This is a genomic window from Amycolatopsis sp. cmx-11-51 (genome assembly GCF_047608665.1).
Lineage (GTDB): Bacteria > Actinomycetota > Actinomycetes > Mycobacteriales > Pseudonocardiaceae > Amycolatopsis.
Map to the genome: position 1 here is coordinate 57,672 of NZ_JADNQO010000015.1, position 57,671 is coordinate 115,342.

Sequence of the window (57,671 nt, forward strand, 5' to 3'; positions counted from 1 at the left end):
ACACCCGTGTGCTCCGGTATTTCGCCGCGGTCGCCGAGGAACTCAACTTCACCAGAGCCGCCGAGCGACTATACGTGACCCAGCCGTCGCTGAGCAGGCAGATCCGGCAACTCGAGTCCGACCTCGGCGTCACGTTGTTCACCAGGACAAGCCGGGAGGTGCTCCTCACCGCGGCCGGCGAAACGCTGATGCCGCTGGCCACGGCGCTCGTCTCCGATTGGCAAGCCGTGCAACGAACGGTGCGCGGAGTAGCCGCGTTAGAAGGACGTGTGCTGCGAATCGGATTCGAAGCATCCGGGGCGGGACCTCTCACAAACAGGGCTCGTGCGCGCTTCGCCCAGCGCCTTCCGGATGTCGTCATCGAACCCAAGCGGTTCGACTGGGGCGGCGAGGTCGCAGCGGTTCGAGACGGCCTCGTCGACGCGGCATTCATCTGGCTGCCCGCCGACACCAACGGCCTGCACACCGAGGTCGTCGCGCTGGAGCAGCGCATGGTGGGGCTCGCCGCCGACCATCGGTTGGCGAAGCGGAGGAGCGTGACCATCAAGCACCTGCAGACCGAACCCATCATGTGGACGAGCAAGGCACCGAAACCTTGGGTGGACTGGTGGGCGGTGAACCCTCGTCCAGATGGCTCGGAACCGGTGTGGGGACCGCAGAACGATAACGTCGAGGAGATGCTCGAGCAGGTCGCGGGTGGTTTGGCAATCTGCATCGGACCGTCATCGATGGCCACCTATTACGCCCGACCGGACCTCGTCTGGCTACCGATCACCGACATCGAGCCCCTGCGCATCGCGATCGCCTATCCCTTGTCGAGCACCAATCCTCTGGTCGCCGCCTTCGCCGCGGCGGTAAGAGAGATGTCCCGGTCACGCCTTTGAGATCGGGTCGCATTGCCTGTCCCGGCTGCCACATCACAGCAAGCGGCGCCCTTCCACACGACCTTCAATCCTGAGAAGAATCCCCTCGTAAGCATCCGGGTCCTTTGAGTAAGGGGTGGCTTCTCGTCCGTCGAGGACGCAGCACGAAGCTCCGGCGAGATACCAGGAGACCCTTGGCGATGACAGATCCACTACCCAGAGAGCATCGATTGGCGGGATGGCGTGGCCGAGAGCAGGTGTTGACAAATTAAACGAGCGCTCGTTTAATTATGGCATGGTGAACGATCGCAACCCGGCGACCCCCGCCGCCCGTCGCCCCGGCCGGCCGCCGAAGAGTGACAGTGCCACGACGCGAGATCGCTTACTGGACGTCGCACTGGAATTGTTCGCGCGACAGGGTTTCGCGGCCACTACGGTCCGCCAGATCGGTGCGGCGGCCGGCATCAGCGATACCGCCCTCTACGGCCACTTCCCCGGAAAGCAGGCCCTGTATGACGCGTTGTTCAACCAGGCCGGACCAGTAAGTGCCGGGACTCCAGTACTCGATCCCGACGAGGTAGCTGCGGCTGAGCCACAGGCGGCTATTCGCGGCCTGGTCGAGCAGGCGTGGGCGGAGTGGTCCAGCCCGCGAGCGCGGCAATTTCTCGACGTGATGCTGCGCGACGGGGCTGAGGCCACTGGCCCGGCCGACCTCAGTGCCGCGATCGAACTGACCCGCGATCAGTTGCAGGTGCCGTTCCGGCGGTGGCAGGAACGCGGCCTGGTACGTACCGATCTGCCACCCCGCCAGCTGGTGTGGGAATTGTTCGCACCACTACAGGTTCCGCGCATCCTGTACCTCCGCGGCGACGTGACCGACGCCGATCTCGCCACTGCACGCCAAGCGGTCGACGACCACCTGAACTTCTTCCTGGCCTCGATCATGTCTACCGAAAGGACTTCCTGATGATTCCCGTCGCACCCGAAATGACCGAACGCCCGGCGGACTTCGTCGCGCCGAACCTGAGCCCGGTCGGCCTGGAACTGCACCCAGTGGAACTGGGTGAGGGTGTACACGCTCTGATGGCCAACGAAGCACCCAAGGACAACAACGGTCTCATCATCGGCAAAAAAGCCGCGTTGATCATCGATTCTGGAGTTACTCCTCGCATCGGACGGCACATCCAGGACATCGCCGCCGGCCTCACCGACACACCGATCCGCTACCTGGTCAACACCACCTACCACGGAGATCACACCTTCGGGAACACCGCCTTCGACGCCGGCGTCCGAGTCATCTCGTCACGGATGAACAAAGCCGCGATGTCCGATCTCGCGGCGGAGAAGAACATCCGCTCCGAAAGCATGTACGGCGCCGAGAAGAGCCTCGACGACGTGGTCTCGTGGCGGCTACCGGACGTGACGTTCGACCGGTATTGCGAGATCGACCTCGGCGGCCGGATAGTGCAGTTGTGGCACTTCGGCTCCGCTAACGGCCCCGGGGACACTCTCGTGCACGTTCCGGACGCGAAAGTTACCTGGACCGGGAACTTCATCTCGCCGGGCATGCCGCCGATGATGCTGATCGGTGATCCCGTGGCCTACCTGCGCACCGTGCGTGCCATGCGAGCCACCCTCACCACCGACACCCTGGTGCCCGGGCACGCCTTCATCGGTGAGGCAGAGCCCAGTATCTCCATCCTCCTCGGCTACTTGGAGAACCTAACCACCGCCGTGCACCGCGGCCGGGAGGCGGGCCGCCCCGTCGAGGCTTTGTACGAAGAGCTTCCGATGTGGGGCATCACCACGCCTGCAGGTGCCCCCGAGCAGATCAGAGCCGTACTGCGCTCACTGCACCGGCTCAACATCCTCACCACCTACCGCTGGATGGACGGCCAGCGCCTGCGGGCCGCCTGATGCCGATGCGCGTCATCGAGTTGGTCCTCCCCAGAAAGTCATCGTGGCGTACGACTGGTGATCGAAGACGCGATACTCACGGTGCCAAGTCAAACGTGCAGGCGGCCGTCGCCGACCACCGACTGCACGTTTGACTCAGGAGAAGAGGGTATCGAACGACCCGACATGCTGCTGGGCATCGTGTTCGCCGTCTTGGGTATTTCGGTAGGAGTAATGGTTCTCGCAAAGGCTCTCAGCGAGCCTAGAGACCGCATTCCTTTGTTACACCACTACCCCAGCGAACAACCCTATCCTCGTGATAAGGGGAAATGAGGATACCGAGGGAAATCGCCGAGGAAGCTGAGGATCGGCGACTGTGCACAGTAGACCAGGCTGCGGCAGGCACTCTACAGGTCTTCCTTGATTCATCTTCATCGTCGACTATGCAGCTGTTCGGTCGACTTGCACAACCGGAACACTCCTCATTCTTGAGCATGAGCACCTGGCTACGTCGCCGTTGCCGAGCCGACTAGGGTTTCCATCACGGGCCGCGATCTCGTCGAAGCCGGCGCGCCCGATCGGGGCCTTGATCGCGATGTACGCCGGCGTCTGCAACGAAGCTCCTGGGTTCGATCCGAATCGATGGGTCCTCACCCGAGAAGTCGATCAAGGCTGAAAGTTACGCCTGTTGCCGGAAACCTTGTTCCTCGGCGAGCAGCCCATCCTCGATCCGCCTGATGTTCACGGAGATGGGGTGCTGGGTAAGCCACCCAGCACCCCATCCTTGTCGACCCTGTCAGCCAGCCGAGCCAACCCTTCCGGTCAGCTAACGGCCTTGCGCGCGTTGATAAGGCCCTTGCCGAAGAAGCCCGCACCGGTGCTGCCGCCCTCGCAGACCGCACGGTGTGTGCCCTTCCCGTCAGGGTCATGTACTCCGCCAGCAGGACAGGGCAACACTTGGGTGCCTGCGGCCAGAGCCACCACCAGCTCATTTGCTCTCATGCCGGGATTGCGACTTTTCAGCAGAGCCAGGACCCCTGCCACGTGGGGTGAGGCCATCGACGTTCCCTGGAAGTAGCCGTATTGGCCACCGGGAAGAGTCGACAAGACCCGTCCGTTCGCGTCCGGAGTCGCCGGGGTCTGGAATTGGGCGTCTCCTCCAGGAGCCGAGAAGTCCGCGACCCCGAGGCCGTGATTCGACCGGTGGTAGCGGCTCTTGAACGCGCCGACCGACGAGACCCCTACTACTTCAGTGTCTTCGGCCGGAAGGAGCTTGCAGGATGAGTCCGCAGTACGAGTCTGAGTCGGACCCCCGTTGTTCGGGCTCAGCTTGTCGACCACATCGTGGGCAAGATCCCAGTTCTCGTTACCCAGAGCGCTCACCGCGACCATGTTCCCGGCCCTCGTGCTGAACGAGATTGCCCGGCGAATGGCTTCGGCTACCGCCTTCTGGTCAGGGTTGCTGGAACACCAGAAGTACCACGGGTCGATCGACAACGAGGTGTTCGCGACCTGCACGCCGTGCTTCGCGGCCCAGATGTAGCCGCAGATCGCCGCCTCGGGATAAATGAATCCTTCCGCTCCCCCTACCTTGATGGCGGCGACGCGGACATTCGGGGCGACACCGGCGACACCGATACCGTTCCTTGCGGCCGCCACGATCCCGGCCACATGAGTGCCGTGGCCGATCTCATCCTGCCAAGAAGCCTCAGCTGTGTTTGGAATCCCCTCCATGCAGCTCACCGATGCACCCTTGTCCACATTGGCGGCCAGGTCCGGGTGGTCGGAGTCAATACCACTGTCCAAGATTCCAACGAGCACATTTCTGCTGCCCGTGTTGATCTCATTGGCCTTGTCTGCACCGATCAGCTTCATGTTCCATTGATTTGCGGCCAAAGGGTCGGCGGCGGCACTCCCGGTCACTTTCGGAGGAGACGCACTCTCTGGACGGATTATTGGCGCCCCCATCCGCGTTGCGACCCGCCCGCTCGCCCCCGATCCAACCAGGTTCCTGGTCGCGCCCACACCTGCGACACCAGTTCGCTTCCGCACTTTGGCGGCGAAGTCCTTGTTCTGGGATCGGGCGAAGATCACCCCGATCTCCGGCAACATTCGCACGACCGTGCCTTGGTTGGCCAGCACGGCCTCTTCGGCGAGATCGAGTGCAACATAGGGCTTGGGCGCCACTACCACGAAGTGCGCGCCTTCCCCCGCGACAGGGGCGGCCTGCGACGCATCAGCAGAAGGCACCGCGGTCAAGACGAGACCGCCGGCAATCGTTCCGACAGCGGCAATGAATCGAATTTTTCTCCTTGAACGTAGACTGGGCATACAAATACAGACCTCCATTATGTTTTGAGAAGCACTCAATGAGAAACAAGCCCAGCTAGCGCGTATTGAGTTCGACACCACTGCGGTATGCGCCATGGCCACTCACGACCGACCGTTCCGGCCACTACCCGACCGGCCATGCCTCACGTGGACTCTCCGACCAACGCTGAAACCTGCGTGTCGCCCCGCACCACATGGGCGTCGGGCAGCATGCTCTGCCGGGCCGACCTTGTCGATCGTCTGGTGCGAGCGATCAAATCCACCCCAGTCACCACTCAAGAGCATTGAGACGTCGAATCGACACAGGCTGGCTCTTACAGGGTCGCGCAGTCGACTCGCCTAACTTCAACTCGTCGGTGAGCATAAGGAATGAATTCATGATAGTCGTGCTACAACGGTACCTTCCGGGATTTCAGCCAAATACTCACCGAGATACAGAGAAGCGGCGCCGCCTTGACGCCGCGTCCCCGCTGGAAGGTACTAGCTTTTGTTATCGTGCGGTCACCAGTCCCTGCTACGCATGACACCTCCCCGAGGATGGGTTCACCGGCACACTTCACTAAATCTAAAGTTATTCCACCGGATGCGACACCCCGCCGAACGATCCTGCCCAGACGTGGACGTTACCGTCCAATCCAGTTGACTGCTCTTTTATCTTTCCGCAAATTCAGAGCTCGATCAAGAGTGCGATGATGCTAAAGATTTTTGGTCGATAACGCATCGTTTATCAACCGCGAACACATCAAGGCAACCGGAACCCTGCCTTCGTCGAAGGCATGGACCTCTTCCGCCCGGTAGCGGTACGTGTCGTGACCACGAACGCGCGGACGGTGATCGACACCACGAGCGTCAAGTCTGCCCAGGACCCGACTGCGCCGGGAAGGCCCCTGTTTGGACTCGATACAACCTCCGGACGAATTCCTGGGCCACGCACCGCGTGGTCGGCCAGAGTCCTCGCTGGGGTGGCGAGTACCTGATCTCCACCGACCCAGCCCACTGCACCACCGTTCGCCCTTGATGTCTGGTGCCGACAGCCACGCACCAACAAGTACGAGAGAAAGCCAGCTCGCTTCGCACGACGACACCTTTGAGATCACAGGACTCGCGGACTATCGAGGGGAACCCCTAGTCGGTACAGGTTGAGATACAGCGGACAGCGATGGCTGTACTCATCTCGTTCCCCGGGCCGGAGATCATGCCGGTGATGAGCTTGTCCAGATCTTCCCGCACTCCGCAACCGGAGAACGGCGGAATGTCGAAACCGTTCTTGAGAGTGTAGGTGGCGCCGCGTCCTGCAGTCCGACCAGGCCTTTAATCTTGATGATCAGCGGGCTTTCGTCTTGCAGTTCGGTCCGACATCGAGGAATTTGCCGTCAACCTTGGTCTCGCTAAGCCGGATTGTGAGCCGCAGAGTCAGGTCTACAATTACCGAAAAGTACTTCTTGCCGTCGGGGAACGGACGCGAAGCTACTTCGCCAGCATCCCCCGGGTCTTTCAACAGTGAACCACCCTGATCTCCTTCGGGGAGCAACTCCACAGTACTGGTCACCGGCATGAACCCAAACATCACGAAGTATGCGTTCGCGGTCTTTGGCAGCGTGATCGAGCCCGTCAGGGTTTTGTTCACCGCGTCAATCGTACTGTCGTAACGCCCTTCGCCAGTAGCCAGGTTCGAGCGGAGCTTCGCGATGCGCGAAACCGTGTTGCGAACGTAGTGTGACGCAGTCAGGCCGGCGGACGCGGCGTCCACGGGGTTCGGCGCCGCCAACACATCAGCACTGGGTCCGGTAGGTGCGGCGGAGGCAGAGCTCAACGACACAACGCCGTGGGCAAGCATCACAACGACAGCCAGCCAGCGGGAACCGCGTCGAGTCGCCAGAGACATGGCCACCGTCCTTGATTGGCTTGACAAGATGAGAAGACGCACCGATGCACGGCGCAACAGGAACTTACTCGGCAGAACTTCTGCGATGCAAGTATCCGAGGGACCATTTAGGCCTACTGCTCCGACTCGCTGTCACAATTACCATCGCTGTTCGGCGATTTACTGTGCGACCTCGCATGCACATGACAAGTGCCACACGCGTGACGCTATAGCCGCGAGCACGACTTCCGTCCACGCGCGTTGGTTGCACGAGCCCGATCAGTCTAGATGCGAATTTTGGCAGAACATTCGCGGAGTTCCTGCTGGCTTAAAACGATATACAACAGGTTATCGAATGCCACGCATGACCAATAGGGTGGGTCCCGACGATCAGGAGGCGGGGTACCGCTTCCCGCGGATCCGTAGAGCCTCGGGCATATGCCACGCCAGCTTCGACGAGGGTCCGAGGAACCAGACGAAACGGAAGGCAGTGGAAGCCGACTCTCGCCATATTCCGACCTGTCGGTGAGCCGGTCTGGTCGCCGGGCGCCATGCCAACGATCCCAGTTCCCTATCCCCCGTATAAGCGCTCATGTACAACCCCGACCGACGTGTCAGGGTTATCCGGTCGGGGAGCCAGCCCCTGGCGTTCGTCCCGTAGCCGGGCGATCAGGTTCAACTCGGCGAGAACGATGGAGTGCTGTTGTGCATGGCCACCTCGCCCAAACCACACTTCGACCTCACGAAGAAGCTTCTCCGCTGCGGCCAGGTCCCCCGTGCGGAGACAGATTTGCCCCAGTCCGGTCATCGCGATAGCTTCCGCGGGCTTGAAACTGTGGTCTGCGGCGAGTTTCCTCGCCGCCTCAAAATGCTTTCGGGCGACGTCATAGTCCTGCCGGGTCAGCGCTAGCTTGCCGAGGCCAGAATGCCGGTCTGCGGCTTCGGCCCACATACCAAGCTGGTCGGCCAACGCGAGGCCGTCGCGGTGTAACCGTTCGGCGGCGACATGGTCGCCGCCGTACTCAGCGAGTACGGCGCGAGGGTAGATGGTGAGGAGCTCACCACCACGGTCGCCCAGTCCACGAAATCCTGCGAGTGCCTCCTCGGCGGCGACGGCCGCTGAGGTCCTGTCTCCTCGGAGGATGGCGTGGTGAGCGCGCAGGCTCGCGCACACGGCCATACCCCAGGCATCTCCGAGCGACCGAAAACCCGCGGAGGACTTCTCCGTCAGGTCCTCGCTGACGTCAACGTCGCCCGCATGCAGCAGGACGTAGCCAAGGAACCACTGCGCCATCGACAGTCCGGTCAGGTCACCAGCGTCGTCGAATTGCGCTAGGGCAGTTCTGGTATGACTAGCCCGGTCGGGTTCACTGTCGAGCAGAATAGCGAGTCCTGTCTGCCAGCACTTCGCCCGCGCGTACAGCATCTGCGATGCGGCGCCTGGAGCGGCCAGTGCCCGCCTGGCCCAGCGAGCAGCCTGCTGAACCCTGCCACGTAGCAGCAAATACCACGTGAGAGCGTCCAGCAGCCGCAGCGCGATGTCCGACGCGCTGTCGTCGGCAGTGGTCGCCAACGCCGAATGGAAGTTGCCGACCTCGACATCGAGGCGTTCGAGGCTCGAGCGCTGCCGCGGGCCGAACAACCCAGGTGCGAGCTCTTCGGCCAAGTCCACATAGTACCGAGCATGCTTGCCGCGGAACGTGTCCGTCTCCTTGGCTTCCGCCAAGCGCGTACGTGCGTAGGCCGCGACCGTCATCAGCAATCCGTATCGGCAGCTTTCGCTGACGACGACCATTGAGCGGTCGACCAACCTCGCCAAGATCGCCGCCACATCACGACGATCAATGGTCTCATCAGAGCAAATCTCCTCCACCGCTTCCAGGCTTCCGCCGTCCAGGACGGCGAGTCGTCGCAGGACGATTCGCTCCGGCTCGGTCAGCAGCTCCCAGCTCCAGTCGAGCAAGGCGGGCAGTGTGCGCTGCCGGGCGGGAGCGCCGTGATTGCCACCGGACAGCAAATGGAACCGATCGTCCAGCCGCGCTACGAGCTCGGGTAGCCCTAACGCCCTCATCTTGGCTGCGGCCAGCTCCAAGGCAAGCGGAAGACCGTCCAGCGACCGGACGAGATCGGCTACCTCGCCGGCGTTCGAGGAGTCCACCGTGAAGGTGGAGCGAGCTTCGACGGCACGGGTCGAGAACAGTCGGACCGCGCTGGACTGCCGCACTTTGTCGGCTTCGGCGCCGACTTCTGGCAGATCCAGCGAAGGCACCGCCTGAAGGATCTCGCCGGGTATGTCCAGGGGTGCTCGGCTTGTCGCCAGCACCTTCAGACCGGGCGCCGCTGCAAGAAGGGTCCGCACCAGCCCCGCGACGGGTTCGGTCGCATGCTCGCAATTGTCGAGCAACAACAGCACCGACCGGTCCCGCAAGAACGCGGAAAGCCGTTCGACGTGCGCAGTTGGCGCAGCTGGAGGCAGTCCCCCGAGCATGGTGTTCTCACGGAGTCCGAACACCCTCATCACGGCTTCGGCGATTTCGTCGCCGGACCGAGTTCCGGCCAGCTCTACCAGCCACATTCCATCGGAAAACGCGTCAGCCAGGAGGTCCGCGACAGCGAAACCCAGGCGTGTCTTTCCCACGCCTCCGGGCCCGGTGAGGGTTACCAGTCGCGCGTTGCGGACCACCTCGGCGACGTCAGTGATCATCCGGTCTCGGCCGATCAACGCGGTGACCTGCGCTGGCAAATTCGTCCGCAGGCGGGAGGGTGGCGTGTCGAGGGTGGGGTCCCTGGTCAAGATCGCGTGCTGGAGGGCGATCAACTCCGGACTGGGATCGAGACCGTGTTCCTCGGCCAGAGCACGGCGAAAGGCGGCATAGCTCGCCAGTGCATCGCCTTGACGTCCGTCGCGGTACAGGGCACGGACATGCGCCGCTCGGAGTCGTTCACGATGCGGATACCGGTGAATCCAACCTGCCAACTCGGCAACCAGCCCGCTGTGCTCACCGAGATCGAGCCTAGTCTCGACGAGTTCCTCGACGGCGAGCAGCCTTAGCTGGCCCAAGCGCTCCGCTGTCGGCTGCGCGAACGCCTCATCGGCGAATTCCATCAGGGCATCACCTCGCCAAAGAGCCAGCCCTTCGCTGAGCAGATGCCTGCGCGGGAGCGGGTCGTGGACATTTCGCGCCTCGCTGAGCAGCTGCTGGAAGCGAATGGCGTCGATCGTGTCGGCAGGCGTGTCCAGCCGGTATCCAGCACCGGTCAGCTCGATCGTTGAGGATCCCAGAAGGCGACGGAGTCGGGAAACCCTGACTTGTAGGGCATTCGTCGGATGCGCGGGCAGCGAATCCGGCCAGAGGTCGGCGATCAAGCGCTCGACGGGAACCGCGACGCCCTCGTTCGCCAACAGTACGGCCAGTAGCGACCGTAGGTCAGCACCCTGGGGTGTGACGGGGACCCCGTCCTCCCGCCACACCGTCAACGGTCCCAGCACACCGAATCGCACTCGCCCACAGTACTGAGCGACGGTGGCGCGCGCTGGAAAGTTCATTGGAAGCCCTCAGACAGCGGGAGAGGTACCTTCTCGACGCGATCGCCCACAGTATGGGCTTCAAGCAGCGATTCCCAGCGGCACTTACATGTTCGCCGCGGGCACCGGCGGCTCGCCATCGCCGGACTTCTGCCGCAGATCGCGGCTGAACTCGATGTCGGATCACAGCTGTCGGTCAGCTGGTCGCCCTGTTCGCGCTGGCCAGCGCCGGTACTGGGCGCGATCACAGCGGGATCGACCAGGGACGCGCACTCATACAGGAGCTGGCGACCTCCGTCGGCAGCAGTGGACTCACCGCCGTCGGTCTCGCGATTGTCGGCGTCACCACCGTGACAGTCTGTCCTTAGCGGACACAGGCGCACTACAGCTACCTTGGTCCGGTGCTGGCGCGGGCCCACCCCACTTGGCTCGACGACCTCACATACGGTGATGCTGCCGTCCTGAGTGCGGGTGACATGGGGAACACTGCCGTCGCCGGAGGAATTACGAGCCGGTTTTGCCTGAACGAGTCGTGCACGCCGAGCTGGCCGTAGCCGCAGTCATGAAGAATACGAACCTCCTGTTTGTCGAGCAGCCCGCCTTATTTTCGTCAGGGCACCTACGTGGAGCCGTGGCTATGTCCTTGCCAATAGTGCTTCCACAGAGCCGGTGGGTCGCCCAAGCTCCCAGCTTGACGGCGGCCCTGCTGGGCTTGGAATAACTCGGTGATCCACCTCGGCGGGAGGGGTAGGGCAGGCTCCTCGCCGGTGTGGTGGGCATCTCAGTCATGCCAACCACCGGGAGAATACGAAAGAGGGCCGTTTTCGGCGGTTCATGCTCAGCCTTCGCACCTTTACGGGGGCAAATCCAGTGGTCAGCACGCACTACTGAGTCATGGTCACCATACTGTAAGTCACATCCTGAGCAGCTGACTCTATTTCCTGATGGTCGGCGGGCACACGACCGAAAAACCCCTTGTTATAACCGTCATATTGAACGCGAATCACCCTACTTCCGGCCCGGACGACGGCGATGGCGGTCGCGAGGTCAGAGCGCTGCCATAAGCCCTGCACCCCTGACGCCCCCGCTAGCGCAAGGGGCTGAGACCCAGCGAGTATTCTGGTCTCTACTATGTAATCTTGATCCGCAGCCGCCATATGGACATATTCTCGCACTCTTATGGACAGAGCGCGGTAACTCACCCCATTCGCCCCTTTGAGTGTATCGTAGTCACAAACAGTTAGGCGGACATCTTCGCCGCGCAGCGTATAGGACGTGGTCGGATTCGTGACACCGAGGCGATCGATTTGTTCGATTGAAAGTCGACACTCGGGAACGACCGGGATATTCGCGGGCGCACTCCCAACTGGTACGGAAACGTCGACAATACGGAGCACTGCGAAAACGACAAAGATAAGCAGCGCGATTACGGAAGCAATAACGGCGAAGACGAACCCGACACGACGTCTCGCCATTTGGCGATGGTACACGACACCTTTCCAAACGTCCGAGATCTAACAGAGATCGCTCCCAACACCGAGCGGCATACCCATGTTCCCTCGCCATGCGGAGGGCATGCAGCCGCGATTGCAGGAAATTCCCACAATGCTGCAGACTAACCAGATCAGGACATGCTGCGCGACAGCTTGCTTGCCGGTGCACCGATGGGATCAAGGAGGAACGGCGTCGCCGTTCCTTGAGGGGATCATACTCGTCAATTAGCGATTACCAATCCCTGTTCCGCATCGCACCTCCCCCACGGGACACCTCGGCCAGGCGCACCGCAAACGCAGTTCACCTTCGATGTTCCCCATATCGGCGACTCGATCAACCACAGCATCCTGAATGAACAATGTCTACCCAGGACCACTGCAGCCTCGCTTCAGGCAGTCACCCGCACACCCTGCCCAAGACGGAGTCGACGATCAAGAGTGAAGCGATGCAAAAAGTTGCCAACTGATGTCCGACTAGTTATCGAACTCTCTACTTGGTAGCGCTCAGCACTTTTTCCTCGCCACGCGTTGCGCGCGACACCGAGTCAAGGTTCAACGAAGTCATAGTTACGCGAAATCGATACGCCTACAGCAGATCTACAGTAGAATTGACGAATGATATCAGCTGGGCAACTTGCAACTTTCGCCGCACTGACCTTTCTTATGGTCATCATACCCGGACCGAGCGTACTGTTTACAATCAGCCGAGCTCTCACCGCTGGCCGGCGCGACGCGCTCCTCACCGTCGCCGGTAACGCAGCGGGGGTTTATACCCAGGTGGTGGCAGTAGCCTTCGGCCTCGGAGCGATCGTGAGTAGTTCGGCCGCGGCTTTTACCGCTATCAAGCTGGCCGGTGCGCTCTACCTGATTTACCTGGGCGTTCAGGCGCTGCGGAAACGCCGCAAGCTGACCGAGGTTTTCGCGTCGGAAGTACGTGCTACTCCGGGACATACCCTCTCCGTGCTGCGCGACGGTTTTGTGCTCGGATTCGCCAATCCGAAGTCAATTGTGTTCCTGGCCGCGATCCTGCCGCAGTTCGTCGACGCTCAGGCCGGGACCACATCCTCGCAGATGCTGTTGCTGGGTATCTGCCTGCCGATCACCGCACTCATCTGTGACAGCACCTGGGCGTTCATCGCCGGCCAAACCCGGACGTGGTTCGTCCGCTCGCCCAGGCGCCTGGAACTGCTCGGCGGCACGAGCGGTCTGACGATGATCGGCCTGGGCGCTTCTCTTGCCTTGAGCGACCGTCAAGGTTGAACTGCGTCCCTCCGGGGAGTATAGAGCCACTTCCGAAATTGGGATGCCGGAACGCCGCCGTCGTTTTCCTGCTTCAGACGAGACGAGACGGAGCATCGACACTCTCGAACAGACGGGTCCCCGCCGCCGACCAAATCCTTGTGATTTGGCCACCATCGATGTCCAGCTGATCTATTCCGCTCTTACCGACGCGATCGCCGTCATGTACGGCACGCCACCGAGCGCTCACTTGTCCGGTAGCGAGGTCAACGATTGGCGTGTCCTCCACTGTGAAGACAAGCCCAGGACGTGCTCTGCGCCAGGATCGAATGAAGGTGAGTACGTCATCGGGTCCGCGCAGTGCGTCCGCTCCGGGAAGGTCAGCAGCAAAGTGCACCCGAAAGCCAGGTGCGAGAATTTCCTGAGCGAGGCCATATTCACCGCTCCACAAAGCGGCCCACTGGTCGGCGAGTCGGCTACCGGTTGCCCTGACGACAGCTGGATCGAGGTGTTCGCTATTCATGACAGGTCCTTTCGGGGTGGCCCTTCGATGGCCACTGCCGTGGTCGTACGCGAAACGAAACAGTGATGCGGTGCTACCCACGTTGCCTCCGAGCCCACACCAGACAAAGCCGGGTGGCAGAACTGACGCTGCGCGAGGGCACGTTGCCTCCGTCGCTTGAGAAACACAATGGGTCGGGCAATGCATTTTGCCGGGAGACCGATGCAGCATGAGGTATCGTCGCTGGTCCGAGCCCGTGCTTGATCGTTCGTCATAGCAGTCCCTGCTTGAGACGCCCGGCCCTCGACCGTCTCGACGTGCCCGTGGTGCGGATCGGCATGCCTCCTGATCAGCCTGACGGGCGCTCCGCGGTGAACCCGTGACCTACCGTTTCGCCAGGTCCCCTCCGCGGCCGACGACCTTGTCGCGGCCAATGTCCAAGCACATCTTCGATGTCGTCGAAGCTGTGGCACCGGCGCACCAGATAGCCCAGCGTGGTTGGTTGAGACGTCGCGTTGTCGGTTTGGCCAGAGCGCTACTGGCGAGGTTCGCGAGACCGCCACCACGCCACAGCACGAGCTTTCGGCCAGCGAAAAGCCTGCGGTGCGCCCAACCGTGGAGCGTCCGAGAGAACGTCCCGGCGTGCACCAGCAGCCCCGCCAAGAGAGACCGTAGGCGGCGCCGGGCAATGTGGCGGATGAATCGTCCGCCTGTCATGCCGCTGGCGGCCCGAGCACACCCGATCGCACCCATCCTTCCTGGTGAGAGGGTCGCCTCGCGCTGGAAAGCGCGACGAAAGCATCTGGACAGCGGCCCGGGGCAGCCTTGATCTGATCGACCGCTGAACGAAAGAAGACCCACGGATATGGCAACCAGGAACGAACTGTTCGTAAGGCTCTTGCCGTTGGCGATAGCCATGTTCGCCGTCGGCACCGATGGTTTTGTCATAGCCGGCCTACTACCCCAGATCGCCGCGGACCTCGACGTCGGCGTCACGGCGGCAGGTCAACTAGTCACCGTGTTCGCTCTGGCGCTCGCCGTATCCGCGCCAGTTCTCGGTGCGGCTACCAGCGGAATGGATCGCCGCCGGGTGCTGGTGCTGGCGCTGGCGATCTTCATCCTGGGCAACGTGCTCACCGCAGTCGGCCCCGACTATACGACTGTGCTGAGCGCCCGGGTGCTGACCGCGATGGGCGCGGGTCTCATCGGTGCCGCCGCTTTCAGCGCCGCAGCGGCCATCGCGCCCGAACAGCGTCGCGGAAAAGCACTCGCCACCGTCATGGGCGGGCTCACCTTGGCCATCGCGTTCGGCCTGCCGGCGGGCACCCTCATCGGCGCGACCGAATGGCGCATCACCTTGTGGGCAGTAGCCGGACTCGGCCTTATCGCCGGAGTCGGCGTCATTGTCGCACTGCCGCCCCTTAATCTGCCCTCTGACCCGCTCCGCGCACGATTGGCACCTCTTGCGAAACCTCGGATCCTCGGCACACTTGCCGTTACCATCCTTACCTTGTCGGGTACGCATGTGCTCTACACCTATATCGGCCCGGCCATGATGGCGGCCACCGATGGTTCGGCCGGTGCGCTCACGACACTCCTGCTGTCGTGGGGAGTGGGCAACATGGCGGGGAACCTACTGGCCGGTCGCCTCGCGGACCGGTATCCACCCCAGCAGGTCGTCACCGCTGGACTAGGCGCGGCCGCAGTCTTGCTCGGCGTGAGCCCGTTGCTGACAAGCAATTTACCGCTGGCGATCGGCTGGGCGTTGGTGTGGGGAGTCTTCGTATCCCTGCCCGTCGTGCCGCAGCAGAGCAGGCTCGTCGCCCAGGCGCCGAGTTCGTCGGCCATCCTGCTCGGCTTGAACAACTCGGCGATCTATGTTGGTGTCGCTCTCGGCGGCGCGCTGGGCGGCCTGAGCCAATACCAGCTGACGCCCGATCTCCTAGGCCTGGCAGCGGCGGCAGTAACTGTTCTGGGTTTCCTCCTCAATCTGCTTACCCGCCGAAAAGCTTCCACCCCTCACTCGGCGGCCCAGCCTTACGAGGATCGAGGATCACCCTTCGGCCCGCTGCCCCGTTGACTCGGTCAAGCCGCGACAGGATATCGGTCGATATGTTCCAAACTTCCGCACTGAGCATGTCCGGTTTCTTGGGTGGGCAGATGGCGACGGGCCGTCGATGTCGCCGATGAAGTTGCCGGCGTACTTCCCGTACCGGCGGTGATGCCCTCATCAGCGTTCGAGGCGATCCCGATCGGACCAGTGGCCATAGCAAGCGCCCCCAGCGTCCGTCGCCCATCTCGGTGACATAGGCGGCGGGTACCTCCGGCACCACAGCCCGACCAAAAGCGAGACCATGACTGAGCACTCGCAACTCGGCATGTCCCCAGATTGGATGGACCGCAAGCAAGCAGGGCACGAGTAGCCGCGGCGGACCACTGCTTCCTGCAGAGACCAAGACACCTGATGCCCGGTGACTACGGCCGCAAAATCAGGGACAACCGCCCGTAGTCACCAACGTCGTTCAAGTGCGGCACCGCTCGAGGTGCGCCAATTGTGCTCACCGAGCTTTTTCTGGCCCCCTAAAGGTAAAGTGAAGCGCGTGTCACGTTACACAGATCCCGGACGCGGAAGCTTTCCCTTATGACGACAGTCTCGGTCACGGCTCATGTCCACAAAGGAGAGGTTAGCGAAGGAGTACGGAAAATTCGTTTCCATCGGGATCCGCCATATCCACCCGACCGGTCTCCGCGATGGCGAGGCGGGTCGCACCGAGCGAGACGAGTCGCTCGACTTCCGAGAGGGTGCCACCCAGCTCGAAACGCAGCCTGTTCTTCCCCGTCTTCGGATCAAACGGCGGGCCGCCCCAGGTGAACTTCGGGCCACCGTGTGGCGAGCGGATCGCGGTCTCCAAGTCACGATCCCACACCAGTGGCCAGTCGAGCGCCTTGCTCCAGAAGTACCCGACCTCCTGCGAGCCGTCGCAGGCGAGCGCGCCGACGAAACCACACTCGGCTAGGAAGTTGTTCCCTGGTTCGATAACGCAGAATTCATTGCCTTCAGGATCGGCGAGCACCGCATGCTGCGCCCCTGATCCCTGGCCAATGTCGATATGCCGCGCGCCGAGATCCAGCGCCTTCGCGACAGTGTTCCGCTGATCTTCGAGAGACTCGCTCGTCAGATCAAAGTGGGCCTGGTTCTTACGGGACTTCCGCTCTCCTGATGCGGTGAATCGGAGCCGGAAACCCGTGTCGTCGCTCGGGAACAGGGTCTCGCCGTCCACTTCCCAAGACAGAAGGCCAGCCCAGAAACGTACCAGAACGGGCGGGTCGTTCGCGTCGAAACAGATCGCATGCAAGGTCGAGGTCATAAGCGATGTTAGAAATATCGGAGAGTGCGCGCAACCGCTTTTAGTCTCTTGAGTGCTGAGTGTCCGACAACTTCCTCACGCCATCAGCGTCGACGACGAAGACGAACTGGGTTAGCTCGACCTTGTCGGCTACCGACCCCTGCGTGTACGAGACACGCCTTTCTGAAGCGACTGGACGACGATGACGAATGGAGTGGAACTGAGTGTCGCCGGGCGAAGGCCATCGAGGATGATGCACAGGTTTCGGCGCCATTGGTCGTTCTCGGTTCGAGCTTCTGGCCGGGCCACCTGGTGCGCAGGGCCTTGAGGAGGTCGAGGAACTCGGCGTGGCGTGGCGTTTGCGGCGCCGGATCCGGTAGTGGATCTTTCCGGTGGCCAGGTCGAGTGCTGCGAGCAGGTGCCTCACGCCCGTGCCGGCGGTTGTAGGTCGCCCGCAATCGCCGCGGTGACCCGACCTGACGCCAGGCCTTGCCTGTTGCGCGGCATCAGGTTCAGTGGCCCGAACTCGTCCACGCAGATCACCCGGCCGTCGTCGGGTGGGTGGTCGTAGAGGTCCAGGATCCGGTGCATCTTCGCCAGGAAGTCCGGGTCGGTAGAGGCTTTCCAGGTGGAGGTGGTCTGGCACGACACGCCGCCGGTGTGGAGGATGCGGCGCAGGTCTCCCGGCTGATCGCCAGCACGGTGCCGCGGTCGAGCAGGTGGTCGCGCAGCTTCGACAGCGACCAGGTCTTGAACGCGGTGATGCCCCAGGAGGCGGGGGACGTCCGGGCGCGCTCGTTGAACGCGTGGATCACATCACGGACATGATCGGCGCTGACCTGCATCAACGACGTGATGTCCGGGGCGACGCGACCGCACCGGATCCTTCGCGGTCCGCCCGATCCGGGCCGGCTTCCGGTCCTCCTCCATCGACCCCAGACTGCCTTCCGGTTCAAACCCGGTGAGGGCGACAGCTTCTTGCTGACAAGGAGCCGAACCCTGACCTCAGGGTTGCTGACGCTAAACAGTACATGTTACCGTCAGCAGGTGAATGAAGCGGAGTTCCCCATCCTCGGCACCGAGCCGATCGTGGTGGAGTTCGCGAACACGCTGTACGGGGCTGACCGGCACGACTTCCTGTCCACCGCAGCGTCGATCAATCACTGGTTCGCCCAGATGTCGCCTTCCCTCGCTTCAGCCGAAGTTTTCTGTCGCACCGCGGCCGAGTCTGATCGAGTTCGGCGGTTACGCGATCACGTGCACAAGCTGTTCGACGCGGCCACAACCGGGGCAGTACCGGCGTCCGAGGCTGTCGCCGTCGTCAACGATTTCGCCGCCGCGGCACCGCCCGCGCTTACTCTCGCCTGGTCATCGGATGGCACCCGCCGAGCGGACTGGGTCGGCACGGCCGTCGGCATCAGCGCGGTACTGGCCAAGATGGCTACCACGGCCGTGGAACTGCTCACCACCCCTGCGATGGGTGAGATCACTCGCTGCTCCGGGCCGGGCTGCACCCTGCTGTTCGTCCGAACGCACGCGCGCCGGCGCTTTTGTCATCCCTCTTGCGGACACCGCGACCGGCAAGCCCGCTACTACCGTCGTCACCACAGAGGAGTTGGCCCGTGATCTCCTGGCGAAGACTGAACTCCGAAGATCTCCCGATGCTGAGCCAGTGGCTCGCCGAACCCCATGTCGCGCGGTGGTGGAACCACGACACGGATCCCGCATCCGTCGAACGCGACTTCGGTCCCGCCATGCGAGGTGAGGAACCCTCGGAGGACTTCGTGGCACTGCTTGACGACGAGCCCGTCGGCCTGATCCAACGGTCTCGCCTGGCCGACTACCCCGAGTACCTGGCGGAGTTCACCGCCATCACCGAAGTGCCTGATGACGCAGTTACCATCGACTACCTGATCGGCGATCCACAGCGCGTCGGCCGCGGACTCGGGACCCGGCTGATCACGTCCATGATCGACCGGACGTGGCAGGACCTACCCGAGGTTCCCGCAATCATCATCGCTGTGGCCGCCGCCAACGAAGCATCCTGGCGAGCGCTCGAAAGAAGCGGTGCGAAACTACTCGCCAAGGGTGCTATGACCCCCGACAACCCGATCGACGACTCGCACCATCACGTGTACGCCTTCTACCGATCCGGCCGTCCAGATCAGTCCTCTCCGCGCATCGTCACCGACAACGAGTGATACCAGGTCAAGTGGCTGTCCGAACGTCGTCCGATCGGCTCTCGCCGGGACGACCTGGACGCGGCTGTACTGAAGCGCCGCACCGGTCTGGGCCTCGCCTCGCGTAGCCCACCGCCGGGCATGCCGCCCTACCCTCCTCGCGGGTTGCGTGCCCGACGGTTCGTGACGTCGCTACGCCGCCTGAATGGGTGGTTTTCCAACCTCGGAAATGTGGGTAACTCTGCAGGGATCCCGGGATGGGATCACCTGGCCGCGGCGCGACCCTCCCCTAGTTCACGCCGCCTGGCCGCGGTGGCCGGGTCCCGGTGTGCACGTACACCGGGGACCGGCCACTTCCACCTTGTCTGTCTCCCATGTCCGACATCCGTCTTCGCCAGCGTCACTCAAGCGGTGGTTGCGTCGACAGCCGGCCAGCATTGGCAGCGACGGTGTTCGATCTGGACGGTCGCGCGCTGTCCTACGGTGACCGCACGAAAGTCGTCAGGGCGATGAAGATATCTACACCGCGCCCGCGCTCGAAGCCGCAGAACTCGGCCTGGCAATGACCAGCTGACGGTGATCGTGGCGGAACCGGAAGAGGAAGCGGACTTGGTCGAAGACGACTGTGTCTCCTCCGAGCGAACGGAGGCCACCTCGCGCGCCAAGGCTGCGTCATGTCCATTCCCAGCTGATTCCCAGTACGCCTCGCTGCAGGTCCGTCGCGGTGAGGTGGGTCAGGTAACCGGGGGAAAGGGGCAGTTCGTCGCCGTGGCTCAGGGGCGCCTCGGCACCGCGTTGTGTCAATTCGAAACAACGGACCGGTAAGCGGGGTCCGGTGAAGCGGATACTCAGGACGTAGCTACCTACCGGATAACGGAAGGCGCGACGGTAGTCATACGCTTGAGCGTCACCGCCTTCGATGGTGAAACAGTATTCCAGCAGATGGGTCCGGCCTACACTCAGGGCGTGGTCGAACAGCATTTCCGCGGCGATGACCGGAGCGTTCGGGTGGCGGTTCACGCGGCCGAGGCGGCAGTTCTCGATGGCCTCCGGCACGATCGCGTCCGCTGGGGTGCCGGGTTCGCCGCAGTACACCGCGATATGGCGGTCGGGGTGGCCGTCGACTGCCCGGAGCACTTGTCGGGTGTGGATGCGGCGTAGGACACCGCCGGCGTCCACCACGGCCGCGTCGTCCAGGCACGACGCCCGCAGGTTGCCGTCGGATGGCCCGGCCAGCGTTTCCACGGTTTCCGCCAGGGAGTGCGCCGGCTCCAGCATGTGGCCGTACCGGCGGACCTGCTGCCGACGCTCCGCCCACCGGCCGCGTGGCCGGGGTGGACCGAGTAACGCTTCCAGGGAGTGGCGGGGCAGGCCGAGGATGGTCTCGATGGCCCGCACCGCGCGCAGCGAGTCGGCCCGTTCCGGGCGGCTGCGGCCCAGGCGCCAGTAACTCAGGCTCGCGAGGCTGATGTGGATGCCGCGCCGGGAGAGCCGGTCGCGCAGGCGTTCCAGAGTGAGGCCGCTGCGGCCGATCGCGGCGTCCAGCGCCTCGTGGAAGGGGCCGGTGCGCAACAGCACGTCGATCTCCTGACCGGTACCGGATCGGACGGCCACGGAGCACCCCCTTGACTGTGGAAAAAACAGTTTAGGAGACGAAATCCTGTCACCACGCCCGGAAATAGTAGGTAATTGTTAACAGTATTGCGGCCGGTTCCACAGTTGGTTCGGCACGTGCAGCGAGCACCTTGACCCGCCCGGCCAGCGGGTATGTCATCGGCGCGACAGTCCCCCGCAGCAGCTGTCAGCCCCTGCCCCTGCCCCTGCGCCTACTTCCTGGAGAGCACATGCCCTTCTCCCTGCGCCGAAGTTTCGCGATCTCCGCGTCACTGATCCTCGCCGTCGCGATGTCGATAGTTCCGTCGACGGCTACCGCCGGACCCACCGAACGCGACCTCGCGGCCACCGTGCGCGCGACCGTACTCGAGCAGCACGGGGACGCGCTGAAGGCACAGTGGGGCACGCCGTCGCTGCGTGAGCCCCTCTTCGAACCGACCCGCACCGCTGGACCGTGGGTGTTCGGCAGCACGACCATCCCGATGGCATACGGCCAGGAACACGGCGCGCCGCTGATGGCGTTGTTCCTGGCACACCGTGATCAGCTCGGCTGGCGGGTCGAGCTGGACGGCACCGCCGGGTTCACCGAGCTGGCCACCCTGGCGCCGACAGCGGTGCTCAGCGAGGGCGAGAAGCGAACGTTCGCCGACAACATCGCCGGCCAGAACCGGACGCTCGCCGACACCGGCCTCGGTCTGCCCTGGCCGCAGGGCGTGGCATGGTGGATGGGCGGCGGACCGCACGGCAACAGCGGCAACTCCCGGCCATTCAGCTCGATCGACTTCAACGGCGGCGACGGCCGCGTGTTGTCCGCCGGGCCGGGGCGGGTGTACAAGAGTTGCGTTCGTGGGCGCAGCGCGCTGGTGAAAGTGGTGCATGACAACGGATACAGCACCACCTACTACCACATGTACGACCTGACCACGCAGACCGACGGCAGCGCTGTGCGCGTCGGCACCTATCTCGGCCACATCGGCAACGAGCTGCCGTGTGGCGGTTCCAGCAGTGGTGCGCACGTGCATTTCTCCTTGTTGCGCGGCAACACCCACATCAGCGTGAACGGCATGACCGTCGGCGGCTGGACGTTCTACGAGGGCAGCCAAGCGTACGGCGGCTACGCCCAGCGCGGCAGCACCCGCGTGTCCGTCGGTGGCCGCGTCACGAACTATGGCGCGGGTACCACCCTGCCCGCCGGCACCGTCGACGGCGGCTCGAACAGTTCCGTCACCCTGCGTTCCGGCCCTGGCACCAGCTATGACGCCGTGGGCACCGTTGGCAACGGCACCGTGGTGACCATCGCCTGTACCGCGCGTGGCGAGGCGGTGGACGGTGTCTGGGGTCGCACCGATCTGTGGAACCGACTCGAGAACGGCAACTGGATCAGCGACGGCTTCCTGGACACCGGCTCCAACGAACCAGTGGCGCCCGCTTGCTGAACCGGGCCGTGGGCGGGGCGCCCTCCAGCACTCCGCTCACGGCTCCGAGATCTGGGAGTACTGGTCGTGTCGAATGCGTTTCGAGAAGGCGGCGTGACGAGAGGTTCGCTAAGACCCGGGCGCGGTCGAGCGGCGACTCCTCCGTCACCAACGGGGTAGAAAGGTGGTTGTCCTTCGTGTCGCTTCGCCTTCCGAATGTCCCCTAAGACTCCAACCGTAGATCGTGATGTTCGCGGTTCTTCGGTCGATTTTCGCTGGTAGTGGGCTTGCTGGCGCGGTGCTGGTGCGGTGGCGCCACCAGTACCAGTGCAGGCAGGCGGTGATGTCGTCGGTGTGCCCGATGACGATGCCGGCGAACAGGTGCCGGATTTCGTTGGAGGTGAAGGGAACAGCCCGGCCGAGTTGGGTTTGGCGCGATCGGCGACGGTGATGGTGGCGAGGAAGAGATGCGCCAGCAGCACGAGGGTTGTCCAGCGGTACCAGGAGGTCCAGGTGCTCGTCGCGACCGGTCTGTCCTTTTGACGTTCAGCTGGCGGGGGTGGTGCTGCGTCCCCGTGCCGGGCTGGCAGCGCGTCAGCCGAATGGCCTCATCCGGAGCCCAGCCGTTCAGGCCATCGCCGCGAACGGCGACACCCCGCGGCAACCGACGTCGGCCGGGTCGTGCGGTGGTCAGTTCTGGTTCACGGGCCATGCCGCGGCGGGGTGGCAGCGTGCCGGGCAGGCGAAGATGTAGAGCATGTTGCCGAGGAACAGGCCGTACTGGTCGGAGTGGAACGTGAGGTTCTGCGCCGGCTGGTGCGAGTGCTTCTCGAACCCGGTGTCCTTGGGCAGCTGGCAGACGAAAACCAGCTCCGCGCCGCAAGGACATGTGTAGGACTCGCGAGCCTGGGCCCAGCACGGGACACCACCGAGTTTGAACTCGTCCACGCCGTTGCCCCGTGCGGCGAACAGCTCATCCGCGGGCCGTCCGTCCAGGAGTGCGTCCCCGAGCGACCACACCGTGATCCGTTCCGTCGCAGGACCGACCTCAAGTGGCTTCGGTAGAAGATACGAGTCCACCTCGTCGCTCGGGGTGGTGTCGTCGCGGTGGAGCATGATCCGCCAGAACGCGCCTTCACTGTGGTAGCGCTGCGGCGGCCGGTCCCAGAACCTTTCTGGCAGCTGCTCTGATCCGCCGTCGGCGGAAACCGCGTCATTATGCGCGGGGCACTGGAACACCAGCAGGTGCTCCCCACCGAACACGGCGATGTCGACCGGAATGTCGAGTTGGAAGAACAACACCATCCGCTCACCGCAGAAGCACACCGGCCACGGCTCCCCCGCCGGAAGGAACGGCCACCCACCGACCGTGTCGCGGGCACCTCGCTCGGCTGTCCCGCTTCCCTCTCGCACCAGATACATCGGGATACCCGACTCGTGAACCACTGGCTGTTCCGGCAACGCGCTCATCCGCACACTCTACGCACGCCTCGAGGACAACGCCCCCGCCGCACCGTTTTCCACTGGGGTACAAGCACATCCCTGCTTCTGAGTCAGACTGTCGAACAGGCTGGAGCGCCAGCCAGGGGTGGCTGGCACTGGACAAGGCAAAGTCGGTCATCGTCAGGGCCTGCGACCGCGACCACAGGTGGCCTCGACGCAAAGTGCATCACCGGGTGAAAGCCGCCCTTCGGCCCTCCTAAAAGCACACCGAAGCGAGATGTGCGAGGAGCAGGGCCGTCGTGGTCTCGGCGGCCTCCTCGGGGATGTTGTGCCCGATTCCGGCGAGATTCTCCAGCCGGTACGGTCCCGTGACCCAGTTCCGGGTCGCTTCCACGCCCGACGGCGAGACCATGGCATCGCCCGTGCTCGCGATGAAGAGCGTCGGTACCGCGACCCGCTGCTCGTAGCCCTCGAAATCGTTGGCCCGGTACCAGTTCAGCGCGGCGGTCAGGGCACCCGGCTGGGAAAGCCGCCGGAAGTACTCCGCACACTTCTCCGGCGGGACGCCCGGCAGCTTGGGCGGCCCCGACGCGAGAATCGAATTCTCCGGGATCGGAGCGGGCTGCCGGAAGAACTCCATGTACTTCGACGCTTCCCGCTGCACGGGATCGGTCCGCAGCGCCTCCGCGAAAGCAGCGGGATGCGGCACGGAGACAGCGGTCAGCGACCGCACTCGGCGTGCGTACTTCGCTGCGGCGATCCAGGCGACCGCCGCACCCCAGTCATGTCCGACCAGGTCGAACCTTTGCCAGCCAAGGGAATCGGCCATCGCCCGGACATCACCGACGGCGTAATCCAGGTGGTAGTTCTCGATCCCGGTTGGCCGCACGCCCGGCGAGTAGCCCCGCTGGTCGGGCGCCACCGCCCGGTAACCGGCGGCGGCGAGTGCGCGCAACTGATGCTCCCACTCGATGCCGTATTCAGGGAAGCCGTGCAACAACAGCACTTTCCGGCCATGCCGCGGACCGGCGGCCACAGCGTCGAAAGTGCCACGAGGAGTGCGGATCCGCAGCGGCATCATCCGCGGCGACTCGGCCGCATACGCGGGGCCCGCGATGCCGAGAGACGCCACACCGACGGCGGCCGTGGCACTCATTTTGATGAAACCACGACGAGAGGGAGAGAGCGACATGCGGCCAGCCTGTCGGCCGAGCGAGACGAAGACCATCGGGAACACCCCCGTCGTCCCACTGGTGCAGGCCCTACCCACGGCGGTCCTGTTGATCGGCCTGCGGACCGCGACAGCCGCTGATCGGCCATCGGCTACCAGGGGTAGCCGGGTGAGCCCGGCCAGGAAAGCCTCCAGGAAGCCGCCGACGAGCCGCGCACAGCGCCGGTGACGGCCCGCGCCCCCTCTCGCCTCCCGGCAGCCGAGGCAGACCTCAGTCGACCGCGAGGATTTCGGCCAGCCGAAGGGTGTCTTCGAGGTAGCGCTCATAAGGGAAGCCAGCCGCGACGAGCCCCTCACGGAACTCGTCAGAAAGCGGTTTTCCCGCGGCGTGGAAGGCTTTCCGGCCGAGATCGGTGAGCCGGACCAGCCGACGCCGCGCGTGTTCCGGGTCGACGGTGATCCGTACCAGACCATCCGCTTCGAGTGGCCGCAAGGCCCGGCTGATCGCCGGATCGGAGATCGACAGCGCCTGGGCGAGCCCATGCTGCGTCGTCGGCTCGATGTCCTCGAGTGTGCCCAGAAGCCGTATCTGACTGTAGGTCAAACCGTCGGGGGCATCGGCGCGCCGCCGGGCGGCTTCGCCCATCAGCATGACCACGCGGTGCAGCAGGTCTGCGAGTCCGTCATCCACGACCTCACCATACCAGAGTGTTGACTTGTTAATATTAACTAGGTAAGACTGTGGTCATGGACAACTTCTCTTACCTCGCCCAATCCGCCTTCCCGCTGGTCTGGATCGTCGTGCCCGCCGTCGGAGCCTTCCTCCGGGCCCGCCACGCGACGTCACCTCAGGAACGGCTGGAGATCTGGCAGCGCTGGTGGGCCATCGGTGCCTTCGGCTGTGGCAGCCTGTGGATGACGGTCGCTTTCCTGGCTTTCCCGGACGTCATGGCCACGGCGATCGGCTTCGACCGGACGCCGTTCATGTTCGAGATCGCCTTCGCCAACCTCGGCATGGCCGTCTTGGGCTTCCGGGCCGCCTCGGCGTCCGCGCGCGAGCGCATCACCATCGGCCTCGGCGGCGGGATGTTCCTTTGGGGAGCCGTGATCGGCCACGTCTACCAATGGTTCGCGGGCGGTGACCACGCCCCCGGCAACACCGGCGGAGTCCTCGTCACCGACATCCTGATCCCGGCGGTCATGATCATCCTGGCCGTACGGTCCCGGCGGCTCGCGCCCGCCCCGCGACCGGCCACGGAAATCGCCGCCTGAGAACGCGGGAGCTGTTCCTCACCATGACGACCCAGACGGACCACACGATCGGGAAGGCCGCCGCCGAGCGGCTCACCATCTTCGCCGACGCGGTGATCGCGATTGCGCTCACCTTGCTGGCGCTGGATCTCCCGATCCCCCACGGCGACACCACCGACGCCATGCTGAGCTCGATCTCGGCCCACGGCGAGGAATACCTCGCCTTCGCGCTCAGCTTCGCGGTGATCGCCGCCCACTGGCGTGCCCACCACGAGATCTTCCCCTATGTCCGCTCGTTGAGCAGCCGCCTGATCAGCCTCACCCTGGGATGGCTGTTCATGCAGGTCCTGATGCCGTTCGCGACGCGGGTGATCACCGCCGAGGGAGCGTTCCCGCTCCGGTTCAGCCTGTACGCGATGGTGCAGGTTCTGGCCTCCGCGTCGTTCGCGCTCATCATCCGGGAGATCCGGCGAGAACACCTGTACCGGACCGACGGCCCGCCCTGGGTGTTCGCCCAAAGCCTGCTGCGCAGCGTCTGCTTGGCCGCGGTGTTCGGGATTTCGATTCCGGTCTCGTTCCTGGCCGGGGACACCGGCGCGTACCTGTGCTGGCTCCTGGCGCCGATCGCACTCGCCATCGCCCGCCGGGTGCAGGACCGCAAGCCGTCCGGCAACTGATCAGGATCACCCCCGCAGAGCTGCCAGGCACCGCGTTCGCATCGACTTGGACGCCGCTGGTTCCGTGCGGAGCGACGGGAATACGAGCAAGATCGGTCAGGTTTGCTCACGGGGGCGGCGTTCACCGAGGAGAATCATGAAACTGCGTCATGCCTTCACCACGTTCGCCGGTGACCACCCACCGGCTCTGGTCGTGGTCGCCCGCGAGGCGGATGCCGAGATAGAGTCCCGATCCGGCAACGTCCGGAGGGCGGTTGCGACCTCACCTTCGCGAACGGTTCCGCCGCGCGCGCCGACATCGTCATCGGCGCGGACGGTGCCTGGTCGACGGTGCGTCCGCTGCTCACCCCCGCCACACCTCTCTACAGCGGAACCTGCTTCATCGAGATCGCTCTTACCTCAGGCGACCCGAACCATCGGGCCAGCGTGGCCGCGATCGGCAGCGGCACTCTGATGGCGGCCGCGCCGGGCAAAGGCATCACCGTCCATCGCTACGCCAACGGGCTCGTGCGCGGCCACGTGGTGCTGAACAGGCCCGAGGTATGGATGAGGTCTATCGACTTCGGCGACCCGTCCGCTGGCCTCCGTCAAGTCTGCAACGAGTTCGACGGCTGGTCACCGCTGCTCACCGACTTCGTGACAGAGAGCGACGCACAACCGTTGCTCCGACCCATCTATGCCCTTCCCGTCGGGCTCAGCTGGGACAGGACACCTGGTGTGACGCTCGTCGGCGACGCCGCGCATCTGATGTCGCCCTTTGCCGGCGAGGGCGCGAACCTCGCCATGTACGACGGCGCCGACCTGGCCAGCGAGATGGTCGAGCAACTCGACATCGAGGTCGCGCTCGCCGCCTACGAAGAGCGGCTGTTCCTGCGTAGTAGCGAGGTCGCCGGCCGCTCGGCGCAGAACCTGGAAATCTTCTACGGCCGGGACGCACCGCAGAGCGTAGTCACTATCTTCGATCAACCCTGAACGGAAGATCATGAGTTCGGCATCCGTGAAGCTTCCGACGTGGGACCCCGCAACCTCATGGCCGACCGTGCCGGGTCCGCTGCGAGCCCGGCACGAACGTGCGGCCTGCGCAGCACGGCGACGAGCGGGCTGTAGAGCCGAAACCGGCCGGTGAGCAGATCACCGGCTCCGTAGGTGGCCATCTTGGTCAGATGCATGGTCAGCGCGCTGGCGGCCTCGGTGCCGACGTAGGCCGCGCGGGTCAGGCCGACGGCGAGGCTGGCTGAGGAGGTCTGCCCGGTCGAGCTGCGCGAGGAGGAACTGCGCCAAGCTGCGCTGGTGCGCCGAGCGCTTGCAGCCACTCGGCCGGATCGAGCGGATCATCGGCTCGGCGCGGGCCACCTTCGAACAGCGGTGCTGCGAGTTGACTGTGTCCTGCCTGGGTCCGGAGTGCGTGAGCGGACTTAAGCCCTGCCTCGCGCTGGCAGACGACCTCGGGGCCCGTTGCGTCGTCGACCTCGGCGCGGGCGCCGGACCGGAATGCAGGGAACTGGGTTTGCCTGCGCCCCAACTGCGGGCGCCCAGGTCGACTTACGATCACGCGAAAGGCTTTCCCAACGTGGGCCGGACGCTCTCGCCGATCGTTCAGCGCTGACTCAGACTGACTGAGAAGGTTGGACTATCAGCTGAGTGCTTGGATCTCGGTCGCCAGCTTCTCCTGGCTAGCCGCCCACGACGCCAACAGGGCCAGACCGTCCGCGGTCGCCGTGCCGGCGGGCGCGGTGTAGACGGTCAGGAGCAGGCCGGGTTCGGCAGGCAGCTCCATCGACTCGACGTCCAGGTCGAGCTGGCCCACTACCGGATGGTGCAGACGCTTGCGTCCGGACCGGTGGAGCCGAACGTCCCGAGATGCCCACCGCTGCCGAAATAGTTCACTGCGCGTCGACAACTCACCGACCAGGGCGATCAGCTCCTCGTCGTGCGGATTGCGGCCGGCTTCCATACGTAGCTTCGCGGCTACATCGCAGACGATTCGGTCATAGTCGACGAAGAACGTTTTTGCCGCCTCGGGATCCAGATACACGAATCGCGCGGTGTTCGCCGGCCGTCGCGTGTCGGCCAGCACCGGTGAATACAGCGCGCGGGCAAGGTGATTCATGGCCAGCACGTCATACCGGCTGGTGCAAATCCACGCCGGTGCATCGGTGATGGCGTCGAGCACCCGCTGAAGCGCCGGACGCACCGTCACGGCGGGTCGCCGGCGGCGTGGACCGCCGGGCGTCTTGGACTGCCGCGCGAGGTGGAACAGGTGATCGCGCTCGGCCTCGTCAAGGTGCAAGGCGGAGGCCAACGCGTCGAGCACCCCATCGGAGGCACCGGCGAGGCTGCCGCGCTCCATACGCACGTAGTAGTCGACCGATACCCCTGCCAGTAGAGCTACCTCTTCGCGACGCAGACCTTTGACCCGGCGGTTGCCGCCGTAGGCGCGCAGTCCAGCCCGCTCGGGCGTGATCCGCGCGCGACGCGAACTCAGGAACTCCTTGATCTCAGTGCGCAGATCTATCGTGGCCACCCCTTCACGGTAGGCCCTGTCCGCAAGCGAAGGGAGGTACTGCAGGTACCCCGTTGAGATCCGACTTGGAGGTACTCTCAAGGGCCCGTCGGCCGCCGACAAAGCCTCGCGCGCCTAGGTACCTGATGCGGTCGTGGCGGTGCCGCCGTCAACCGGGACGATGGTGCCCGTCAGGTAGGATCCGGCCCGGCTGGCGAGGAACACGGCGATACCTGCCATGTCGTCGTCGCGCCCGAGACGGCGCAGGGGGGCCTTCGCCGCGATCGTGTCGCCGATGGCATCGATCGTGGCCGCCATCATCTGCGACGGGAACACTCCTGGGGCTACCGCGTTCACCGTGACGTGCTGTGGGCCCAGTTCCCTGGCAAGCACCCTGGTGAGTTGATGGAGTGCCGCTTTGCTGCTGGCGTACGAGTAGTTGGGCGCCTCGGCGACGTGGATGGCGGCGATGCTGCCGATGTTGATGATCCGCGCGGGATCATCGGCGGTGCCCGCCCTGCGCAGTGCGGGCAGCAGCGCCTGCACCAGCCAGAACGGCGACTTGAGGTTGAGGTCGATCACCGCGTCCCAGGCCTCGGCCGGGAACGTCTCCAGCGGCTCGCGCCACATCGCTCCCGCGTTGTTGACGAGGATGTCCAGGCGTTCCGAGTCGGCCTTGACCAGATCAGCGAGGCGCTGACACTCGTCGTACTTGGACAGGTCGGCGGGGATTGCTTGAACGTCGCCGAATTCGGACAGTGAACGCTGTGCCTCCGCGCACGCGTCTGCCTGGCGTGAGCTGACGACGACGCGGGCGCCCGCCTGCAGAAGGCCGCGCGCGATCATCATCCCAATGCCCCTGGTGCCGCCAGTGACAAGTGCGTACTTCCCACTCAGATCGAAAAGGTCTGAGTGCGTGGTGAACCGGTTGTCCGCCATTGGTCTTCGTCCGTTCTATCGTGGAAGCATGTGCTGTCACAGTCGCGCGTCCGGTGCAGCTGTCGGCGCTTTCGTTCGGGGCTCCTGGGAAGGATTCCCAGGCGGCCGCCGTGCGCGCCTCCCGTGGATCCATTACTTTTTCTCCGCGTAACTCAAACAGATTGACAGGCGTCCTGGACGTCTGGGAGACCCTGGCGATACAGGTACTGTGAGAGCCTCCCTTTCCGGGCGGGTCAGGTCTTCGAGTTCGGCTACCAGTTGCATAGCGGGCCCCGTAGTGCTCGGCCTGTTTGCGGGCGGGTTCGCTGGTGCCGGGCCACTCGACTTCCGTGTCAAGTCCTGCTGTGTTGCATGGGTGCCCAGGGCCTGCTCCGTCACCAGCCCCCATGGCTCGGCTCGATCTTGCTTGAGATCCGCCGCTGCTTGGAACTCGTCGAGGTCGAGAATTGCCCGTCGAATCGCGCGAAGGCCCTGGACCGAAATGGCGAGCCCGATGTGTTGCTCCTCGTCGTCGTCGTTTTCAACGGACAAGAAACCTTGGGGAGCGCAGTTGGTGGAGCAGATCGACGTAGGCGCCGCAGCGAACGACGCACAGGACGCGGGCGTCGAAGAGCGCGAGAAAAATGGGGTTGTCGACGTCGTTTTTGTCGACGGGGAACCCACGTGCCTTCTACGCGTTGGCTCGGGTCTGCATTGCGACTTTCGCGGCGATGTAGATCGTATCGCGAGGGACGCACTCGGAGGCCCGAACGAGTTCGTCGAACGCGGGCTCGGACGAAACCCCAGAGCCGGCCTGGCAGGGTCAGGTGCCGGCGCTCAACGCGGGCTGCGCCGGCTCCGGTAGGCCGCGACGCTGGCCCGGTGTGCGCAGGTTCGGGTGCAGTACTGCTTCGAGCCGTTGCGCGAGAGGTCCACGAAAGTGGCCCGGCAGGTCAGCCCGGCACATACGCCGAGACGAGCGGGACCGAGCGTGGCGATCACGGAGGCCAGTGCGCTGAGGGTGGTCGCGGCAAGGTGCGCCGAGCAGCGGTCGGTGTCGGAGGTCACCTCGGTCCACCAGCGGTCGTCCTCGTGGCGCAGTACCGGGGTGGCGCGGCTGCGGCGCAGACCGTCGTTGATCAGAGCCTCCGCTTCGACCGCGTCCGCGTTCGCCCGCTCGAGCACTTCACGCACCGTCTCGCGCAACGCGCGGACTTCCGCCAGGTCGGCGTGGGTGAGATGCCGCGGACCGGTCCCTTGGTTCGCGGCCGAACTCGGAGGCTCAGCCGCGGGATGGTCGTCAAGGAAGTCCCGGAGCTGCTCCACGGTCTCGAGCGCGTCCTCTCCCTTGATCGGCCTCAAGGTGTTGGCCAGGTCGACGGCCGTCTGGACCGCCGAGGCGGTGTAACACGCATCAAGCATTTGACGTATCTCCTCGCCGTTCGTAGTGTGACATTCATAGTAGCTTTCACGTGTCACAAAACAGACCCGGGGAGGAGGCGACGATGCCGCAGAGGACTCCCGCCGTAGGAGCCCCCAGCGGGGGATCGAACCACGCCCCGGACGGGCGTCGGCTGGGGCTGACTCTGGGGATGCTGGTGCTGCCGATGTACGTGGCGCTGGGAGCGCCGTCGGTGGCCCTGCCTGCCATCAGCCGCGCATTCGCGGTGCCATTCGGGGCCACCGCATGGATTCTCGCCGCGTGGTCGCTGACCTCCGCGCTCGCGATGCCGGTCGCGGGACGGCTGCTGGTCCGCTGGAGCCTTTTCCAAATCCTCGTCGCCGGGGTCGTGGTGCTCGCCGCGGGCTCCGCGCTCGCCGGAGCCGGGCCGACACTGTCCGTCGTGATCGTCGGCCGACTGATCGGCGGCGCCGGGGCGGGCGCGACCGTGATCGCCGTCTTCGCCGCGGCCACCGCCCTTCCCGGGCGGGAACGGATCCGCGCCCTGGGAATCATCGCGGCCGCCAGCGCGACGGCGTCGGGGTGCGGGACCCTGCTGGGCGGGGCGGTGACCGTATGGCTCGGGTGGCGTGCCGTGCTCGCGATCCCGGTCCTCGCGCTGCCCCTCCTGCTGGCCGCGTTGCCGAGTAGGCACGCGCTGACGCGTAGCGGTAGCGGCGACCGAAACGGCTCGACCGGGCGACTCGATATCGTCGGCGCGGCCGTGCTGTCGGTACTCGCCGGCTCCTTGATCACGTTGCTGCAGGCACACTCGGTCGGCCTGCCCGCTCCGGTCACGCTCGTCGTGGCCGCCGCCGGGGCGCTCGCTGCCGTGGGACTGTGGTGGCGCGTGCGAAGCACCCCCGACGGGTTCGTGCCTCGGCGGGTGATCGCATCCCGCGGCTTCCTGGCGGCCGGGCTCATCGGCGGGACCGTCTTCGCCGGCTACTACGGGGTGCTGTTCCGCGCCCCGTCCCTGATCGAGCAGGCCACGGGCGGTGGCCCCCTGGAAGCCGGCGTGCTCCTGGTCCCGGCCGCCGCCTGTTCGGTGCTGGCCGGGCGGCTGGTCGGCACCTTGACCGACCGGTTCACCGGCTGGCAAGTGTCGGCCGGGCTTGCGGCACTCACCGTCGCCGGCGTGCTCGTGGTCGCGATCTTCACCGGGCCGATCCCGATTGTCGCCGGCACGGCGTTGACCGTGTGCGGGTTCGCCGGCACCCAAGCCGTACTGGTGAGCCTCGCGCCTGACCTGGTCGCCGCGGACGACCGCGACACCGCACAGAGCCTGCTCAACTTCATGAACGCCCTGGGTGGCGGGATCGGTCCGGCCGCTGTCGCGGGTCTGTCCGGCGTCGTGCCGGTGCCGGTGGCCCTCGCCGTGCTCGCGGCACTCCCCCTGGCCGGACTCGTCCTCAGCCTGACCCGGCGCCCTACCGCCGACCGGCGCCCCGAAACCGACGTCACGCGTGGGAGCCCGCGATGACGGTCCACCTGCATCCGATCCCATAACGCCTTGACCAGTAAGGAGCCTTGCCATGTCCGCCAAGCCATTCGAGGTCAGCATCACCGAAGCCGAGATCGCGGACCTGCGTGAACGATTGCGACGGACACGGTGGCCCGAGCGCGAGCCGGTGGACGACTGGTCACAGGGTTTGCCGCTGGCGTATACGCAGGAGCTGTGCCGCAGCTGGGCCGAGGACTACGACTTCGGGTTCGCCGAGCGGCTGAACGTGTTCCCGCAGTACCGCGACACGATCGACGGACTGGGCATCCACTTCCTGCACGTCCGCTCGCCGGAGCCGGACGCGTTCCCGCTCGTGCTCACGCACGGGTGGCCGGGTTCGGTGCTCGAGTTCCTGGAAGTCCTCGGCCCGCTGACCGACCCGCGCGCGCACGGCGGTGACCCGGCGGACGCGTTCCACGTGGTCGCGCCGTCGTTGCCCGGGTACGGCTGGAGTGACAAGCCGTCGACGACGGGGTGGGGCATCACTCGCACCGCGCGCGCCTGGGACACGTTGATGGTCTCGCTGGGTTACGAACGGTACGGCGCGCAGGGCGGTGACTGGGGTTCGGCGGTGTCCGCGGTGCTGGGCGAGGTGGCGCCCGAACGGGTCGCCGGCGTGCACCTGAACCTGGGATCCGTGGCGGCGGGCACGTTCGACGACCCGACGCCCGCGGAGCTGGCGAACCTCGAGTCCGAGAAAGAGATGCAGCGCACCGGCCGGGGGTACTCGGCGATCCAGGCGACCCGGCCGCAGACGCTCGGCTACGGCCTCACCGACTCCCCGGCGGGGCAGGCCGCCTGGATCGCCGAGAAGTTCTGGGCGTGGACGGACAACGACGGCCATCCCGAGGACGCGTTGTCGCGGCAGACGATCCTCGACGAGATCTCGGTCTATTGGTTCACCGCGTCGGCCACGTCGTCGGCGCGCCTGTACTGGGAGAGCTTCGCCAACTTCCGGGACAAGGTGACCGCGCCATCGGGGTTGTCGGTCTACCCGCGCGACATAACCCGCCCGTCGAGGCGGGAGGCCGAGCTGCGGTTCACCGACCTGCGCTGGTTCGAGGAGCTGCCGCAGGGTGGCCACTTCGCCGCGCTGGAGCAGCCGGAGTCACTGGTCAAGCAGGTGCGCGGGTTCTTCCGCCTGTTCCGCTGACCATCCGTGCCAACCCCTGGGAAGCCCGCGCCCAGGGGATGGTCCTGTCCGTCCCCCGGGTTACCGGCAAATCACGTTGTGGGACGGTGCAAGGGGCGAACGTTGACCGGCTGCGCGGAGCTGCTGGTTTTCGACCTCCAAGACGTGGACGACACGGGCGAACTGCTCGTTGCTCGCCCTGAAGTCGTCACGTTCCCGGGTGATCTTCTCCCGCAGCAGCACGGCTCCGGCGGCAAGGGACTTGATGGTCAGTTTGCCATCCGAGCGTTGATCACTTGTCGCGGAAGAAGTACCCGGCTGATCAGCCGGTCAGCTTGCGGAGCAAGCCCTCCAGATCGCGTTCGCCGTCGCGGGTCTGGGCGCCGTGGGCCAGTCCGCCTCGGATCAACTGTTCGGCCGCGGGCCGGGCAATCTGGCCAGCCCAGGCGTCGTGTTCGCGCAGGAAGCCCTCGGCCAGGTCAGCGGGAACGATGGCGCGTTTGGCCGCGGCGACCACACCTTCGGGCAGTGCGGCGATGTTGCGGGCCAGGCGGTCGACGACGTCGTCGAGTTCATCGGCGGGGACGGCCCGGTTGATCCAGCCGTAGCGTTCGGCGGTCCGCGCGTCGTGCAGGTCGGCGCCGAGCACCACTTCCAAGGCGCGGTTGCGGCCGATCCGGCCGGCGAGGTACTGGGTGCCTCCGCCACCGGGGACGATGCCCATGAGGGCCTCGACCTGGCCGATCCCGGCGCGACCGATCGCCGCGAATGCCATGTCCGCCGCCGTGACGAACTCCGCCCCTCCGCCGCGCGCCAGGCCGGCGAGCTTGACGATCGTCACCTGAGGCTGGTGCCGGAGCAACTCCCCGAGGGCTTGGAAGACGTTGACACCGTCGGGTGTGTCGGCCGCGAGTTCGTCGAAGGCGTCCGGCGCGTCGACGAGTGACATGTCGACGTGGGCGATGAAGAAGTCCGGATCGGCGCTGTCGAACACGATCACCCGGACCGAGTCGTCGTTCCGCAGCCCGGTCAACAGCCGCCGCAGGTCAGCCATGAGGGCGACGTCCAGGACGTTGACTGGTGGGTTGTCGAGGGTGACACGGGCGATGCCTGCCTCATGGCTCACTCGCAGGGTCGCGTAGGCGTCGTGGTGCACGAAGAATCTCCGATCCGTACCTGTCAGGCAGCTAAGTTCCTGATGTATACCTAGCCTTGAGCGACGGGAGACCGGCGTCAATAACGCACTTTCGGCATCTCAAGGATCGTGGAGGATACCGACATGGCCACTCCAAGCACCGGCACGGACGTCGTCTACCGGGCCGACTGCCCCAGCCGCCCGATCCTCGACCAGATCGCCGACAAGTGGTCGATGATGGTGATGACCGTCCTCGCCAAGCCGCGCCGGTTCAACGACATCAAGCGCCGCCTCGAAGGCGTCACCCAGCGGGTCCTGACCCAGACCCTGCGCCGCCTGGAACGCAACGGGATGATCGAACGGCGCGTGCTGCCGACCTCACCGGTCGGAGTCGAGTACTCCCTTACCCCGCTCGGCGAATCCCTGCGCGAACCCTTCGGCCACTTGTACGACTGGACGACCGCCCACGCAGACGAAATCCAGAAGTGCCAGCAGGGCTACGACGAGCGTCGTCACGCCGAACGATTGTAGTTCGCCGCCCGGTGCGACCCACCTTGCAAACTACGGCCACAACGATCACCTTAACGGAAGGTACCGTTATCGCATCTGATGCGACCTTGGCCGCACTCCAACATTTCCTGTCTTGCTGATCAGCGGGATATCTGGCGATGTCGCTGGCGGTCGTGGTGTGTCGTTGACCTGGATTGTCCGATGTGGATCGAACGATGTGGTATCCACTGCAACTGAAAGGTCGGTGGCGCGACAGGTTGAGTTGGACGGTGCGGCGCATGTGATGCTGCCGCCCGGGGTGCAGCATTTGAACGAAACGACCGCGGTGTTCGAGGCGATGCTGGCCAGCAATGAATGTCGGCAGCAGTCGTGCAGGTGCACCTTTTCGCGAAAGAGGAACACTCTGCCGTAGACAGAGGGGAACTCCACGTGGTTCTCGCCTTCCTCGTCGACGAACTCCGTCCCGAACTGGCGCGCGAGTTCCGCTTCGACGAGACCGACCATGGCCTCCTCGGTGACTCCGTAGGCGGTCACTTCGCCACCTACGCGCTGCTGAACGGAACCGAAGCCTTCACCAAGTATCTGATCGGCGGCCCCGCGCGGGCCGCGGCCGCGCGGAGATCTCTTCCTCGGCGCGGAGGAAGCAGAGGCCACCGAAGCGTTGACGGCCTCGGGCGACATCCTCGGCTCCATGACACGACTGCGCAGACGCTCCGCCTCCGTGACTATCCCGGACTCCGGGTCACCTGCCGCATCTTCCCAAGGGAGAACCACTACACCGCCGTGCCGTCGGTGATCAACTCCGGGCTGAGGCACCTGTAAGGCACAGCATGAAAGCCCAGCGACCCACGACCCCGCCGAACAGGTCAAAACTCAAGCTAGCTGCCGACCGGACGTCTGCCCTCGTCAGGGGCAGGTTCCCAGCTGGACGAATCGAGTGGTCTACGCCCACCGACGCGATGGGTAAGCAACGCGGCAGCGGCTCCGATGACGGCGATCCCCGCGAAGGCGAAGAACACGGCCGACTGCCAGGCTGCCAGAAGCCCGGTCGCGACAAGCGGGCCCGCGACCCAGCCGAGGTCCGAGATCAGGCCGAACCAGCCGAACGCTTTGCCTTGGGCGCCTGCGTTGACTGTCGCGAGGCCGGTGCGCACGCCGACGAAGACGACGGGTTGCAGGCTCATCAGGATCAGGAAACCCGTGACGTAGGCGGAATAAGTGCCGAACAGGGGTGGAAGGCCGAGTGCGGCGGCTTGCAGGCCGAGTGCCGCGGCGGCGAGCAGCACCGGGGCTCGTTTCGCTGTCAGGTGCCCCGCTAGCGGGGAGACCACGGCGAACACGCCGAGCCCGCAGAAGAACAAGAACGAGATCGAACGGTCGTCGATGCCCAGTTCGTCGTGGACGAACAACGGCAGGACTGGCTCGAGTGCGGAGTAAAGGAAGTTGTTGAGCAGGTCGATCAGACCCAGGCCCGCGACCATGATCCACAGCGTTCGGCGGGGTAGCCGGAGACTGTCGCCGGAGACGGGCGCCGCGGCCTCCTGGCTGTGCGCCGGGGACCTGGTCTGCACGCAGAGCAGCAGTCCGGCGCTGGCCACGGTCAGGACAGTGCCGAGGATGAAGGCCCCCGAGAACGTCAAAGCTGGGGACAGCAGTGCGACCAGGCCAGGTCCGGCGGTCATGCCGATGACGGCCGCGGAACCGAACCATCCCATCGCCTGGCCTGGGCTGGTGCCGGTGTCGCGGGCGAGGTCACTGACCAGCCGGTACAGCGCCGGCATGCTGAACCCTTCGCCGAGGCCCCAGACCAGCCGGCAGACGACCACGCCGGTCGCGGACGTCGTCGCGGCCAAGCCCCCAGTTGCCACCGCCGCGGTCATCAGGCCCAGGATGGCCACCGCCCGTGGCGAGTACCGGTCGGCGGCCCAGCCGCCGAGGGGCTGGACCAGTGCCTTCACCGCGGTGAAACCGCTGAAGGCCAACCCGATCATCAAGACGCTCATCCCGTAGTCGTCGCGCAGCGTGGGGACGAAGGGGATGAGGATGGTGTAGGCGACGTTCTGCAGCGAGGCGGTGGCCAGCAGCGCGGTCATCGCCGCGCTCGGGAACCGCCGCATCACAGGGCCAGGAACGCGGTGATACGCCGGTCCATCTCGTGGAGCGGCGTCAGGGTGTCCGCCGCGGTGTCTCCGAGTGGGTAGGCCAGCGTCGTCAGGACGGTCGGGGTGAAGCCGTGGCGGGTCTTGAACTCGAAGGTGCCCCTGCCGAGGTCGAGTTCGCGGCAGCCAAGGTGCATGGCCAGGGCGATCGTCTCGCGGAGCAGGAAAACGTAGGGGTGGTACACCCGCAGCGCCGAGTAGTCGACGCCCGCGGCCCAGACCAGGAGGCAGTCGTCGTGGAGGAACGCGATCGAGCCGGCGAGGATCTTGTCATCGTGCTCGGCGGTGAGGAGGACGGCGCCGGGTACCTCGACGATCGCCTGCAGGGTTTCGAGGTCGTAGAGCGGCGGGTTCCCGTGTTCCGTCGCCGACTGTTCGCTCAGCGCCAGGAACTCCGCCAGTTTGCCGTGAGCGTCCCGCCCCCACCGCCGGTGGAACGTGACTCCCTGTTCGATGGCGCGCCGGTGCCGACGGCGGATGTCGGACCGCGCGGAGCGGCCCAGCGTGGCCATGAACTCGTCCTCCGAGCCGGGCAGCACCGCGCGGCAGGTCGCGTCGAGTCGTATTTCCGCCGGTGACTGGCGCACCGACCGCAAGTGGTCGAGGACCGGGCCGGGTTCGAGGTTGGTGGCCAGCAGGAGAGGACATCCCCAGTCCGTGGCCTGTTCGAAGGCCTCGTCCAGCACCCTGACCGCGTCCGGTTCGGTGAGGCGGTTGAGCGGGTTGGAAATCGCGTACACGCTGGAGAGGAACGCGACGTTCCCGGGCAGCACGTCCACCATGCCGGCGTCGTCTTCGTAGCCTCGCCACAGCGCGGACCCGGTGAGCCGGTACAACGGGACGCCGGTCACCTCGTCGTCGTGGTTGTCCAGTCCTGTCAGGACACGGTCGGCGAGAGCGGGCTCGACTGTGGCGTGTCGCCACGCGTCGCGCCATGCCGGATCGGCGAAGACCGCTCCGCAAGACCGGGTCGTGGCGGCTTCGGGCTGCGGAGCGGTCTTCGTCATCGAAGTGCCCTTTCTGTTTTGATCAGGCGGTGTGAAGAGGGCAGGTGCGGGGAAGGGGATCGTTTCCGTCGGGCAGGGCGTACTGCTTCCATTCCCGCATCTGGGGATCGCCGTAGGCGAGGAACTCCAGATCCGGGTGGGGCGGTACGTCGTCCCAGCGGCGCACGCGGTCGTAGATCCGCGTGCGGATGGCTTCGCCGCCGGGGTCCTGCCGTTCGACTCCGGCGAAGATGCGACGTGGCTGGAAGCACAGCGCGAAGTGACTGCCCACCCCGCGGCTGCGCCGCTGCCGGTAGCCGGGGATGCTGGGGAACACGAACATCGGTTCCCCCGCGATGCAGAACTCCCACGCCGCGTCGTCGGGATCGCGCGGGACGTCCGCGGGCCAGGGTGCCGGATCGTGCTCGTGCAGCCACTGCAGCGCGTTCCAGAACCGTCGCCCGTCGGTGTCCAGGTCCGTCGTCTCGTCGAAGAAGACGGTCAGGACGTGCCGGTTACGCGGTGCCGTCCGGGACACGTCGGCGAATCGGGCCAGCGTCGACGGCAGGGACGTCAGATCGTCCCCAACGACGAAGCTGTACCGCAGATGCCCTTGGCGCTCGGCCTGCCCGGCGAAGTAGCACGGATACTCGGGATCGTGCAGCACGCCCACGAACTCGGCGTGTGCTTCCTCGACCCAGGGCGGTGCCTTGTGGTGCGCGATGTCTTCACCGGTCAACAGCATGTCATCGCCTCACAGCGGCTTCGCGGCTTCGATCAGCAGGTGGTAGCCGAGGTGGTTGAACGGCGGGACGTCCGACAGCGTGGCCTCCAGTGTCTGCACGACCGAACGGATGCCCTTGTCGGCGAGCGCCTGCTCGGAGAGCCACACGCTGATCGGGGAGTTCCCCTTCAGATGCGTCACGCTCATGCCCGCGCGGGCGAACAGCAGAGTGAGCTCGTCCGGCGTGAAGCTGAACCACGGAGCCCGCAGCTCTTCGCCCGCCTGGGTCTGGGTGAAGACCAGTTCCTTGTTCTCGACGTCGGTGACGTCGACTTCGGCGAACCGGTCACCGCTGAACATCCGTTCGAAGACGCCGTTCTTCACACACAGCAGCATCCGGCCGCCAGGCTTGAGGACGCGAGCGACTTCACTGAAGACGCTCTGCCGGTCGGACAACGGGATATGCATCAGTGCCAGCATGCTGGTCACGACCTCGAACGAATTGTCAGGGAACGGCAACGAGGCCATGTCGCCCTGGCGGAATTCGATGTCGACTTCCGCGGCTTTGGCTTTGGCACGTGCCTGGTCGAGCATCGCCGCCGTGAGATCGAGCCCGGTCATATCCGCACCGGCCAAGGCGAGCGGAACCGTGAATCTTCCGGTGCCACAGCCCATGTCCAGCACTTTCGTGCCGGAATGAACCTTCGACATGAGGAAACGCATCTCCGAATCGGTGAACATGTCGTCGGCGTGCCCCGCGCCCGGTATGCGCTCGTCGTATTCCGCCGCGAGCTGTTCGTATACGTCCCGCACGGTCTGCTTGCCGATGGCGGCATCGGCGGGGTCGCTGCGCTCGTACAAAGTGGTCATCGTCGATCTCCTTTGTGATGTGCCGGCGACGGCCTGATGCCGACGCCTACGGTGGTTTCAGTCCCGGAGAACCGGGCACGACATGCAGTGCGGCCCGCCACGACCGCGAGCCAGTTCGCCGCTGGGCAGAGTCAGGACTTCGATTCCGGCCTTCTCGAGCGCGTCGTTGAAGAACCGGTTGCGGTCATAGGCCACGACGACCCCCGGGCGGATCGCCAGCACGTTGGCGCCATCGGCCCACTGCTCCCGGCGTCGCGTGAAGACATCCCCCGCGGCCGAGACCTGCCGCACGACCGGCACGCCGAGCAAGCAGGCCAGTTCGCCGAACAAGTCGTCCACGGCGGTGAGCGCTACGCCCCCGGCCCGGTCGAGCCGGACGCGGAAGCCCGCCAACGAAGCGACGTGCTCACCGCTGACCAGGAACGTATCCCAATCCACCATCGTCATGACGGTGTCGAGATGCATGGTGCTGCGGGCCTCCGGCAGCCTGATGAGCAGTACAGATCCGGCTTGACCTTGGGTCAGGAGTTCACGGGCGAGCTCGGTGGCCCCGGCGGCCGAGGTGCGGCAGCTCACCCCGATCAGAACGCAGCCGTTCCCGGCCACCAGCACATCCCCGCCTTCGACCGCCGGGCCTAGCTCCGCCCCGGATCTCAGCGTCCGGGCACCGGCTCGCTGCCACGCATGGGAGACATACTGTGCTTCCCGTCGCCGGACGCCAGAGGCGAAACGAGTACCGACCAACGTGGTATCCACCCACGTGCCGCTGTCGCGCACGAACACCGCGTTCGGGAGCGGGTCCACGACATAGTGCTGGGCGAGGTCGACCAGGTGGTCGGGCACCGTACCTCTGGCGAGGTCGAACTCCTCCTGAGTGAGGCCCGACAACAGGATTTCGCACATGTCGAAGGGTGAAAGCTGGGTCAAGTACTCGCGGACCTGGCCGTGGACACGTGTCCCGTGGATTCCGCTGCTGATGGAGAGATCAGTCCAGGCCTGGATTGTGTCTTCGTAGGTCAAACTGTTTTCCATGAGATCACGGAGTTCGACAACCTCGACGCCTCTTATTTCGAGAATCGAACGGAAATTGTCGTGCTCCGCCTGGGCTGCTTCCAACCACGGCACGTCGTCGAACAGTTGAGAATCACGATTTTCCGGGACTATTCGATCAAGCTCCCGTCCAGGGCGATGCAGGACGACTCGTCGCAGTTGTCCTACTTCTGACCGAATACCGATCTTGCCGAGCCGTGCGACGGATTCTGTCGCTGCGGATTCACCACACCGACCAGTGGACATTTTTTTGTCGATCTGCATTCCTGCGTCCCCCGATTTTTTTGTCGTACAGTGCGGCTACCCGAGAGGAGAGGTGGCAAACTGCCGGAAACGAGCTCTACACGGTTGGCCTAACCTCATAGCATCGACGACAACCGGCCTCGTCACGCCGATGAGATCTTCGCTTGAGCCGACCACACGCTCTGCCCACCGGGCGCGGATCAGGCCCGAGCGCGCCACGGCAACCGCGCACCGGACGGCGGACAGATCAAGATGGGTCCCCGGAATGCCTTCGTCGAACCAGGTCGCGTCAACTAGTGTCGCGCGATCCTGCTTGCTTGAGGTTTGGTTTCGTTCCTCGGACGGCGATCTCGCGTGATCAGACGGCGGTTACGCGTGATTGGACGGCGATCTCCGGAGATCGGCGATCTCCGGAGATCGCCGTCTGATCACGGGTAAGACCCGCAGGATCACGCGACACTAGCTGCAGCCGGCAATCAATGCAGCGAACAGCGTAAGCAGCTCACTGGAAGATCGCCAAAATCGACACTAGATCACCTCGGGCACCCCAGACACTCCGAAGCACTCCTCCAGCTACCCGGTTCGAGTCCTTTCCGGCGCCCGAAGGCGCACCCCCGAAACTAACTGTCCTCTCACCAGCCTCGTCGACGAGCACCGAGCCGGATCCCGAAGACGCCGCGCGAGAATGGTCGCGCGCAGCCTTGCCACACCGCCCGACGTGTTCGGAGAACAACCTTTCGCCGCGACGTTGTCACGGCTGGGGGCCGCACGGTATTTCCTGCACCAGCGGGTCCACTACCTCCCGGTGGACGGATACGGAGCGGCACTGGTCCTCACCCGTGTCGCTGCCGGCTATCGCGCGGCAACGCGGCGAACAGCTCGAACCCGCCGGAGTCAGCTCTCTGGAGGGATTTCTGGTCGAAGACAGCACTTACGCTCGGCTTGAGGATCTTCAGGTCCGGAAGCTCGTTCAAGAAGGTGCGTACCTTGCGCTGCCTCTCAGACGAACGCGCTCATTCCGGTCACCGCGCGGCCGACGATCAGCTGGTTGATCTCACGAGTTCCTTCGTAACTGTAGAGGGCTTCCGCGTCGACGAAGTACCGGGCGACGTTGTGCTCCAGCAGGATTCCGTTTCCACCGAAGACCTCCCGCGCGAGGGCGACCGTCTCCCGCATGCGAGTGGTGACCACCGACTTGGCCATCGCGGAGTGCTCGTCCTTGTTGACGCCGTGGTCCTGCAGCTGAGCGAGGCTGACCACCATGGCCAGAGACGAGGTGATGTTGCCAAGCATGGTGGCCAGGTGGTCCTGGACGAGCTGGAACTTCGCGATCGGACGGCCGAACTGTTCGCGCTCCTTGGCGTAGGCGAGTGCCAGCTCGTACGCCGCCATCATGCAGCCGACCGAGCCCCAGGCGACCCCGCCGCGGGTCAGGCGGAGCACATCGCTGGTGTCCCGGAAGCTGTTGGCCCGCTGGAGCCGGTTCTCGTCGGGGACCCGGCAATCGTCGAAGGTGATGTTCGCGTTCTGCACGGCCCGCAAAGCGATCTTGCCTTCGATCTTCGTGGGGTGGAAACCCGGCGTGTCCTTCTCGACGACGAACCCCTTGACGTGGCCGTCCTCGACGTCGCGCGCCCAGACGACGACCAGATCGGCGAAGGTGGCGTTGCCGATCCACTTCTTCTCACCGTTGAGGATCCAGGTGTCTCCGTCGCGCCGGGCGGTGGTCTCCAGTCCACCGGCGACGTCCGAGCCGCCATGAGGCTCCGTGAGGGCGAACGCGCCGATCTGTTCCATCCGGGCCATCGACGGCAGCCACCGTTGCCGTTGTTCCTCGGACCCGCAGCGGTCGACGCTGCCCATCGCCAGACCCGTGTGCACCCCGAAGAAGGTATTGACAGACGGGTCGCACCGGCAGATCTCCATGGCGAGGAACCCGGTGAGCAGCCGGGAACCGCGGTGGGCGGCGAATCCCTCGTACATCAGGCCGGCGATGTCGAGCTCGCGGAACCCGTCGATGATTTCGAACGGGAACTCGGCCCGGGCCCAGTAGTCGTTGATGATCGGGTCGACCCGCGTGCGCAGGAACTCGCGTACCCGCATGACGATGCCGCGTTCGGTCTCCGACAACAGGTTCTCGAACCCGAAGAAGTCCCCGGTGTGCGTTTCGAAGGGATGCTCACCTGAGCGGGGGAACGTGCTGCCGGTGCTCTGCGTGATGGTCATCGGAGGTCCTTTCGGGACGAAGAACGCCGTGCGGCGCGGGCCCGCGCCGAAAGCACGGCGATCTCTTGGACATCTCGGGCGCGGGTCAGCTCCGCGTAGTCGTGCGTGCCGTACTCGTCTTCGGTCGCCTCGACGAGCCGGCGGGCCGCTTCGTCGGTGAGCTCGGGGCTGCCCAAGTCTTTCCAGCGCCTCACCATGCCCGGTCCGAGGTGCTCGAAGAAGTGCCGGAAGCCCCCCGGACCACCACCGAGGTGGAACGTGAGGAACGGGCCACCGGTGGCCCACCGCGGGCCAAGGGACTCCGTGACGATCGTGTCCACTTCGGCCGGCGTCACAACTCCCCGCAGCACCAGGTCGACGGCTTCCCGGAATAGCGCCGACTGCAGGCGGTTCGCGACGAAGCCCGAGGTTTCCTTACGGATGCGCACCGGTACCTTGCCGAGCGTCCGGTAGACATCCGCAGCGCGGGTGAGGGTGTCCTCCGTGGTGCGCGCACCGCCCACGATTTCGACCAGCGGCAGCAGGTGCGGCGGGTTGAACGGGTGGGCCACGAGCATCCGCCCGGCACCGGCCTCGGTCAGCCGCGCGCTGATGTCGCTGGGCTGCAGCCCTGAGGTGGACGACGCCAGCAGCGCGCCCGGTGGCGCGGCCTCGGCGAGTTCGGCGAACAGGCGCTGTTTGAACTCCAGGTCCTCCGGTCCGTTCTCCTGCACCAGATCCGCGTCCGCGACCGCTTCCGCCGCCTCGGTGTGGACGTGGACGAGCCGGGCGAGCCGGTCGGGATCGGCGGGCTCGAGCAGTGTCGGCCCGAACTGGCGGAGCCCGTCCGCGACCGCCGTCGCCAGATCGGGCCGGGGATCATGGACACGCACCGTCCAACCATGGGCGGCGAACAGTGTCATCCACGACAGCCCGATGGTGCCCGCCCCGATCACGGCGACCGTGCCGGAAGTGGACTCGGTCATGAAATTTCCTCCAGATAATCGTGCACCGGGTGCACGGGTTCGAGGGTGAGGTCGGTGCGCACGTGGGAGGCCGCCACCACCGCGCGCACCGGCAGGTCCGCCAGCGGCGCCATGACGTGCTCGAACAACTGCAGCCGGGCGGGGCCGGACCACGCTTCGTGCACCGTGATGTCGGTGATCCGGGTGCGCACGAGGTCACAGACCTGCGGTCGCTTGCCGTAGCCGGCGACGATCTTCACCATGAACGTCGGCAGGGTGATCTGGGCCTTCGCTTCTTCGAGATCGAGGGGCTCGTACTTGTAGGCCATCGTCGCAACGGCTGTGCGCAGTGATCCGATGTCCAGGGTGCCGATCAGCGCGCCGCCTTCGACGCGCAGCGCCGGTTCACCAAGCCCCTTCGGATAGGCACTGCCCTCCCGCCCGGCCGCGGTTCCCGCGAAGCTGTTGAGGTACATCGCGTGCAGGTACTCACCGTGCTCACCGTCGAACACGACCGGGAGCGCCTGTCCGCACTCGGTGTAGGGACCGAATCCGAGCACATCACCCATGTGCATGACCTCGAAGCGCACCAGGTCGTCTCGCACCTGCAGAGGTTCGGGGACAGCGTGACGCAGCGCGTCCGGGTCCGTCCGGTAGACGACAGTGAAATACTCCCGGTCAGTGAATCTGCGGCGAATCCGCGTGTACGGCGGTGCCGTGAGGGGGGTGGTGCCCGCCTTGAGGACTTCGTCGGCTCGCATGGCGCTTACCGGTCACTTTCCTGTCGCCGTGTTCCCGGGCTGGTGTCCGTCGACGCGGACCACACCCCGGTCCGCGAGCGCGGAGATCGTCGCGGCGTCGTAACCCAGCTCGGTGAGAAGCTCCGCCGTGTGCTGCCCGAGCGACGGGGTGTGGGAGCGGATGGAGGGCGGCGTCGCGGAGAACCGCAGCGGGTTGCCGATGACACGATAGGGGCCCTCGGTCGGGTGCTCGCCGACCTTCAGCAGGCCGCCCTCCGTGACATACGCGTCCTCGGCGGCCCGGTCCAGGTCCAGCACCGGCGAGAAGGGGATACTGTTCGCCGCGCAGATCTCGGCCCACTCCGCCGTGGTCCTGCTCGGAGACAGCTGCTCAATCAGTTTGTAGAGGTCGGCGTAGTGTCGCGCCAGAGCGGCCGAGCTGCTGAACCGCACGTCGTCGGCCAGCTCCACCCGGCCGGCCGCGGTGAAGAAGTCGTGGATGTTGCGCGGCGTGTAGGGGATGATGCACGCCCAGCCGTCCGCGGTCGGCATCGCCCGGTGCCCGGGACTGAGCGACCGCGGGAAACCCACCTCGCCCGTCGGCGGCTGGAAGGTCTGCCCGGCCAGGTGCTCGACCAGGTTGAACGCCAGCATGGTGTCCGTCATCGGCACCTCGACGTGCTGACCCTCACCCGTCGCGCGCTGGTGGACAACGGCGGCGAGCACCGAATACACGATCGTGAGCGCGCAAACCTTGTCGGCGAGAATGGTCGGTACGTACGTCGGGACCCCGGTGGCCCGGCGCATCAGGTCCGTGAGCCCCGACGCCGACTGCACGATCTCGTCGTACGCGGCGTAATCGGCACGTGCCGAGTCACCGCGGAAGCCCTGGGCGTTGCAGTAGACAAGGCGGGGGTTCACCGCCGCGAGAGACTCGTAGTCCAGACCCAGCCGCCGCAGACCGCCCGGCCGGGTGTTGGTGATCAGCACGTCGGCGCTGCGGGCGAGGGCGACGAACGCTTCCTTTCCCTCCGGACTTTTCAGGTCCACGGCCAGGCTCCGCTTATTGCGATTCACGTTCAACGCGAGCGCACCCATGCCATCGTGCCGCTGCGGCTGGCTGTGGCGGGTCATGTCCCCGGCCGTCGGCTCGACCTTCACCACGTCCGCGCCGAGATCACCCAGGATCTGCGCGGCGTAGGGCCCCATCACGACAGCCGCCATATCGATGACCCGGATCCCCTGCAGCGCGGCCGCCGTTCCGCTTTCCTTCGCCGTTGTGCTCATCTGGTCCGACTACCCGAGGGAACGGCCGCGACACTTTTCCTGTGATCACAACCCCCGAAAGATGACGAGTACGACGACAGTGGGCCGCTTTCACCGCCAAAGGCACCCCGGCCACGAGGGCACTGGTGACCTACCGGCCAGTACAACGTCGAGGACGCCGGCATGACTTTGGTGCCATCCCAAGCGATCCTGAAACGCGCTACCGCGTACCCGGCGCGGAGATCATCCTCCCGCAGTAACGTTCCCGCTGGTCCAGGAACCATGCCGAGTCGCGAGGCAGTTACACGGCTGTCACGACACGGCCTGCGGTTGCCGAGAAGCCGTCGGCACCGTAGTGACCCGATCGAGTCATACATTTGCTGGTCAGCGGCTCGCGACGGTCACACGATAGCGGCTTCGAACAGGGCAAGGTAAACGGCGCCGATATTTTTGTCCTGAGCAGGGCCGAGAGATTTTCGGCGCTGTCCGTATGTCCGACGCATTCGCCATCAAGGAGAACTCATGCTCAAAAAGATCGGCATCGTCGCGGCCGCCATCGTCGCCGGCGCCCTGCTGGGTGGAGGCATCGCCTCCGCTGATACCCCGGACAGCCACTACGGCTCGGACTACAGCGGCCAGTTGGGACTGCTCAATCTGAACAATCTCGATCTACTCCACAACGTCAACGCGACGCTCGGCTTGTGCGACAACAACGTCAATGTTATCGGCATTCAGGTTCCCGTCGAGGACTCGCTCAACGGCATCGGTATTCCGATCCTGTCGCCGGGGCAACACCAGGCCATCGGTCAGTCGCCCGAAAGCTGCGCCGCGGGCGGCATTGTCAGTGGCGGCTCGATCCAGCACAACTGAGCCACTTCCCGCGACAGTAGAGCGTGCCATGGAACGCGGAAACGAACAACGAACTTGGCCTCCGCGTTACGGGCAAGCCTCCACACTGCCGACGAGGGGTCTTTTCCGCTGACGCCGAACGGCACGTCCCGAGGAATGGTTCAGCTTTGGCGACACCAGGGGCCCGGACACCTTCGTGTCCGGGCCCCTGGTTCGAAGCTGCGGGCGCGCTACAGCGACTCGAGGGCGAGACCCGTCAGTGGCCGAGTCCTTCACCGCTTGACGGCCTTGGCGAGCGGCGGTCGAAAATCACCCTGCCGGTGGCCGCCGGATTGATTCGAAAGCGGTCCGGGTACCTGATTGTTCATGTGGATGGCGCTGGTGACCCCGATGCTGATCATGGCGTTCGCCTTGGTCATGGAACGTGTCGAAGCGGGCGTCCCGGTCAGGAGAACGCGCCTCCACGCGGGCCCCAGCCGATCCGGTGCTCCGTCAACCGCACCCCACCGCCGGGTTGCCACCCGTCGACACCTGACGCCGCGAACCGACGGTCCCTGTAGTGAACACGTGGACCTCGGAGCCATCCGACGAGGCCGCCCATCCCACACGGCCGTCGAGCGAGGGCTGAGTAGTTCAGGTGGCCATCGAACGACTCTCGCGCAGACCGCCCGCCACTGTGGAACGCGCGATGGCACCACGCCTGGTCGCTAGCCAGATCACCCAGAACGTGACCGCAAGCGTGGCCTCGCTCAGGCAGCGGCACGGTTCATCATCAGATCCCGCGGGTTCCGTGGTGGGGTGACCACCGGAGTTCGGCCACGGGTTGCCCAGGCCGGAATCCCGACCGGGGCAACCCGTGGACGCCCTACTCGGCCGCCATCCGCTCACGGAGACTGCGGGGACGCATGTCGGTCCAGACCTCGTCCACGTGGTCCATGCACTCCTGGCGGGTGCCCGTCTTGCCCTCCGCGCGCCAGCCGTCCGGGATCTCCTTCTCCGCCGGCCAGAGGGAGTGCTGGTCCTCGTCGTTGACCAGGACCTGAAAAGTGGTGTTGTCGTCCATCGGGTTTCCTCTCTCGGTTATTCGGTGTTGGTTGCGGCGGTCACTTCGGCTGGTTCGGACGCGGCGGGAAAGCCGCGCAGGGTGGGATTGACGGCGGTCACCACGGTGATCACCGCGATGGCGCCCGCACAGACGAGCACCGCGGGCGGGCCGGGAAACACCTCGACGAGCCAGCCGCCGAACGCCGGGCCGAGCGCGGCGGCCAGGCCGCCGGTCACGCCCAGCACTCCCCCCAGCCTGCCGCGCAGTTCGTCGGGGGTGTTCAGCAACTGGTAGGTGCCGATGGCGGTGTTCGCCGCCGGTGGGAGAAAGGCGATCGCGGCGAACAGCAGCCCCATGAGGTAGCCGTTGTGCACGAAGATCGCGAGCGGGGTCAGGACGGTCAGCGCCCAGAACACCCCGGTGATCAGCAGGTACGGGCTGATCTTGCGGTGCAGGTACGGTGCGGCCAAGGCGCCGAGAATGCCGCCCGCACCGAGCATCGCCGCCATCACCCCGATCTCGCCGGAGGGCATGCCGCGGTCGTTGGCCAGCACGATGATCACCAGGTAGTAGGCCGAGAAGAACAGGTTCAGGCTGATCACGCAGAACGTCGTGACGCGCAGCCGGGGCTGCCCCCACACCCACCGCACTCCTTCGACGATTTCCCGGCCCAGATGCGCCGGTGGCCGGGCGGTCGCGGTGACCCGGTCCGGGATCCGGACGAACAGCAGCGCCACGAACGCGAAGAGATGCGTGAAGACGTCGAAGACGAACGGGACGAACCGGCCGAGCGCGAACAGGAAGCCGCCGAGCGCGGTGCCGGACAGCTGCCCGGCGCTGGTCCTCGCCGCGTTCAGCGCGACGGCGGCCGGGACTTGTTCGCTCGGCACCAGGCGGGGCAGGCTCGCCTCCTCCGCCGGTTCGAACAGTGCCCGGCACACTCCCATCACCACGGCGACGACGACCAGGAGCCCGACTCCGGCCTTCCCCCACCACAGTGCGAGGACGAGCCCGGCGGCCGCGATCGCTTGCACGGCCTCACAGCCGAGCATGATCCGTTTACGGGGCCAGCGGTCCACGAGCGCTCCGGCTGGCAGACCGGTGACCAGCTGGGCGATCGCCACCGCGCCGACGACGAGGCCCGACTGCGCGGCGGATCCGGTGATCGCCAGTACCACCAGAGGAAAGGCGATCATGGTGGTGCTGAACCCGGCTTCGGAGACGACCTGCCCGGTCCACAGGAGCCGATAGTCACGGTTCTTTCCCAGCCGGCTCACGCGTCGTCTCCCCGGCAGTCGGCCGCGATGGCCCGCAGGGCGTCGGCGAAGTCCGCGGCCACCGCCGCGACCGTGGCCTGGGTGTTCAGGTGCGGCTGGTAGTACCAGGAGAACTCCAGCTTGCCGTCCCGCACTCCGCCGACCACTTCGAGCACATGCGGCGGGCGGTTCGCGGGATCCTGCTCCCGGCCGACCGGCGCGAGGGCACGCCGGTAGAGCCCGCTGCCCTCACCGGCGTGATCGCCCTGGCCCAGATAGTTGAACGCGACCTCCGGCGCCGCGTCGCGGAGGTCCGGGAACCGGAAGTAGCGCAGGGCACCGTAACCGAAACCGTTGCCGGGCAAGGCTCGCAGCTGTTTCCTGACCGCTTTGACGAGATCACGCCAGCCGACGGAAGGATCGACCGTGAGCCCGACCGGGAACAGGGTGGTGAACCAGCCGACCGTGCGAGAGAGGTCGACGTCGTCGAGGATCTCCTCGCGCCCATGGCCTTCCAGGTCGACGGCGACGGCCCGCTGGCCGGTCCACCGGGTGAGCGCCCTGGCGAGCGCGGTCAGCAGGACATCGTTGATCCGGGTGCGATAGGCGCCGGGTGCCCGGTGCAGCAGGGCGTCGGTGTCCCGTTCGTCGATCTCGACATTGACCACTTCGGGTGGGGACGGCGGCGCGTCGGTCCGGTCGCGCGGGATCGTGCGACCGGGTAGTTCGCGTGCCCAGTGCTCGTGTTCGCCGTCCAGCTCACCGCCTTCGACGAACTCGCGCAGCCGGTGCGCCCAGTCGCGGAAGGACGTCGTCTTGGTCCCGAGGTCGGCCTTCTCCCCCGCCTCGATCTGCCGGTACGCGTTTTCGAGGTCTTCGAGCAGGATGCTCCACGACACCGCGTCGACGACCAGGTGATGCGCGGCGAGGAACAGTTGTGGATTGTCCCCTTCGGCCGGTTCTGTCAGCAGTGCGCGCAGATGCGGCGGCCGGGTGAGGTCGAAGTCCGCCTGCGCGTTTTCGGCCTCGGCCTCCAGATCGGCGGCGGGCACCTTCTTCAGCACGGACTTCGGCTCGACCGGCTCGTTGTACTGCGTCCAGCCGTCGGAGGTCCGCTCGAACCGCAGGCGCAGGGCGTCGTGCTGGGCGACGACGGCGTCGAGTGCCTGCCGCAGCGCCTCCTCCTCCACTCCTCCGCCCAGTTCGACGAGCACGGATTGGTTGAAGTGCGCCGGATTGGCGGGCTCCGAGGCGAGGAACCAGTGCTGGATCGGCGTCAGCGGCACGTCGCCGACGACGACCTCGCGGTCCACGACCGCGGTGTCGGCCTGCTTCACCACCGTCGCGAGTTCGGCGACCGTCTGGTGGGTGAACAGGTCCTTCGACCGCATCGCCAGCCCGGCCTGGCGGGCGCGGTGGACGACCTGGATGCTCAGGATCGAGTCACCGCCGAGGTCGAAGAAGTTGTCCGTGGCACCGACCCGGTCCAGGCCGAGGACCTCGGCCCAGAGTTTCGCCAGCGACGATTCCGTTTCGGTGCGCGGTTCCACGTAGCTCGCGGTCTGCGTCAAGGACGGATCCGGGGCCGGGAGCGCCGCGCGGTTCACCTTGCCGTTGGGAGTCGTCGGCACCGCCGCCAGCGGTACGAAGATCGACGGCACAAGGTAGTCCGGCAGCGTTTCGCCGAGGAAGGCGCGCAGGTCCGCCGGTTCGCCGACGACGTAGGCGACGAGCCGTTTGTGCCCGCCGATCTCGCGGGCGACCACGACGGCGTCGCGCACCGACGGGTGTCGCCGCAACGCCGTCTCGATCTCGCCGAGCTCCACCCGGAACCCGCGGACCTTGACCTGCTCGTCCACGCGGCCCACGAACTCCAGCGCGCCCGAGGCCGTCCACCGGACCAGATCGCCGGTCCGGTACATCCGGGTTCCCGCCGCGCCGAAGGGGTTCACGACGAACCGGTCGGCGGTGAGGCCCGGCCGTTTCAGGTAGCCGCGGGCCAGCCCGGCGCCGGCGACGAACAGCTCGCCGGTCGTCCCGATCGGAACCGGCCGCAGCGCGGTGTCCAGGACGTGCACCTCGGTGTTCGGGATCGGCGTGCCGATCGGCGGGGTGCCACCAGGGCTCAGCGGTTCACTCCACGAGGTGACGACGGTGGCCTCCGTGGGCCCGTACGCGTTGATCATCCGCCTGCCGGGCGCCCACCGTTCCACCACCGCGGCGGGACAGGTGTCGCCGCCGACGATCACGGTCCGGAAGTCCGGCAGACGCGCCTCCGGCACGGTCGCCAGCGCGACCGGCGGGATCAGCGCGTGGGTGACCCGGTGCCGCCGCAGGACATCGGCGAGCGGAGCGCCGAGCAGCGGTCCCTCGGGCGGCACGACGAGCGTGGCGCCGGCGGGCAGGGACAGGCACAGCTCCAGGATCGACGCGTCGAAACTGGGCGAGCTGAACGCCAGGACACGATCTCCGGCGCGCACCTCACAGTGTTCGATTTCGGCGGCGGAAAACGAGGCCAGTCCGGTGTGGGACACGACGACGCCCTTGGGCCGCCCGGTCGAGCCGGACGTGTAGATCACATACGCGGGCTGAGCCGGGTCCACCGGCACGCCCAGATCGGTGTCGGAGTACCCCGAAGCGTCGAGTTCGGTGTCCACCACCAGAACCGGGTCGGCGTCACGCAGCATGAACTCCACGCGCTCGGCCGGATAGCCGGGGTCCACGGGCAGGAACGCGGCCCCGGTCTTCGCCACGGCCAGTTCGGTGACCACGAGCGCCACCGAACGCGGCAGGAGGACCGCGACGATCCGTTCGGGCCCGGCACCTCGCTCGGTGAGCAGTCGGGCCAGCCGGTTCGCCCGTGCGTTCAGCCCCGCGAAGGTGATCGAGCCGTCGTCGGACAGCAGCGCGGGTGCCTTGGGTGTCCGGCGCGCCTGCGCCTCGACCAGTTCGGCCAGTGAAGCGGCCGTGATGTGGCGTGCGGTGTCGTTCCAATCCCGCAGTTGCTCGAGTTCGTCCGAAGGCAGCATCGGCAAGGCGGCCATCGGGCTGTCCGGCTCGGCGGCGAGCGTGCTCAACAGCGTCCGCAGCCGCGCGATCAGGCGCTCGATCGTCTCCGTGTCGAACAGCCCGGTGCTGTAGTTGATCGCCCCGTTCAGCCCGTCGCCGTCCTCTTCGAACTGCACGAGCAGGTCGAAGTTCGCCGACCCTGCGGGCAGCGGCTCCTCTCCCGCTACCAGCGTGCCGGTGCCGGACCCGTCGTCGACGTTCTGCAGGACCACCATGGCCTGGAACAGCGGGGTCCGGCTCGGGTCGCGGACCGGCTGCACCGCGTCCACCACGCGTTCGAATGGAACGTCCTGGTTGGCGAACGCGTCGAGTACCACTTCCCGCACCTGCGCCAGGATCTCCCGGAACGACCGCCGCTTGTCCACTGTGGACCGCAGGGCCAGGGTGTTGACGAAGAACCCGACGAGACGCTGCAGTTCGGCGCGGTCCCGGCCGGCCGTCACGGTGCCCACGGCGACGTCTTCCTGGCCCGTCCAGCCTGCCAGCAACACCTGGCAGGCCGCGACCAAGGTCATGAACAGCGTGCCGTCCTGCCCCTTGGCCAATTCCCGGAGTTTCGCGGTGACGTCCGCGGGGACGTCGAAGCCGAGCCATTCCCCTTCCGTCGTGCGCACCGCGGGCCGGGGCCGGTCGGTTGGCAGTTCGAGCGGTTCGAGCCCGGCGAGCCGGTCGCGCCAGTAGTCCAGCTCACCGGCGAGTTCGGGGCCGTCGAGCTGTTCGCGCTGCCAGGTCGCGAAGTCCGCGTACTGCACCGGAAGCGCGGGCAGCCGCGGTTCCTCACCGCGGGCGAAGGCGGTGTAGCAGTCGTCGAGTTCGGCGGCCAGCACGCCCGAGGACCAGCCGTCGGTGACGATGTGGTGCAGCACGAGCAACAGGACGTGCTCGTCGGACGTGCGCCGGAACAGCCGGGCCCGCAGGAGCGGGCCGGTGCGCAGGTCGAACGGCCGCGACGCCTCGCGCGCCAGCGTGTCCTCGTCGAAAAGCTCGACCGGGAGGCCGACGTGGTAGGGCTCGTGCACGAACTGGACGCCGCGACCGTCGACGGCGTCGAAGGTCGTGCGCAGCGATTCGTGCCGGGCGACCAGGGTGTCGAGCGCCTGGTTCAGGGCGTCGAGATCGAGTTCGCCGCGGAGCCGCAGCGCCGTGGGCGACAGGTATTCGGTACCGCCCGGCTCGAACTCGTCCAGGAACCACAGCCGCTGCTGGGCGAACGACAACGGAAGAGCACCATCTCGTGCCACAGCGGGAATTTGCGGCGTCTCGGCCCGCTGGTCCGGCAACGCGGCGGCGAACCGGCCGAGCATCGGCGTGGTGAACAGCGCGCGTGGCGAGATGTCGACACCCAGCTCGGCACGCACTCGAGACGTGATCCGCATGCTGAGGATCGAGTCCCCGCCGAGCTCGAAGAAGCTGTCCGTGACCCCGACCTGGTCGATCTTCAGCACCTCGGCCCAGATCCCCGCGAGACGGCGTTCGGTCGCGGTCCGCGGCGCCACGTACTCGACGGCGGTGTCCCTGCCGGGCGCGGGCAGCGCCCGCCGGTCGACCTTGCCGTTACGGGTCAAGGGAAGCGCGTCGAGCGCGACGAACGCCGTCGGGACGAGATGGTCCGGCAGGCGATCCCGCAGCCAGTCCCTCAGTCTCTGGATGTCGCCGACGACGTAGGCGACGAGCCGCCCGTCCCTGGCGGCGACCGTGGTGTCGGTGACCGCGGGATGCTGCCGCAGCAAGGCTTCCACCTCCCCGGGTTCGACCCGGAACCCGCGGATCTTCACCTGGTCGTCGACCCGGCCGAGGTAGTCGATCTGACCGTCGGCGGTCCAGCGCACCCGGTCACCGGTGCGGTACATGCGAGTGCCCGGCGGGCCGAAGGGATCGGCGACGAACCGGTCCGCGGTCAGCCCGGAACGGCCGAGGTAGCCGCGGGCGAGCTGGACACCGGCGAGGCACAGCTCTCCCGGCATTCCGGTGGGAACCGGTGATCCGGCCGCGTCCAAGACGTACGCTCGCAGGTTGGCCAGCGGACGGCCGATCAGGGGGCGCTCCCCCGTCACCGGGGTGTGGACGGCATCGACGGTCACCTCGGTGGGGCCGTAGTAGTTGTACGAGGTGACACCGGAGTCCACCAGCTCACGCCACAGCCGCTCATCGAGCGCCTCGCCGCCTACCATCACGCTGCCGGGGCGGTGTTCGCCGGTCAGCAGACCGGCGTCCATCAGCTGCCGGAGGTAGGTCGGGGTCAGGTCGAGCAGGTCGATCCGGTGGTCACGGAGGTAGCCGACGGCGGCACGGGGATCGAGCCGTGTCTCGTCGTCGAGCACGTGCAACTCATGGCCGTCGATCAACGCCAGCACCCCTTCCCATGACGTGTCGAAGGAGAACGAGGCGGTGAGCGCGATCCGCCTGCGCTCCTGACCGAGAAAGCCGTGGCGGTGCGCGGCGAGCATGTTCATCAGGCCACGGTGCTCGATGACGACGCCCTTCGGCGTTCCCGTCGAACCCGAGGTGTAGATGACATAGGCGGCGTTGTCCACGCTCGCCCGTCGCCCTTCGGACGTCTCGGGAGCGTGCCCCGGTTCGCCGAGCACCACCACCGGTCGAGCGTCGTCCAGGAGGAACTGCTTGCGCTCCTGCGGAAGTTCCGGATCGATCGGCAGATACACCGCCCCCGCCTTGAAGATCGCGAGGATCGCGATGACGGCTTCGGCCGAGCGGGGCAGCGCGACGGCCACCACCTCTTCCGGCCCCGCACCGCGTGCGGTCAGCTCCCGCGCCAGCCGCGTGGCGCGGGCATCGACCTCGGCGAAATCGAGAATCGTGTCGCGGAAGACCAGCGCGGTCTCGTGCGGCAGACGGGCGACCGTCTCTTCGAAGACGTCCAGGACCGTGCCCGGCGGTACGTCGATCACCGGACCGCTGCCCGAGGCCAGCAGGTCGTGCCGTTCGCCGGGGGTCAGCGGGGACAGCGCGTCGAGCCGGCACCGCGGGTCGGCGGTGATGGCACGGACGAAGCCGGCGAGCTGGCCCCCCAGACGGCGGACCGTGGCCGCGTCGAACAACCGCGGGTCGTACGACAACTCGAGACCGAGCTTGTCATGCAGATACGCGGTGAGGTTCAGCGGAAAGTTCGTCGTGTCCAGCGAATCGACGTCGAGCACGCGCACCTCCGCCTGCCCGCTGTCTTCGATCGGGTAGTTCTCGAAGACCACCACGGTGTCGAACAGCGCCGTACCGGCGGGCACGGCCGTCAGCGACTGCAGTTCGGACAGGGCGAGGAAGTCGTACCGGCGGGCGTCGGCCTGTGCCGCCTGGAGTTCACGCAGCCAGTCGACGACGGACTCCCGCCCGTGGATCTCCACCCTGGCGGGGACGGTGTTGATGAACATGCCGATCATCGCCTCGACACCCGGCATTCCCTCCGGGCGGCCGGACACGGTGGCGCCGAACAACACGTCGGTTTCCCCGCTGTAGCGCGAGAGCAGCAACGCCCAGGCGCCTTGCACGATGGAGTTCACCGTCAGCGCGGCGGCCTTCGCCATCTCGTGCAACCGGGAGGACTCCTCCGGGGTCAGTTCGACCAGGACCGCTCCCGCGGATTCGGCGCGGTGGGCCTCTTGGGGCCGCCGGTCGTAGGGCAGCGGGGTCGGCGTGGTGAAACCGTCCAGCACCGTCCGCCAGTGGTCGATCGCCTCGGCGTGGTCCTGGACGTCGAGCCAGGCCAGGTAGTCGCGGAACGGACGGCGGGGAACCAGCCGCGCGGCCCGGCCTTCGACGATGGCCGCGTACTGCTCGCACACCTCGCCGAAGACCTGCGCCGTGCTCCAGCCGTCGAGCAGGACGTGATGCGAGGTCCACACCAGCTGGACCTCACTGTCGGCGACCCGGGCGATCGCGAGGCGCATCAGCGGCGGCGCGGTCAGATCCATCCCTGCCGCGACGTCGTCCGCCAGCAACTCGTTCAGTGCCCGCCGCTGATCCTCCGGCGTGAGCCCACGCCAGTCGTGCTGCCCGACCGGGACCCGGACCTCGCGGTGCACGCGCTGGACCGGAATGTCCATGCCTTCCCACGCGGTGCTGCTGCGCAGGATGGGCGTGCGGTCCACGACGCGTTGCCATGCCTCGGCGAGTGCCTCCGGATGGCTCACTCCGGCCAGGTGAAGCCGGAACTGGTCGAAATAGGCGTTCGAGCCGGTGTCCACCAGGCTGTGGAACAGCATGCCCGTCTGCAACGGCGTGAGCGGGTAGATGTCCTCTACGTCGCGGCCGTCCCCGGCGAGGCGGTCGACGTC

General features: G+C 66.0%; 45 protein-coding genes (2 of these 45 cut by a window edge). 15 read left to right on the plus strand and 30 right to left on the minus strand.

All coding sequences use genetic code 11. The features are described 5' to 3' along the window. From ACM6LU_RS32975 to ACM6LU_RS32985, 3 genes are all read left to right on the plus strand, one after another. Positions 1 to 884 carry the 3' portion of a LysR family transcriptional regulator gene (locus tag ACM6LU_RS32975; protein WP_414941733.1) on the plus strand. 10 nt of this gene lie to the left of the window's left edge, so 884 of the gene's 894 nt are visible here — the last part of the coding sequence; its start codon lies beyond the left edge, outside the window; the stop codon is at positions 882 to 884. 274 nt (positions 885 to 1,158) lie between these two features. After that, on the plus strand, positions 1,159 to 1,830 hold the full coding sequence (locus tag ACM6LU_RS32980) for a TetR/AcrR family transcriptional regulator (protein ID WP_414941734.1): 672 nt from the start codon (positions 1,159 to 1,161) through the stop codon (positions 1,828 to 1,830). After that, positions 1,830 to 2,780 (plus strand): MBL fold metallo-hydrolase, encoded by a 951-nt coding sequence (locus ACM6LU_RS32985; protein WP_414941735.1) that lies wholly within the window; start codon positions 1,830 to 1,832, stop codon positions 2,778 to 2,780. The genes ACM6LU_RS32980 and ACM6LU_RS32985 overlap by 1 nt, the downstream gene beginning before the upstream one ends. A gap of 801 nt (positions 2,781 to 3,581) precedes the next feature. On the opposite strand, the gene ACM6LU_RS32990 is transcribed toward ACM6LU_RS32985, so the two are convergent. From ACM6LU_RS32990 to ACM6LU_RS33005, 4 genes are all read right to left on the minus strand, one after another. Continuing rightward, positions 3,582 to 5,090 (minus strand): S8 family peptidase, encoded by a 1,509-nt coding sequence (locus tag ACM6LU_RS32990; protein ID WP_414941736.1) that lies wholly within the window; start codon positions 5,088 to 5,090, stop codon positions 3,582 to 3,584. Positions 5,091 to 6,414: 1,324 nt separating this feature from the next. Further along, positions 6,415 to 6,975, minus strand: a complete 561-nt coding sequence (locus ACM6LU_RS32995) for a hypothetical protein (RefSeq protein WP_414941737.1) — start codon at positions 6,973 to 6,975, stop codon at positions 6,415 to 6,417. A 550-nt stretch (positions 6,976 to 7,525) separates the two neighbouring features. Beyond that, on the minus strand, positions 7,526 to 10,501 hold the full coding sequence (locus ACM6LU_RS33000) for a BTAD domain-containing putative transcriptional regulator (protein WP_414941738.1): 2,976 nt from the start codon (positions 10,499 to 10,501) through the stop codon (positions 7,526 to 7,528). An 863-nt stretch (positions 10,502 to 11,364) separates the two neighbouring features. Continuing rightward, complete coding sequence (locus ACM6LU_RS33005; RefSeq protein WP_414941739.1) at positions 11,365 to 11,955, minus strand: hypothetical protein; 591 nt, start codon at positions 11,953 to 11,955, stop codon at positions 11,365 to 11,367. Positions 11,956 to 12,588: 633 nt separating this feature from the next. On the opposite strand from ACM6LU_RS33005, the gene ACM6LU_RS33010 reads away from it, so the two are divergent. Then, positions 12,589 to 13,233: a LysE family translocator gene (locus tag ACM6LU_RS33010; RefSeq protein WP_414941740.1), complete on the plus strand. Its 645-nt coding sequence runs from the start codon at positions 12,589 to 12,591 to the stop codon at positions 13,231 to 13,233. Between the two features lie 73 nt (positions 13,234 to 13,306). On the opposite strand, the gene ACM6LU_RS33015 is transcribed toward ACM6LU_RS33010, so the two are convergent. Beyond that, positions 13,307 to 13,945, minus strand: a complete 639-nt coding sequence (locus tag ACM6LU_RS33015) for a nuclear transport factor 2 family protein (RefSeq protein WP_414941741.1) — start codon at positions 13,943 to 13,945, stop codon at positions 13,307 to 13,309. 685 nt (positions 13,946 to 14,630) lie between these two features. On the opposite strand from ACM6LU_RS33015, the gene ACM6LU_RS33020 reads away from it, so the two are divergent. Beyond that, positions 14,631 to 15,794: an MFS transporter gene (locus ACM6LU_RS33020; RefSeq protein WP_414941742.1), complete on the plus strand. Its 1,164-nt coding sequence runs from the start codon at positions 14,631 to 14,633 to the stop codon at positions 15,792 to 15,794. A gap of 604 nt (positions 15,795 to 16,398) precedes the next feature. Here the strand turns inward: ACM6LU_RS33020 and ACM6LU_RS33025 are convergent. Both ACM6LU_RS33025 and ACM6LU_RS33030 read right to left on the minus strand, forming a co-directional pair. Next, complete coding sequence (locus ACM6LU_RS33025) at positions 16,399 to 17,082, minus strand: VOC family protein (protein ID WP_414941743.1); 684 nt, start codon at positions 17,080 to 17,082, stop codon at positions 16,399 to 16,401. 402 nt (positions 17,083 to 17,484) lie between these two features. Continuing rightward, positions 17,485 to 17,712 carry a hypothetical protein gene (locus ACM6LU_RS33030; protein WP_414941744.1) on the minus strand — a complete coding sequence of 76 codons (228 nt, stop codon included), beginning with the start codon at positions 17,710 to 17,712 and terminating at the stop codon, positions 17,485 to 17,487. A 360-nt stretch (positions 17,713 to 18,072) separates the two neighbouring features. Here ACM6LU_RS33030 and ACM6LU_RS33035 point away from each other — a divergent pair, with 360 nt between their 5' ends. Together ACM6LU_RS33035 and ACM6LU_RS33040 are read left to right on the plus strand one after the other, a co-directional pair. Continuing rightward, the gene (locus ACM6LU_RS33035) at positions 18,073 to 18,687 is read left to right on the plus strand and encodes a CGNR zinc finger domain-containing protein (RefSeq protein ID WP_414941745.1); all 615 of its coding nucleotides are present in this window, start codon (positions 18,073 to 18,075) and stop codon (positions 18,685 to 18,687) included. Next, a complete protein-coding gene (locus ACM6LU_RS33040) occupies positions 18,684 to 19,262 on the plus strand; it encodes a GNAT family N-acetyltransferase (RefSeq protein WP_414941746.1) in 579 nt (192 codons plus the stop codon). The genes ACM6LU_RS33035 and ACM6LU_RS33040 overlap by 4 nt, the downstream gene beginning before the upstream one ends. Positions 19,263 to 19,913: 651 nt before the next feature. Here ACM6LU_RS33040 and ACM6LU_RS33045 read toward each other — a convergent pair. Beyond that, the gene (locus tag ACM6LU_RS33045; protein WP_414941747.1) at positions 19,914 to 20,819 is read right to left on the minus strand and encodes a hypothetical protein; all 906 of its coding nucleotides are present in this window, start codon (positions 20,817 to 20,819) and stop codon (positions 19,914 to 19,916) included. Between the two features lie 266 nt (positions 20,820 to 21,085). On the opposite strand from ACM6LU_RS33045, the gene ACM6LU_RS33050 reads away from it, so the two are divergent. Then, positions 21,086 to 22,291 (plus strand): peptidoglycan DD-metalloendopeptidase family protein, encoded by a 1,206-nt coding sequence (locus tag ACM6LU_RS33050; protein ID WP_414941748.1) that lies wholly within the window; start codon positions 21,086 to 21,088, stop codon positions 22,289 to 22,291. A 669-nt stretch (positions 22,292 to 22,960) separates the two neighbouring features. Here ACM6LU_RS33050 and ACM6LU_RS33055 read toward each other — a convergent pair. The 3 genes from ACM6LU_RS33055 to ACM6LU_RS33065 all read right to left on the minus strand — a co-directional run bounded on the left by ACM6LU_RS33055 (position 22,961) and on the right by ACM6LU_RS33065 (position 25,575). Continuing rightward, positions 22,961 to 23,740: a hypothetical protein gene (locus ACM6LU_RS33055; RefSeq protein WP_414941749.1), complete on the minus strand. Its 780-nt coding sequence runs from the start codon at positions 23,738 to 23,740 to the stop codon at positions 22,961 to 22,963. Positions 23,741 to 23,969: 229 nt separating this feature from the next. Next, complete coding sequence (locus ACM6LU_RS33060) at positions 23,970 to 24,941, minus strand: alpha/beta fold hydrolase (RefSeq protein WP_414941750.1); 972 nt, start codon at positions 24,939 to 24,941, stop codon at positions 23,970 to 23,972. Between the two features lie 214 nt (positions 24,942 to 25,155). After that, complete coding sequence (locus tag ACM6LU_RS33065; protein ID WP_414941751.1) at positions 25,156 to 25,575, minus strand: MarR family winged helix-turn-helix transcriptional regulator; 420 nt, start codon at positions 25,573 to 25,575, stop codon at positions 25,156 to 25,158. Between the two features lie 56 nt (positions 25,576 to 25,631). Between ACM6LU_RS33065 and ACM6LU_RS33070 the strand changes: the two genes are divergently transcribed. The 3 genes from ACM6LU_RS33070 to ACM6LU_RS33080 all read left to right on the plus strand — a co-directional run bounded on the left by ACM6LU_RS33070 (position 25,632) and on the right by ACM6LU_RS33080 (position 27,784). Then, positions 25,632 to 26,156, plus strand: a complete 525-nt coding sequence (locus tag ACM6LU_RS33070) for a DUF6790 family protein (protein ID WP_414941752.1) — start codon at positions 25,632 to 25,634, stop codon at positions 26,154 to 26,156. Between the two features lie 23 nt (positions 26,157 to 26,179). After that, on the plus strand, positions 26,180 to 26,812 hold the full coding sequence (locus ACM6LU_RS33075; RefSeq protein WP_414941753.1) for a TMEM175 family protein: 633 nt from the start codon (positions 26,180 to 26,182) through the stop codon (positions 26,810 to 26,812). Between the two features lie 330 nt (positions 26,813 to 27,142). Next, positions 27,143 to 27,784: an FAD-dependent oxidoreductase gene (locus ACM6LU_RS33080; RefSeq protein ID WP_414941754.1), complete on the plus strand. Its 642-nt coding sequence runs from the start codon at positions 27,143 to 27,145 to the stop codon at positions 27,782 to 27,784. A gap of 8 nt (positions 27,785 to 27,792) precedes the next feature. Here the strand turns inward: ACM6LU_RS33080 and ACM6LU_RS33085 are convergent, their stop codons facing one another. The 4 genes from ACM6LU_RS33085 to ACM6LU_RS33100 all read right to left on the minus strand — a co-directional run bounded on the left by ACM6LU_RS33085 (position 27,793) and on the right by ACM6LU_RS33100 (position 31,655). Next, on the minus strand, positions 27,793 to 28,125 hold the full coding sequence (locus ACM6LU_RS33085) for a hypothetical protein (RefSeq protein WP_414941755.1): 333 nt from the start codon (positions 28,123 to 28,125) through the stop codon (positions 27,793 to 27,795). Between the two features lie 320 nt (positions 28,126 to 28,445). Then, on the minus strand, positions 28,446 to 29,336 hold the full coding sequence (locus tag ACM6LU_RS33090; RefSeq protein WP_414941756.1) for a helix-turn-helix transcriptional regulator: 891 nt from the start codon (positions 29,334 to 29,336) through the stop codon (positions 28,446 to 28,448). Positions 29,337 to 29,450: 114 nt separating this feature from the next. Then, complete coding sequence (locus tag ACM6LU_RS33095; RefSeq protein WP_414941757.1) at positions 29,451 to 30,254, minus strand: SDR family oxidoreductase; 804 nt, start codon at positions 30,252 to 30,254, stop codon at positions 29,451 to 29,453. An 816-nt stretch (positions 30,255 to 31,070) separates the two neighbouring features. Continuing rightward, on the minus strand, positions 31,071 to 31,655 hold the full coding sequence (locus tag ACM6LU_RS33100; protein WP_414941758.1) for a CGNR zinc finger domain-containing protein: 585 nt from the start codon (positions 31,653 to 31,655) through the stop codon (positions 31,071 to 31,073). An 83-nt stretch (positions 31,656 to 31,738) separates the two neighbouring features. Between ACM6LU_RS33100 and ACM6LU_RS33105 the strand changes: the two genes are divergently transcribed. Beyond that, entirely contained in the window at positions 31,739 to 33,157 is a 1,419-nt protein-coding gene (locus ACM6LU_RS33105) for an MFS transporter (protein WP_414941759.1), read from the plus strand. A 52-nt stretch (positions 33,158 to 33,209) separates the two neighbouring features. Continuing rightward, positions 33,210 to 34,331, plus strand: a complete 1,122-nt coding sequence (locus ACM6LU_RS33110; RefSeq protein ID WP_414941760.1) for an epoxide hydrolase family protein — start codon at positions 33,210 to 33,212, stop codon at positions 34,329 to 34,331. Positions 34,332 to 34,632: 301 nt separating this feature from the next. On the opposite strand, the gene ACM6LU_RS33115 is transcribed toward ACM6LU_RS33110, so the two are convergent. Then, the gene (locus ACM6LU_RS33115) at positions 34,633 to 35,466 is read right to left on the minus strand and encodes an enoyl-CoA hydratase/isomerase family protein (protein WP_414941761.1); all 834 of its coding nucleotides are present in this window, start codon (positions 35,464 to 35,466) and stop codon (positions 34,633 to 34,635) included. A 123-nt stretch (positions 35,467 to 35,589) separates the two neighbouring features. On the opposite strand from ACM6LU_RS33115, the gene ACM6LU_RS33120 reads away from it, so the two are divergent. Continuing rightward, entirely contained in the window at positions 35,590 to 35,976 is a 387-nt protein-coding gene (locus tag ACM6LU_RS33120) for a winged helix-turn-helix transcriptional regulator (RefSeq protein ID WP_414941762.1), read from the plus strand. Between the two features lie 66 nt (positions 35,977 to 36,042). Here the strand turns inward: ACM6LU_RS33120 and ACM6LU_RS33125 are convergent, their stop codons facing one another. The 10 genes from ACM6LU_RS33125 to ACM6LU_RS33170 form a co-directional block, all read right to left on the minus strand. Further along, a complete protein-coding gene (locus ACM6LU_RS33125; RefSeq protein ID WP_414941763.1) occupies positions 36,043 to 36,636 on the minus strand; it encodes a hypothetical protein in 594 nt (197 codons plus the stop codon). Positions 36,637 to 36,833: 197 nt separating this feature from the next. Continuing rightward, positions 36,834 to 38,072, minus strand: a complete 1,239-nt coding sequence (locus ACM6LU_RS33130; protein WP_414941764.1) for an MFS transporter — start codon at positions 38,070 to 38,072, stop codon at positions 36,834 to 36,836. Continuing rightward, positions 38,072 to 39,121, minus strand: a complete 1,050-nt coding sequence (locus ACM6LU_RS33135; protein ID WP_414941765.1) for a GNAT family N-acetyltransferase — start codon at positions 39,119 to 39,121, stop codon at positions 38,072 to 38,074. The genes ACM6LU_RS33130 and ACM6LU_RS33135 overlap by 1 nt, the downstream gene beginning before the upstream one ends. A 22-nt stretch (positions 39,122 to 39,143) precedes the next feature. Beyond that, entirely contained in the window at positions 39,144 to 39,845 is a 702-nt protein-coding gene (locus tag ACM6LU_RS33140) for a YqcI/YcgG family protein (protein WP_414941766.1), read from the minus strand. A gap of 9 nt (positions 39,846 to 39,854) precedes the next feature. Further along, the gene (locus ACM6LU_RS33145; RefSeq protein ID WP_414941767.1) at positions 39,855 to 40,694 is read right to left on the minus strand and encodes a class I SAM-dependent methyltransferase; all 840 of its coding nucleotides are present in this window, start codon (positions 40,692 to 40,694) and stop codon (positions 39,855 to 39,857) included. Between the two features lie 57 nt (positions 40,695 to 40,751). Next, positions 40,752 to 42,008: an arginine deiminase family protein gene (locus ACM6LU_RS33150; protein ID WP_414941768.1), complete on the minus strand. Its 1,257-nt coding sequence runs from the start codon at positions 42,006 to 42,008 to the stop codon at positions 40,752 to 40,754. A 978-nt stretch (positions 42,009 to 42,986) separates the two neighbouring features. Next, on the minus strand, positions 42,987 to 44,213 hold the full coding sequence (locus tag ACM6LU_RS33155) for an acyl-CoA dehydrogenase family protein (RefSeq protein WP_414941769.1): 1,227 nt from the start codon (positions 44,211 to 44,213) through the stop codon (positions 42,987 to 42,989). Next, positions 44,210 to 45,178, minus strand: coding sequence for a 3-hydroxyacyl-CoA dehydrogenase NAD-binding domain-containing protein (locus tag ACM6LU_RS33160; RefSeq protein WP_414941770.1), 969 nt, complete (start codon positions 45,176 to 45,178; stop codon positions 44,210 to 44,212). Before ACM6LU_RS33160 ends, ACM6LU_RS33155 begins: the two co-directional genes overlap by 4 nt. Beyond that, positions 45,175 to 45,918, minus strand: a complete 744-nt coding sequence (locus ACM6LU_RS33165) for an acetoacetate decarboxylase (RefSeq protein WP_414941772.1) — start codon at positions 45,916 to 45,918, stop codon at positions 45,175 to 45,177. Before ACM6LU_RS33165 ends, ACM6LU_RS33160 begins: the two co-directional genes overlap by 4 nt. A gap of 12 nt (positions 45,919 to 45,930) precedes the next feature. After that, positions 45,931 to 47,184: a CaiB/BaiF CoA transferase family protein gene (locus ACM6LU_RS33170; RefSeq protein WP_414941773.1), complete on the minus strand. Its 1,254-nt coding sequence runs from the start codon at positions 47,182 to 47,184 to the stop codon at positions 45,931 to 45,933. A gap of 501 nt (positions 47,185 to 47,685) precedes the next feature. Between ACM6LU_RS33170 and ACM6LU_RS33175 the strand changes: the two genes are divergently transcribed. Continuing rightward, positions 47,686 to 48,033: a hypothetical protein gene (locus tag ACM6LU_RS33175; RefSeq protein ID WP_414941774.1), complete on the plus strand. Its 348-nt coding sequence runs from the start codon at positions 47,686 to 47,688 to the stop codon at positions 48,031 to 48,033. Between the two features lie 251 nt (positions 48,034 to 48,284). Here ACM6LU_RS33175 and ACM6LU_RS33180 read toward each other — a convergent pair whose 3' ends face one another. The 4 genes from ACM6LU_RS33180 to ACM6LU_RS33195 form a co-directional block, all read right to left on the minus strand. After that, positions 48,285 to 48,431: a hypothetical protein gene (locus ACM6LU_RS33180; RefSeq protein ID WP_414941775.1), complete on the minus strand. Its 147-nt coding sequence runs from the start codon at positions 48,429 to 48,431 to the stop codon at positions 48,285 to 48,287. A 446-nt stretch (positions 48,432 to 48,877) separates the two neighbouring features. Then, the gene (locus ACM6LU_RS33185) at positions 48,878 to 49,075 is read right to left on the minus strand and encodes an MbtH family protein (protein ID WP_414941776.1); all 198 of its coding nucleotides are present in this window, start codon (positions 49,073 to 49,075) and stop codon (positions 48,878 to 48,880) included. A 17-nt stretch (positions 49,076 to 49,092) separates the two neighbouring features. Then, complete coding sequence (locus ACM6LU_RS33190) at positions 49,093 to 50,334, minus strand: MFS transporter (protein WP_414941777.1); 1,242 nt, start codon at positions 50,332 to 50,334, stop codon at positions 49,093 to 49,095. Then, positions 50,331 to 57,671 carry the 3' end of a non-ribosomal peptide synthase/polyketide synthase gene (locus ACM6LU_RS33195; protein ID WP_414941778.1) on the minus strand. It continues 7,491 nt past the right edge of the window, so only the last 7,341 of its 14,832 coding nucleotides appear in the window; its start codon lies beyond the right edge, outside the window; its stop codon occupies positions 50,331 to 50,333. Before ACM6LU_RS33195 ends, ACM6LU_RS33190 begins: the two co-directional genes overlap by 4 nt.

Excerpts from the sequence above, each read along its gene's own strand:
- ACM6LU_RS33180 (WP_414941775.1), bottom strand. The coding sequence starts at position 48,431 with ATGACCAAGGCGAACGCCATGATCAGCATCGGGGTCACCAGCGCCATC.
- ACM6LU_RS33125 (WP_414941763.1), bottom strand. The coding sequence starts at position 36,636 with ATGTCGCCCGAGGCCGTCAACGCTTCGGTGGCCTCTGCTTCCTCCGCG.
- ACM6LU_RS32995 (WP_414941737.1), bottom strand. The coding sequence starts at position 6,975 with ATGTCTCTGGCGACTCGACGCGGTTCCCGCTGGCTGGCTGTCGTTGTG.
- ACM6LU_RS33170 (WP_414941773.1), bottom strand. The coding sequence starts at position 47,184 with ATGAGCACAACGGCGAAGGAAAGCGGAACGGCGGCCGCGCTGCAGGGG.
- ACM6LU_RS32980 (WP_414941734.1), top strand. The coding sequence starts at position 1,159 with ATGGTGAACGATCGCAACCCGGCGACCCCCGCCGCCCGTCGCCCCGGC.
- ACM6LU_RS33055 (WP_414941749.1), bottom strand. The coding sequence starts at position 23,740 with ATGAGCGCGTTGCCGGAACAGCCAGTGGTTCACGAGTCGGGTATCCCG.
- ACM6LU_RS33095 (WP_414941757.1), bottom strand. The coding sequence starts at position 30,254 with ATGGCGGACAACCGGTTCACCACGCACTCAGACCTTTTCGATCTGAGT.
- ACM6LU_RS33135 (WP_414941765.1), bottom strand. The coding sequence starts at position 39,121 with ATGACGAAGACCGCTCCGCAGCCCGAAGCCGCCACGACCCGGTCTTGC.
- ACM6LU_RS33100 (WP_414941758.1), bottom strand. The coding sequence starts at position 31,655 with ATGCTTGATGCGTGTTACACCGCCTCGGCGGTCCAGACGGCCGTCGAC.
- ACM6LU_RS33140 (WP_414941766.1), bottom strand. The coding sequence starts at position 39,845 with ATGCTGTTGACCGGTGAAGACATCGCGCACCACAAGGCACCGCCCTGG.
- ACM6LU_RS33110 (WP_414941760.1), top strand. The coding sequence starts at position 33,210 with ATGTCCGCCAAGCCATTCGAGGTCAGCATCACCGAAGCCGAGATCGCG.
- ACM6LU_RS33155 (WP_414941769.1), bottom strand. The coding sequence starts at position 44,213 with ATGACCATCACGCAGAGCACCGGCAGCACGTTCCCCCGCTCAGGTGAG.
- ACM6LU_RS33005 (WP_414941739.1), bottom strand. The coding sequence starts at position 11,955 with ATGGCGAGACGTCGTGTCGGGTTCGTCTTCGCCGTTATTGCTTCCGTA.
- ACM6LU_RS33050 (WP_414941748.1), top strand. The coding sequence starts at position 21,086 with ATGCCCTTCTCCCTGCGCCGAAGTTTCGCGATCTCCGCGTCACTGATC.
- ACM6LU_RS33075 (WP_414941753.1), top strand. The coding sequence starts at position 26,180 with ATGACGACCCAGACGGACCACACGATCGGGAAGGCCGCCGCCGAGCGG.
- ACM6LU_RS33020 (WP_414941742.1), top strand. The coding sequence starts at position 14,631 with ATGTTCGCCGTCGGCACCGATGGTTTTGTCATAGCCGGCCTACTACCC.
- ACM6LU_RS32990 (WP_414941736.1), bottom strand. The coding sequence starts at position 5,090 with ATGCCCAGTCTACGTTCAAGGAGAAAAATTCGATTCATTGCCGCTGTC.
- ACM6LU_RS33175 (WP_414941774.1), top strand. The coding sequence starts at position 47,686 with ATGCTCAAAAAGATCGGCATCGTCGCGGCCGCCATCGTCGCCGGCGCC.
- ACM6LU_RS33160 (WP_414941770.1), bottom strand. The coding sequence starts at position 45,178 with ATGACCGAGTCCACTTCCGGCACGGTCGCCGTGATCGGGGCGGGCACC.
- ACM6LU_RS33165 (WP_414941772.1), bottom strand. The coding sequence starts at position 45,918 with ATGCGAGCCGACGAAGTCCTCAAGGCGGGCACCACCCCCCTCACGGCA.
- ACM6LU_RS33060 (WP_414941750.1), bottom strand. The coding sequence starts at position 24,941 with ATGGTCTTCGTCTCGCTCGGCCGACAGGCTGGCCGCATGTCGCTCTCT.
- ACM6LU_RS33000 (WP_414941738.1), bottom strand. The coding sequence starts at position 10,501 with ATGAACTTTCCAGCGCGCGCCACCGTCGCTCAGTACTGTGGGCGAGTG.
- ACM6LU_RS33025 (WP_414941743.1), bottom strand. The coding sequence starts at position 17,082 with ATGACCTCGACCTTGCATGCGATCTGTTTCGACGCGAACGACCCGCCC.
- ACM6LU_RS33120 (WP_414941762.1), top strand. The coding sequence starts at position 35,590 with ATGGCCACTCCAAGCACCGGCACGGACGTCGTCTACCGGGCCGACTGC.
- ACM6LU_RS33130 (WP_414941764.1), bottom strand. The coding sequence starts at position 38,072 with ATGCGGCGGTTCCCGAGCGCGGCGATGACCGCGCTGCTGGCCACCGCC.
- ACM6LU_RS33015 (WP_414941741.1), bottom strand. The coding sequence starts at position 13,945 with ATGCTGCATCGGTCTCCCGGCAAAATGCATTGCCCGACCCATTGTGTT.
- ACM6LU_RS33185 (WP_414941776.1), bottom strand. The coding sequence starts at position 49,075 with ATGGACGACAACACCACTTTTCAGGTCCTGGTCAACGACGAGGACCAG.
- ACM6LU_RS33010 (WP_414941740.1), top strand. The coding sequence starts at position 12,589 with ATGATATCAGCTGGGCAACTTGCAACTTTCGCCGCACTGACCTTTCTT.
- ACM6LU_RS33105 (WP_414941759.1), top strand. The coding sequence starts at position 31,739 with ATGCCGCAGAGGACTCCCGCCGTAGGAGCCCCCAGCGGGGGATCGAAC.
- ACM6LU_RS33070 (WP_414941752.1), top strand. The coding sequence starts at position 25,632 with ATGGACAACTTCTCTTACCTCGCCCAATCCGCCTTCCCGCTGGTCTGG.
- ACM6LU_RS32985 (WP_414941735.1), top strand. The coding sequence starts at position 1,830 with ATGATTCCCGTCGCACCCGAAATGACCGAACGCCCGGCGGACTTCGTC.
- ACM6LU_RS33145 (WP_414941767.1), bottom strand. The coding sequence starts at position 40,694 with ATGACCACTTTGTACGAGCGCAGCGACCCCGCCGATGCCGCCATCGGC.
- ACM6LU_RS33150 (WP_414941768.1), bottom strand. The coding sequence starts at position 42,008 with ATGCAGATCGACAAAAAAATGTCCACTGGTCGGTGTGGTGAATCCGCA.